This is a genomic window from Bacillus sp. AFS077874, from assembly GCF_002566505.1.
Taxonomy (GTDB): Bacteria; Bacillota; Bacilli; order Bacillales; family Bacillaceae_G; genus Gottfriedia.
In genome coordinates this window covers 57,672-115,342 of the sequence record NZ_NUYF01000001.1, presented here as the reverse complement: position 1 = coordinate 115,342, position 57,671 = coordinate 57,672, and the positions used below count along the sequence as shown (strand labels likewise).

Below are 57,671 nucleotides of genomic sequence, written 5' to 3'. Positions count from 1 at the left end.
GACTAGTGTTGAAAGATATGGTATGTATCCAGCATTTTTAGTAACTTATGTAAATAGCAAACGTGAAGAACCTAAAGTATCTAATAAAGTAAAAAATGAGGTCATTAAAGAAATCAATTCTTTAAAACCACTTTCTAAACCTAAACAATTACCAGATATTTTAGTGATTCAAAGTGAGGCATACAGTATTCTAGATGACATGAAATTAAAATGGAACACTGATCCAAATGCACCTCTTCGCTCTATAAATGAAGGTATTCATGGAACTCTAATTAGTAATACATTTGGAGGACGGACGGCTAACGAGGAGTTTGAAGTATTAACTAGTCTAAAATTAAAACGTAAATTCGAAGATCGCACACCATACCAAGAAGGTAAAATGGGGAATAGACTTTCACCTAGTTTCATTCGAGATGTTAGAAACTTTGGTATGGATACAATAGCCCTTCATCCATTTAAAACATCATTTTTCAAACGAAAAGAAGTATATCCTAATATAGGATTTAATCAGTTCTTGTCAGAAGCAGATTTATCTTCTTGCCAAAAATTTGGTTCCTATTTATCAGACGAGTGTAGCTCGAAAAAAGCATTATCTCTAATTAATAAAAAAGGGAGTCAATTTGTATTTTTTGTGACAATGCAAAATCATTTTGATTGGCGTAAAGGTCATTTTCCTGAAGAAAACATGAGAGTTAGTGGAGTACCTATGGATGAGGAGTTAAAAGGAAAAGTGGAGAGTTATGCAAGTGGTATCTATAAAAGCGGCAATTCTCTTGTTTCAGTATGGCAAGAAATAAAAAAACGTAAGAATCCAACCATCGTCCTTTTTTATGGTGATCATCGTCCAACATTTGGTGATAAAAAGGCAACATACGAGCATTGGGGAGCACCAGTGGAGAAGAGTGAAGGAGAAGATTGGTATAATGAAACACCGATGTGGATTTGGAGTAATGACAAAAGTACAATGGACAAGATTAGAAACTATTCGAAGCCATTTTTAGAAAAAGGAAATCTTAAATTAGAATCCTACGAAATTGCCCCCCTTCTAATGAAAGTTCTAACAAACGGTCAGATTGAACATTCATGGTATGATTGGGTACTTGAAAATCATTCAAATGATATTTGGGATTGGGTAATCTATGATCGAGTATATGGTGATGGTATAACCTTTAATAAAAAGTAAAAATGGGGCCAAAAGGTCCCTTTTTTATTGGGTAAAAAACTGACTTGTTTTTAGACTTCGGAAAGAAATCATATTGCATTTTCAAAAGTATTTACATAAATTGGTGGTTCTTGAAAAAAATACAAAAAGAGATAATTATACTTTAGGAGGTTTGAGATGAGGAAACTAGTTTTCTTAAAAGGTCCTTTAATATTACTAATCGTATTTTTTAGTTTCTTTTGTAATGTTCAACTTAATAGCGTAAATGCGTTTACAAGCCAAGTCCTTCAAATGGGTGCTACAGGAGAAGATGTTATTGAATTACAGTCTCGTTTAAAATACAACGGTTATTACACTAGCAAGGTCGATGGGGTATTTGGATACAACACATATTGGGCGGTTAGGAATTTCCAAAATAATTTCGGAATGCCTGTCGATGGAATTGTTGGAGCTAAGACAAAAGCGATGCTCGTAAAAGCTACAAAATATGAAAAAGGTGAAAATGCAGGTGCTGGATCAAATGTTCCGAATGGTTATTCGCAAAATGATATTCAGCTAATGGCTAATGCAGTTTATGGTGAATCACGTGGTGAACCATATATCGGACAAGTAGCAGTTGCTGCAGTAATTCTGAATCGCGTTAGCAATCCATCGTTTCCAAACACAGTGTCAGGTGTTATTTTTGAGCCGGGTGCATTTACGGCAGTGTCTGACGGACAAATTTATTTAACTCCAAATGAGACGGCCAAAAAAGCTGTTTTAGACGCTGTAAATGGTTGGGATCCTAGTGAAAGTGCACTTTATTATTTTAATCCAGACACAGCGACAAGTGCTTGGATTTGGAGCAGACCACAAATCAAACAAATTGGTAGACATATATTTTGCCGATAAGAAAGGAGTGTTTTAAGTGATTAAGGAAGCTGCAATAGGCGTGTTAGCAATTGGACTTATCGGAACATCATACTGGGGTTATACAGAGCATAAGGCTAAAAATGAAATAAATATCCAGGCAGAAAACAACTATCAACGGGCATTTCATGAACTATCTTATGAATTAGATTTATTACATGATAAAATTGGCGATACTTTAGCAATGAAATCAAAGTCATCCCTCTCTCCAGCACTAGTCGAAGTATGGGGACTAACTTCTCAAGCTAGATCAAACGTAGGGCAACTTCCTTTGAGACTATTACCAGTTAATAAAACGGAGGAATTTCTAACAAATATTGGCGATTTTAGTTATCGAACTGCAGTAAGAGATTTAGATAAAGAACCTTTGACCCAAAATGAATACGCAACACTGCAAAAGTTATATGATAACTCTGCTGAAATTCAAGGTGAGATTAGGAAAGTTCAGCATATGGTATTTGAGAATAAATTACGTTGGATGGATGTAGAGCTTGCTTATGCAAAAGATCAAAATCCGAAAAATAATGTAATTATTGATGGATTTAAGACAGTGGAAAGGAATGTAATGACATATTCCGATGCAAATGCAGATCCTTCACTGACAAATTATAAAGTAAATCGTGCTAGCCTTTCGAATGTGAAAGGAGAAAAAATAACGACAGAGCAAGCGAAGGACATTGCGAAAAAGTTTCTTGAATTAAATAGTACAGCACAAATAAAAGTGGATCTTACAGGTGAAAAATTAGCAGATCGGTATTATAGCTTAGAAATTAGGGAACCAAAAACAAATAGCGAAATTTATATGGATATTACCGAAAAAGGAGGATATCCAGTTTGGGTGATTGATCGTCGAAATATTAAGGCGCAAAAAATCGATTTAAATCAGGCTTCTATTAATGGGCTTAAATTTTTAGTACGTAATAAATTCTCTAATATGGAGCTAACTGAAAGCTCACAATATGATACGATTGGTGTATTTACATATGTAACAAAGCAGGATGGTGTAAGAATCTATCCTGAATCTGTTACGATGAAAATTGCACTTGATGACGGAAGTATTGTAGGATTTTCATCAAGAAATTACTTAGCAGCATATACAAAACGAACGATTTCAAAGCCGAAAATATCGGTTGAAGAAGCGAGAAATAGTGTAAGTTCAAACTTAAAAATAATGGAAGAGCGCAAAGCGATCATTTTAAATAAATTGAATCAAGAAGTACTTTGCTATGAATTTGTAGGAACAAGAGGTAATGACACATATCAAATATTCGTAAATGCGGATACTGGTGTAGAAGAACAGATTAAAAAATTGAATGTCTTAGTCGAAAACTACGACTGAGGCTCATACTTTTTTAACGATGAGGACTTAAGTATGTAACTTAAGTCCTCTTACGCTGGTGAAAAAAAGCCTTATCAATTAAATTACCAAATTTTCGTAAAGGAGTAGAGTGATGTTGATTTCCACTGCAGGATGCTCGCTTTCCATGGGGCGAGATTCTTTCGCCTCCTCGGCGAGAGCCTGCGGGGTCTCAGCCTTCCCGCTTATCCCATAGGAGTCGAGCATCCCTTTTGTTCCAATCAACTTATTCATCAAAAAAAGTCTGCAATAAAATCCTAATTAAATATCCTTTACTAAGAGTATCCAACAGTTGTTTATTAATCAGTTTGTAGGTCAATTAATATCGAACATTAATTAATAAACTAATTAATTGAATTTGTTTTTTTAAAATTAGCTCATTCAATATTTTTAACTACTGAAAAAAATCTTACTAGTGTTATTAAAATCATAAAATTGCTCAAACATATTATAATTTAAAACCATTAAGTGATTACCCAATAAATGATAATTTCATCATTAATAATTGTTCATTTTATATTTAACACGATGAGGACTTAAGTATGGAACTTAAGTCCTCTATTTAATTTTAAGGATTTTCCTAATAATAATGAAGATAAAAAGGAAATGGTTTGAGTTAAACTCATTTCCTTTTTTACTAGATTTAAAAATGGAAGGAATTTCAAACTAGCATTTCAGTTCAAAATACATGGATTATTTATTACAAATGCGAGACTTTTTTCATGTAGTTTAAATGCAAATTCCTGTCAGTTTAGTCTGACAAGTTATCATACTTTAGGCTTGTACAAAGCTTTATTTTAAGCGACTTTAGGAGCAGGAATTTATAGCGTTCAATTAGTGGAAAAATATTTTTTATATTTGTCCTAATGTCCAAAATGGCGAATATATATTTCTTGAGATTAAAATTCTAGAGGGAGAGAGGTAAGGGGTAAATTCTGCTTGTTAGTAGAAGTTTAATTGTATTGTAAGCGTTTCCTTTAGAGAGAAAGGGGGATTAAATGAACATATTATTATGTTGTGCTGCCGGTATGTCTACAAGTTTATTAGTTACTAAAATGGAAGCTGCTGCAAAATCTGAAGGAATCGATGCAAGGATTTGGGCAGTGAGTGCTAATGATGTTAAAAATCATCTTGATCAAGCAGATGTATTACTTGTAGGTCCCCAAGTAAGGTATCTTCTCCCACAATTAAAAAAAGAAGGTTTACAAAAAGGAATACCAGTTGATGCCATCAATCCGGTTCATTACGGGATGTGTAAAGGAGCAGAGGTCCTGAAATTTGCAATCGATTTAATAGGTTCATAATTTCATTTAGGGGTGATTTGTGATGGCCAACTTTACTCAAATGTTAGAAGAGAAAGTAATGCCTATTGCTGGAAAAATTGCAGGTCAAAGACACTTGCAAGCATTACGTGATGGAATTATTTTAACACTGCCTCTTATTATTGTCGGTTCTATTTTCTTAATCTTAGGCTTCTTACCGTTTGATGGATATCCAGATTTTATGGCAAAAACATTCGGTGCCGCTTGGCAAACAAAGCTTCTTTATCCGGTAAGTGCTTCATTTGATATAATGGCGCTCATTGCAGGATTTGGTATCGCATATCGACTCGCTGAACATTATAAAGTAGATGCATTGAATGCTGGTGCGATCTCGATTGCCTCGTTCATTTTATCAACACCATACTTCACAATGTTTACACCAGATGGTGCAACTGCTGCTATTAAAGTAGGCGGAGTACTACCTATGGCGTTTTTAGGAAGTAAGGGTCTGTTTGTTGCTATTATAATCGCGTTGTTCTCAACTGAAATTTATAGATGGGTCATTCAAAGGAATTTTGTTATTAAGATGCCAGAGGGTGTACCACCTAGTGTAAGTAAATCATTCGTTGCATTATTTCCTGCATTTCTAGTTATTTTCTTAGTATGGATCATTCGTTTATTAATTGAACATACACACTATGAAACGCTGCACAATGTCGTTGGGGATCTATTACAAGATCCACTTAGTAGACTTGGTGGATCATTAGCTGGCGCGTTAATTGCCGTATTATTAATTCAATTATTATGGTCAGTTGGTTTACACGGTGCGGCAATAGTTGGTGGTGTAATGGGTCCAGTATGGTTAGCAGCAACTGATGCAAACCGTTTAGCTCTTCAAGCTCATCATGCAATGCCAAATGTCGTTACACAACAATTCTTTGATATCTTCATCTACATGGGTGGTTCTGGAGCAACAATTTGTTTTGCACTTATGATGCTATTATTTGCAAAGAGTCAGCATGCAAAACAACTAGGAAGGCTATCCATTGGACCTGGTATTTTCAATATTAATGAACCAATTACGTTCGGTGCGCCTGTAGTAATGAATCCATTGCTTTTAGTTCCATTTATTCTAACGCCATTAGTACTTGTTGTAACCACATATATAGGAATGAAAACGGGATTTGCTCCAAAAACACATGGTATTGCAATTCCTTGGACGACTCCACCAATTATCGGCGGTTGGCTAGCAACTGGAGGTAACTGGAGAGGCTCTGCAATGCAATTAATTAATCTTGTTATAGCGTTCTTAATTTACTTCCCATTCTTTAGAATGTGGGATAAACAAAACTTACAAACTGAACAAGGCTCACCAAAATAAGAAATGCATAATGTTTAAAGGTGCTTGCCCAGACTTTTGAGAAGCGCTCGCTTTCTTCGTTGCTTCGTCTGCCTGTGGTGCTGCTTCATTACCGTTAATGGTAACTCCGCTCCTCATCAGACTTAGCGCCTCGAAAGACAAGCGCTTTCAATAAGTCTCAGTACTCAGATTATTGATTCTTGGTAAAAACACATGAAGCTTGCCAATAGGCAGGCTCTTGGTATTGTTTTCTTACATTCTAATAAAGGGTGTGATTCTAGTGACAAAAGAAGAATTGTACAACCTTTCCTTTCAGTTAATCTTGCATAGTGGAAATGCGAGAAGTCTTTCAATGGAGGGAATCTATGCAGCAAAAGAAAAGAATTTTGAGCTAGCTTTTGAGAAGCTTGCAGAGGCAGATCGCGAGTTTAGTCAAGCACACCGCTATCAAACTCAATTGATTCAGGCAGAGGCTGGTGGACAAGATTTTGATACGCCAATTCTATTAATTCATGCACAAGATCATTTAATGACAGCAATGACGCTTAAAGATTTAGCAAGAGAGATTATTGAACTGCGGCAAGAAGTAAGCAACCAATAAGAGGAGGGTTTACATAGTATGAGTAAATCGATCAAAATTGCGACAATTGGTGGAGGATCAAGTTATACTCCAGAGCTAGTAGAAGGTTTTATTAAACGGTACGATGAGCTTCCATTACGAGAGCTATGGCTTGTAGATATTGAAGAAGGCAAAGAGAAATTAGAGATTGTTGGTCAATTAGCAAAACGAATGTTTCAAAAGGCAGGTCTTCCTGTAGAAGTTCATTTGACACTTGATCGAAAAGAGGCACTTAAAGATGCTGACTTTGTTACAACTCAATTTCGCGTTGGTTTGTTAGATGCGAGGGCAAAGGATGAAAGAATACCTTTAAAATATGGTGTACTTGGTCAAGAAACAAATGGACCAGGAGGATTATTTAAAGGTTTGCGAACAATTCCAGTCATTTTAGATATTGTAAAAGATATGAAGGATCTATGTCCAAATGCGTGGTTAGTTAATTTTACAAATCCTGCTGGTATGGTTACTGAGGCGGTACTTCGTTACACTGACCATCGAAAAGTAGTTGGTTTATGTAATGTCCCAATCGGAATGGAAATGGGAATTGCCAAATTATTAAAAGTTGAGCATTCTCGTGTACGGATTGATTTTGCTGGATTAAATCATATGGTTTATGGGTTAGATGTATTTGTTGACGGCGAAAGTGTAAAAGATCAAGTCATTGAATTATTAACGAATCCAGAAAACTCTAGTTTTGTTAAGAATATTCAAGGATATGGATGGGAACCTGAGTTTCTTCGTGCTTTAAACGCACTACCTTGTCCTTATCATAACTATTATTATAAAACGCGTGAAATGGTTGAAAAGGATATCAAAAATGCCGAAACTGTAGGAACTCGTGCTGAGGTTGTTAAAAAATTAGAGGATGATCTTTTTGAACTTTATAAAGATCCAAATTTATCAATCAAACCACCTCAGCTCGAAAAACGAGGCGGAGCTTATTATAGTGATGCAGCGGTTCGCTTAATTTCTTCTATTTATAATGATAAAGGTGATATTCAACCGGTTAATACGATGAATAATGGTTCGATTGCTAGTATTCCCAATGACTCAGCGGTAGAGGTAAGCTGTGTCATCACAAAGGATGGGCCAAAACCAATTGTAATGGGAGATCTACCGGTATCTGTAAGAGGGCTCGTTCAACAAATCAAATCATTTGAAAGAGTTGCTTGTGAAGCTGCGGTAACAGGTGACTATGACTTGGCCATTCTAGCATTAACGATTAACCCGTTAGTTGCATCAGATAAAGTTGCAAAGGAAATTGTTGATGAAATGCTAGAAGCACATAAAAAATTTTTACCTCAATTTTTTAAAGAGGTGAAAGTTAAATGATTAAATTAATTGTAAATGCAGACGATTTTGGTTATTCAAGGGGAATTAATTATGGAATAATTGATGCACATAAAAATGGAGTTGTTAACTCAGCTACGATGATGATGAATATGCCCGGCGTAAGTCATGCAGTAGAGTTAGCAAAAGAAAATCCAAGCCTTCAAGTAGGAATCCATCTTGTTTTAACTTGTGGAAAGCCACTTTTAGATGATGTTCCAACACTTGTTAATGGAAATGGTAACTTTAAAAGTAGACATGAATTCTTCGAAAATAAAAATATTTCACTAGATGAATTAGAAAGAGAATGGACTGCACAAATAGAAAAATTTTTAGAATCGGGACTAAAACCAACTCATTTTGATAGCCACCACCATGTGCATACCGTGCCTGAGTTTTTACCAGTCGTACAGAAATTAGCTCAAAAATATAATTTAAGTGCTAGACGCATTTCTGAAAATGCTTTACAAGGAATCGCTCCTTTTACGGATGTTTTTCTTCATGATTTCTACGGGGAAGGCGTGACAGATGACTATTTTGAAAAGATATTAACACGGGTTCAGGACGGTCAATCTGTTGAAGTCATGTGTCATCCTGGGTATCTTGATTACGAGATACTAAACAATTCTTCCTACGCTAAAGATCGAGTAAAAGAGACGCTGGTTTTATCTACTGTTAAACTACCAAAAGAGATTGATTTATTATAGATAATTATTTACTAGCATAGAGTCTGAATTCGACTCTATGTTTTTTTTGGTATATATATATAATTAGAGTTTTATAATCTTGGGAAAAAATGTAAGATGAAATAGGAGTAGTTTTACACTATAATGAATATTAATAATATTAAAATAATATTTAAGGAAAATACCTATGAAAATTGGAAAAATTATTAATTACCATCGAAAAAAACAACAGATGACACAAGAGCAACTATGTGATGGAATTTGTTCAATTTCTCATTTAAGTAAGATTGAGAACAACTCAAAAGAAGTTAATATCGAAACTTTAAACTTATTGTGTATGAAGTTAGGTATATCAGTTGAAGATGAAAAAAATAAAGTTAGTCATATAAAAATAAAACTACAGGAGTTCTATGACGCAATTGAACGACTGCATCATAAAAAAGCAAATACACTCTATCAAGACCTAACGGAATATAAGGAGTTTGTCCAGTATACGGAATTGCTTTATGTATATGAATTATACATGCTAAGGTATACTTTGTTTTTAAATCAGGTCGATTTGGCAGAGCAAATAATTGAAAAAATGGGTCAAAATACGAAGATGTTTTCTGAGTTTGAACTATTTGTTTGGAATGTATTAAATGCAATTTTTAATCATAAAAGGAATAATTTTATTAAATCCTTAGACTTACTAGAAGAAGTAAAAGATTTAAGGAAACTGTATCGAGATGACATAACGGAATATTATTATTTAAAATCCTTAATGCATTGTAGATTAGGACAATCTGCATTAGCAATCTATTTCGGTAATAAAGCCCTAGAAGTTTTCAAAAAAAGGAATAATATTATTAGAATGTTAGATGTGAAAACAATTTTATCAATTCATTTAACTGAAACAGGTGAATATGAAAGAGCAGAAAATTTATTAAAAGAAATACTAGATGATGCAGAATTAATACAAAACACAACAATTGAAGAAATGGCTTGGCATAATTTAGGTTTTTTATATGGTACTCAAAATTTTTCAGAAAAAGCGTTGGAGTGCTATTATAAATCACTTGCATTAATAGAGAAATATACTGAGAGTTATTACCTTACATTAGGAAATATTGCTACTCATTTGCTAAAGCTTCAAAAAAATGAACAAGTTGTGAATATGCTAGAACATGAACTAGAGTCATTCAAAGATACAACAAAATTAGAATATGTGAAATTACGAGTATTATATTTTGAAGCAAAAAACGAAGAGAAGGCATTAATCCGGTATTTAATGTCAGACGGCTTACCAATTATGGAGAAACGCGGTAATCGAATGAAGGTTTATGAATACAGTGAACGAATAGCCGAATATTACCAAAGAGAAGGCGACCCACTTTTAGCTAATAAGTATTTACAAATCAGTTTACATCAAATGAAGAAGACACATAATAAAGGAGTTCTCAGATGAAAAAGAAGATTAAACTTATCGCTCTTTCTCTAGTTATGACTGTGCTGGTGAGTGTAGGAATAAATACGATTCAAAGCCATCATTCGCCAAACAATGAAATTTACGCATTCAATAAGAAGGAAGATGATCCAAAACCTCCAGGAAGTTGATGGTGGTATAAACAAGCACAAGGTTAATTTATTTTCCTTGTGTTTTTTATTTGAATTAAGCCGAGTTCGTAAAGTGTTTGTGACAGATCTTTAACTAAAAATAAGGGATATCTCAAAAACATCGAGATATCCCTTGTTTATTTACAAACTTACTGGTTTACTAGTATCTTGTTGGTTACGCTGTTTTTTAGATTTTCTAAAATAAAGTAATTCATAAATAACAGGGATGACAATTAGTGTTAATAATGTTGAAACAGTTAATCCGCCAATTACGACAACTGCAAGGCTTTGGGATACAAGGCTACCGGTTTCGGCTTTTTTGAATAGTAATGGTAACATTGCACAAATTGTAGCTACAGCCGTCATAAGAATTGGTCGAATACGAGTTACTGCAGCATCGATAATTGCTTCACGTAGAATCATCTGTTTTTCTTTTTGTTTTACTCGATCTAGTAATACGATTGCGTTTGTCACGACAATTCCGATGAGCATCAGTGCTCCTAATAGTGCAGTTGGTTCAACTGAAATACGACTTATAATTAATCCAAGCACAGCTCCGATCGCCGCTAAAGGTAAAGAACATAGTATAGCAATAGGTGCACGGAATGTTTTAAATGTAATAATCATGATTAGGAAAACTAATCCGATAGAGACAAGCATGATCATATATAGATCTGAGAAATCTTGTGATTGTTGTGCAAGGGCACCACCAATGTATACATTTACACCATCAGCAATTTTCATGCCTTTTGATTTTTTATCTCCAAAAATAACTTTATTTAAATCTGCATTAATTTTTGAAAGCTTATCTGGCTTTACTTCGGCAGATATACTTAAATACGGATCGGCATCTTTATGATATAGATTAGTAGACTTTTCTTCGACTTTTAGTGTAGCTACTGATGATACTGGAATCATTCCAGCTTTAGTCATAATCGGTACTGATTTAATATCCTCAGGTGTTTTAGGTTCTAATATTGGTTCAAGATAAACATCAGTCGGTTGTTGATCAATCGTAACTGTTCCAAGTGGCGTTCGATTCAACATAACAAATAATTGTTGCGATAGTTGCTCAGCATTACCTTTTGAAGGGTCAATCTCTAATGAATAAACAGTTTTTTTATCTTCCTCATTTGTTGTTACCTTTTTAACCCCATCAATATTTTTGATTTTATTTTTAATTTCACTTGCGGTATTCTCTAAATCATTTAAATTATTTCCGACAACATCGATCGTAATTTGAGTTTTAGAACCTCCAAATAAACTAGATGCCATTGTACTTAATTCTGCATCCGCATAGTTAGATTTTTGCGTATTGATTTTCTTTACAACTTGATCAGTCAGTTTTTTATCATCTAATGTAATTAAATAGATTGCTTGGGTAGTAGAGCGGACATCTCCATATTTTGCAGCATCAGCTGTACTTCCTAATTGGGTGTAAACTCCTTTTATTCCTTTTTGTTCAAGAATATACTTTTCTAGTTTAAGAGTATTTTCTTTTACTTTTTCGACGGGTGTATCACTCGGATACGTTAAAGTTGTTTGAACAAAATCTGAAGAAGAATTATCTGTTGCACCTTTTGGCATAGCGAAGTAAGTACCAATTGAGCCGACAAATAATAAGAATGAAACGACTATAATTACCCATTTATGATTCAATGACCAAGTAAGAACTTTTTTATATCGTACTGAAGGATTATGAGCTTTTAATTTAGCCTTTTTAAGGAAGAATGCACTTAATAATGGAACGACGGTCAATGCAACAAACAATGAAGCTAATAAAGAGTAAGTAATGGTTAAGGCAAATGGAAGCATGAAATCTTTAAGTCCCGTGCTAATAATTCCTATTGGTAAAAATACAGCAACAGTCGTTAAAGTAGAGGCTGTAATTGCACTTCCGACTTCTTTCGTAGCATCAATAATCATTTGAACTGAAAATTTCTCTGATTGAGTTTTTCTAAAAATATTCTCAATAACGACAATACTATCATCAACTAATCGTCCAACTGCAACTGCTACTCCACCGAGTGTTAAAACATTCAGTGTAATGCCAGACTCTGCAAGTAAAAATAATGTTAAACATAGCGATAGCGGAATGGAAACTATGGTAATTAGTGTTGAACGTACATTTCTTAAGAATAACATGATGACAATCGTAGCAAATAATGCACCAAGTAAAACTTCCTTAATCATTGCATGTACAGAAGTTTTAACCATATCTGATGTTGCGACCATGACATCTGAATTCATATTTTTATATTTTTTATTTAAGTGTTTAGTAGCTTCTCTTACATCCTTTGTAATACTAACTGCATTAGAATTACTATCCTTCGTGACGATTAATAATAATCCGTCTTTTCCGTTGATTCTTGTTAGATTGTTAGCTGGCTTTTTTACTTCAACAGTTGCAATATCAGCTAATTTAACATGATCTGCGACCGTAAGATTCTTTACTTTGTCTATATTATCTAAATTCCCAACGACTTTAATATTACTAGTTTTATCATTTATAATACCTTCGCCAACTGAAACTGCAGAATTTTGGCCGCGAATAATACCCATGACAGTTTCTAGTGATACTTTATTCTGTGCTAGCTTCGCATTATCGATTTTTACAGAAACAAAAGATTTTTCTGTACCGTATGTTTGAACGTCAGCTACGCCTTTTATGTCTTTGAAATAGGGAATAACTTTTTTGTTTGCAAAATCAATATTATTCGGACTTAATCCATCCTCGAAAGTGATTGCAACATCTGCGATAGGGATCATGGAAGTGTTTAATTGAACAATTGTAGGTTTACTAACATTTTGAGGTAGTGTGACTTTATTTAAAGATTCTTGGACTTCTTGTTTAGCGTCCTTCATATTTGTTCCTGATTCATAATATACATCAATTTTTGAAAAACCATTGCTTGTGCTTGAATAAATATGACTTTTTCCCTTCACACCAGAGACAGCACTTTCAATCGGAGTAGTTACTTGATCCTCCATTGTTTTCGAATCAGTACCTTGGCCCATAACAATGACAGAAACAATTGGTTGATCTGCAGCAGGTAGGAATTCCATTGGAAGCTTTTTATAACTTAATACTCCAATTAATAAAATGAGAACGGATAAAAAGGTAATGGCGGCTTTATTATTAAAGGCCCATTTTGTAAACCACGACATTCATGTTTTCCTCCCTTATGGTAAAAATATCCAGTAACACACAAGTTGAATCGTAACACACTAATGTTGAAAATAAAATACATTTTATTTAGAATTTACAAAATATTTAAAAGCACAATTCGACATTTGAACAGGGAAACAGATAAATGAATTAGTACATACTTTATTAAAATATGAGACAATTTGTCTTTTATACTTGTTTAATGATATTCAGTATTACGATATTTTTGCTGGTCAGTTGGAAAATTCTGAAATAATAGCACACTTAAATCACATGTGGTAAGGTAATAACATCTAACGAACTAGATTAATCAATAGAATTCGAGGTGCAGTATTTTGATTAAACGTTTTTTTAGTTATTATCGCCCGCACAAAAAGCTATTCTATATAGACTTTTTCTGTGCAATATTAGTAGGATTAATGGAGCTTGGATTTCCATTAGCAGTATCTTGGTTTATTGATAAACTGCTGCCAGAAGGGAATTGGAGTAAAATAATCTCGATTAGTATCGGACTCTTAGTACTTTATTTAGTAAGTTCTGGTATGCAATTTGTTGTGAATTATTGGGGTCATAAACTTGGTATTAATATTGAGACTGATATGCGTCGTGAGTTATTTAATCATGTACAACGTCAATCTTTTCGTTTCTTTGATAATACGAAGACTGGTCATATAATGAGCCGTATTACAAATGATTTAATGGATATTGGTGAATTAGCGCACCATGGTCCAGAGGATTTATTTATTGCAATTATGACCTTCATCGGTGCGTTTTGGATTATGCTAGCAATTAATGTAAAGCTTGCATTAGTAGCAATCATAATTGTTCCATTTTTAGTTTGGTTGATTTCCTACTCAAACATGAAAATGAATAATTCATGGAGTAAAATGTATGGAAATATTGCGAATGTAAATTCGCAAGTTGAAGATAGTGTTTCAGGCGTAAGGGTAGTTCAATCTTTTACGAATGAACAATATGAAATGAAACGATTTAATAAAAATAACCATTACTTCCGTAAAACGAAACTAAAAGCTTATAAAGTTATGAGTGTGAATTTATTAGGAATCTATGTATCTACTCGATTAATGACACTTGTTATTCTAGTTTTTGGAGCCTGGTTAAGTTTTACGAAAATTTTATCGTATGGAGAATTAGTAGCGTTTATTTTATATTTAAACATTTTATTTAAACCGATCGATAAGATTAGTGCTTTACTTGAATTATATCCAAAGGGTATGGCGGGCTTTAAACGTTTTACTGAATTGATTGATAATGAGCCAGACATTGTAAATACTCCAGATGCAATTGAAGTAATTAATCTAAGAGGGGATATTAAGTTCAAAAATGTTTCTTTTGGTTACGAAAACAAACGTAGAATCTTAAATGATCTTTCCTTCTCTATTGAGGCCGGTAAAACAATTGCCTTTGTAGGTCCTTCAGGAGCTGGGAAAACAACAATTTGTTCATTAATTCCAAGATTTTATGATGTTTTAGACGGTGCAATCACAATTGATGGAATTGATATTCGAAACATGACGAAGGAATCATTGCGATCAAATATCGGAATCGTACAACAGGATGTCTTTTTATTTACAGGTACATTAAAAGAAAATATAGCTTACGGTAAGTTAAATGCAACCGATGAAGAAATAGAAGAATCAGCTAGAAAAGCCCACTTAACTGACTTAATTGCTTCATTACCTGATGGTTATGAAACTCAAATTGGAGAAAGAGGTTTAAAGCTTTCTGGAGGACAAAAACAACGATTAGCAATTGCTAGAATGTTTTTGAAAAATCCACCAATCCTAATATTAGATGAGGCTACCTCGGCATTAGATACAGAGACAGAAGCAATTATTCAAGAGGCATTGAATGATTTATCAAAAGATCGAACAACATTAGTTATTGCCCATCGATTAGGTACAATTAAAAAAGCAGATCGCATTTTAGTAATTACTGAAGAAGGAATTGCTGAAGATGGTACTCATACAGAATTACTATCACAGGAAGATGGGATTTTTGCTAGACTTCATGCTCATCAAATTTAACCTAAAAAACATTTTTTAAGAAGGTGTTTTGTATTGATTGAAAATTTTACTGGTAAGGCAGATCTATATTCGAAGTTTCGCCCAAGTTATCCGAATGAATATATCAATTATTTACTCTTGAGAAAATCATTTGAATGAGGGTAGCGTTATTGCAGACATTGGTTCAGGTACAGGTATTTTAACGAAGCTTTTACTTGAAAAAAAGTTAACTGTTTTAGCAATTGAACCAAATGATGATATGCGAGGGATCGCTGAAAAAAGTTTGAAGAATTACGATCAATATAAATCAATTAATGCAACAGCTGAAAATACTTCTTTAAAAAATAATAGTGTTGATTTAATAACAGTAGCGCAAGCATTTCATTGGTTTGATAAAGAAGAATTCCGGTTAGAATGTAAACGAATCTTAAAAGAGAATGCAAAAGTATCTCTAGTTTGGAATAGTAAGGATTTATTAAGTCCTATAATGACTGAATTGCAAGAGATTTGCAAAGAAACTTGTCCTAAGTTTAAAGGTTTTAGTGGTGGAATAGAAGATACGCCAGATGTTACTAACCAATTTTTTAAAAACGGGATTTATGAAACGATGGTTTATAGAAATGATTTGGAAATGGATTTAGAAGGATTTTTAGGTAGGAACTTATCTTCTTCATTTTCTCCGTTAAGTAGGGAAAAAGAATTTGAGCCATATGGAACTGCACTTACAAATTTATTTAATAAGTATAGTTTAAATGGGAAAATTATTTATCCTTATATTACTAAAAGTTATTTAGGTCTTGTTTAGATTTGGGAACGTAAGTAGAAAGAGCATCTTAATCGATGCTCTTTTATTATTGAAAAAATAATATTGTTTATTTTCCTACATTTACAATTTTAGTTCGGTTTACGTGTTGAAAGTCTAAATGTTATCCCTTAAAATCTGCTATATTCATTATTTTTTTATAGAAGTACTAAATCCCATCTTTCCTCAATTAACTCAGATCCAGTCCATTCAAAGTTAGGTTTCTCTTCAGTTAAAGTAAAATTATATTTTTTATAAAGATAACGTGCGGTCTCTAATGAACTTACAGTCCATAAAAATACATGTTCGAATTGGTTTTCCTTACAGAAGTTGAGTGCTGTTTCGATTAGCTTTTTACCGATACCGAATCCTTGGTATTTTTCATCTAATACAAACCATCTAAGCTGTGCTACTGACTCATTTGCTTTCGTAATAGCAATTGATCCGACGATTTCTCCATTTACTTCTGCGACCCAAAGTTCGCCTCCGTTAGAATTCAATAAAAATTCGCTTAACCCTTTCATTACATAATATTCAAATACACGACCAAATTGGTAGGTTGTACTATAAATCTTTCCATGAATATAAGCGACGTACCCAACATCGCCAGGCTTATATGGTCGAATTGATATTTCAGGAATAGATGCTTGATTTAATGAGAATATGGATTCAATTGTTTCCATTGATTTTACTAGCTCTTTGACTTCAGGAGTAGAAAAGCTTTGAATCATACTTTCTACGCCAATGTTCGCATCATTAACCAATTTATTGTAGATTTCGTTTCCTTTTGCAGTTAAATGAAGAGTATATTGACGTTTATCTTCAGGAGATTGGATTTTTGAAATGATGTTTTCGTCATCAAATCGTTGAATAATACGACTTAAATAACCGCGATCAATGCCGAGTTTTTCGATAATATCTGTGGCAGTACATCCGTTGTTTTCGTTGATTTCTGTAATGATTCTGGCTTCAGTTAATGGAAAAGGGTGATTATAGATTTCTTGATCAATTTTTCCCAATACATTGGCATAATGTCTGTTAAATTTGCGTATTTTTTCAACATGATTCATATTTTTCTCACCTTCAATATTCTGAAATTTTAGATTACTAATAATATAAAATAAAAAAGTTGACTAAGTCAACTAATTTGAAGCTAATAAAAATGTAAATGGAGAAAATTGTACTAGAATATTCAAAAATTTGGATAAGGAATTTATAAAAAAGGGAATATAATTAAAAAGTGGTTAAAAAAGTTAAAAGTAAATTAAATAGGGGGAAAACATGGAACTATCTTTGTTATTAGAGTACGGTTGGGTATTAATTATTCTAATTTTATTAGAAGGTTTATTATCGGCCGATAATGCACTAGTGCTTGCTGTTATGGCAAAACATTTACCAGAGGAACAACAAAAGAAAGCAATCAATATTGGTTTACTTTTAGCTTTTATTTTTCGAATCGGTGCCATTTTTATTATTTCATTTCTTTTTAATGTGTGGCAGGTTCAAGCAATCGGAGCAGCGTATTTAATTTTCATAGCATTAAAGCATTTATTTAAAAAGCATGATGATGATAAAGGTAAAAAAGAAAAAAGCTTTGGTATGACAGTTGCTCAAATATCATTAGCAGATATTGCATTTGCAATTGATTCTATTTTAGCAGCAGTAGCGCTAGTAATTGATCTACCTAATACAAAAATGGGTAATATAGGTGGCATGGACGGTGCTAAATTTATCGTCATTGTTATTGGAGCAATTGCAGGTTTAATCGTTATTCGCTTTGCGGCAGGTATTTTTGTTAAATTGCTGACAACACGTCCAAGTTTAGAAACAGCAGCTATGCTTTTAGTTGGATGGGTAGGGGTTAAACTACTAATGCATACTTTGGCACATCCTTCGCTACACATTATTTCACATCACTTCGTTGAAGGACCAATCTGGAATACGATTTTCTGGTCTGTCATGCTATTAATCGCTTTAGGTGGTTGGTTTCTCTCTAAAAAGAAATCAACAGATACTAACGTAGAATAAATGTTAATTAATAGAAAAAAATCGCTTAGGTTTATAGCACTAAGCGATTTTTTCGTTTTCACTACTTAACCAACATAATAAAATCATGCAGTTTATTTAGCGACATTATATTTTGATTACATACATGGCTATCCTTGCAAATGTAATTTCCTCTTTGGGTAAAAGTACCTTCAATTTTTCCTTTTGTTTTTGTCATGAATAATCCTAAATCACCGTATTTATTACATATTGTACAGTTGCCTCTTTTTTTCATAGGATTAAAAGTACCTTGTAAACCAATTAGTTTTTCATTTAAATAGGTGACAATAAACTTTGAATTAGAGCCTAAGTCATCCCATCCAATATATGTTGTCTCAATTAAATCAATATTTTGTAATAAAGGAAGCTTTAACTTTTTAGCTTTAGGAAAAAGCTTTTTGATGGATTGTTCTGATACTTCTTTAAAAGGAATTATATAAGGCTTTAATCGGTTCAGTAAAACATCTGCTTGATCAGAATTTTTAATTGTGCTAATTGGACTGAAGAGTAGATGTTGATCTTCAGATAGCTCAGGAAATAAACTTAGTATTTTATCATTAACTAGTGAATGTAAAGCATTTAAAACGGTTTTATCATTTACTGTAGAATGTCCATTTGTTAGGACTTGAAGTTGATGTCTAATAAAATTATATTGTTCTGTTCTAATAAAAGGTTTCATTTATATCACTCCTAATTTGAGAGGAAAGTTCGATTTATAACTTAATATCTTTAATTTACATCAAAAAATTGAAATTATATATGTTGAGTTTATGTAAGAAATAAAGTTGCCATAAAAAAACACTGATGAGGTTATCAGTGTTTTTTTTATTTATTTAGTATATACAATTTTTTTTATTGTTTCGATTGAGAGAAAATATTCTTTCGCTAATTGCTCAATTGATTGACCATTTTTAAATGCTTCTTTAATTGCTTTATTTCGATTATCAATTAGCTTTCTTGTACCTGAACGTGAGCCCCATTTTTTGTGAATTTTTTCAGATTTTGGAATATAAAGTGTTTCTCCCTGTACGTATTTTTGTATTTCCAATAATAACTTTTCAGGTAAAATAGCAGTTGCTTTTATATATGCCATCTTTGCCAGCCCCTTATTCTTAATTAGTAAATAAGGTGCAAAGCCGTTGAATCAGAACTGCTTACTTGGGCGATTAGTAAAACCTACCCATGCAAAGTATCGCCTTTCTAAATCTAGGCTTTGCATGGGATGTTGATTTATCTGACAAACTAACAGTACTTGTCATAATAGATCACCTCCTAAAGAAATCATGAAAACTTTTTATTTATTATAAATTATATCTGTTCATATTGCATTTGTTACTTTTGAATAATATGAAAAAGGAATAGAAAGCCTTTTTGTGGATTGTTCCTATTCCTTTTCATTATTTATTTAACTGAAATAATATGTGTTTAATAATCTCACTGGATGAACTTGATAGTCCATGTTCTCGCGAATAAATAGCCCATATATCCTGATAGATGTAATTCGTTTCATCAGTATATGTAATCGGTATTACCTTGAGTTCATCATTATGAAATGTTGGGTAGTTTTTTACCGTAAACTCATGAATAAAAGAAAAACCAGCACTTTCCTTTACAACGTTTAATAGTAGTCTAGGATTATTTGTCGTTAAGATAACATGATTAGTAATACATTTTGAAAACTTTTTTACTATCCCATTTTTTGTATTTTTTAATATTACTATTTTCTCATTATTTAAATCTGCAGGTGTTACATATTCATAATTGAATAATTTAGAATTCTTTCCAACTACTATACCTACTCTAGCTCTGCTGATTAACTTTTTACCCAATTTTGGATATTTATCTAATTCTTCTTTCTCTATTGGTAGGAAACCAACATCATAACGATCTGGATTAAAACTCTTTAGTAACTGTTCTTGAAGCATTTCCTCGACGTCAATTGAGATTTGAGGATTTTCTAAATTGAAGTTTGTTACTGCTTCTTGAAAAATATCAAAAAATGCTGTTGCTGCAACGATTTTTAACTGTTTTTCCTTTTTAATATTTAAGTTAAAAAGTTCCTCGTTTAATTGCTTAATATTCGATAATATATTTATTGCTTTCATTATTACAATATTTCCTTCAGGTGTAGGAGTAGTTCCTATCCTTGAACGGTTAAATATTGTTATATTTAATTCTCTTTCTAGTTGTGAAATAGATTGGCTTATAGCTGATGTAGAGATATATAACTTTTCGGCAGCTTTAGATATTGATTTTTCACTTGCTACATAAACAATATACTCTAATTGTTCGAAATTCATAGTAATCTCCTAATAATAAAAAATTCTAATACATGTAGTAATTTAAGAACATAAAAACTTAAAAGATAGTGGACATCGTTGGTTATATTTTAGTCATTTCATTGATTTTTGAGGAGCTAATAAAATTATAGTGTGGATACAGTATGAAGGAACACTTAAGATAAGAAAACAGTTTAATGATACACCTTTTTTACTGGAAAATCTTGTGCATAGTTAAATTTATATTATTAAAATAATTCTTGAATTTTGTAAGTAATCTCTTTTTACTAAAAAAACAATAAGTTGAAACGTTGCAAAGTAAAATATTTCCTTGGGAAAATTATAGTAATAAAAAATATCTGTACATAGATATCATAATATAAGACCGTAAGTTTTTGTATCTTTTATTTTAAGGATTTAGTTTAAATTTTAATAAGAATAATCTTTTATTTAAGAAGTGCTTAACTTTAATTTCAAAAATATTAAATTTATTTAATTAATTCAAATATGTACAATACAAATGTTGCTATAAAAAATTTGCAAATTGGAGGTGGCAGTAATGTTAGCAAAATTAGTTCCAAATCATCCAAGAAATAATAATACTGTTATTTTTGTTGAAAATTCGCTTTTTGTTGCGGGTATTCGTACAATATTAGAATTTAATAAAATAAATGCTATTAAAATTAATTTAGAAGATAGTTTTTCTTTTCAGGAAATAAGTAATTCAATTCTTATAACTCAAGTTTCGGGAGAGGAAATGGTAAAGTATGCAAGAAGTATTATGTTACATGATGATTCTACGAAAATTATTACCATTAAAAACTCTTTAGACTTTTATGAAATAGATCGTTTATTGAATGTAGGAGTAAAAGGTATTTGTTTAACAGATGTTGACGAGGCATATTTAGTGAATACTGTTAAGCTAGTACAGGGTGGACAATTCATGGTAGATAATCGCTATACAAATGAATTAATAAAAGAATACAAGTTTCTCAAGGATAATTCAATCCATTTTATGCCGCCCAATGATTCATATATAAAAGAGCTACTTACAAATAGAGAATACGAAATACTTCACCTTTTAGTAAAGGGATTTTCGAATATCCAAATTGGTAAGGAATTATTTATTTCGAATAAAACAGTCAAAAACCACGTCGCCAATATTTTGATGAAATTAGACGTTCCAGATCGCTTAAATGCAGTCATAAAAGTAATCAAAAATAACTGGATTTCAATAAAACAATAGTTTAGTTAAAGTAAAAGAGCACTCTATTTAACACATCATATTACGTGTTAAATAGAGTGCTTTATTTTTCATAAAATTAATTATTTAAGGATGAAGATTCTTCTAATTTTTTTAAGAAATACATTTCTTCTCTGTACATATGATCTGCCATTAAAGCCGAAAAGTTACTCAACATTTGGCTTGAGATATCTAATTCTTCAATTTCTTTTAGAAATATTTGAAATAGCTGAATTTCTAATTTTACGTCTTGATTCATTCTTTTTAATGCAGGAAATGTGCTTAGTTTTGTACGTAAATATCCGGTCAATTCTACTGCTTTTAGATAAAAGTGTTCAAAATGCTTTGTGAATTCATGACTTTTCTTTCTTAGCATTTTTTCTGTACCATCGAGATTCGTATAAATGGCATCTGCATGACCTGCCGCATCTAGCACCCATAATAAATGATGATGAAGTTCATTGAAGACAGGTGGGGTTTGATTTTGTTTTAAGTAGGATAGTACTAATAAATATTCTTCTAATTCATTAACCATATGATTTAAAAATGTAGGTGTTAAATAAATCGTAAAATTAGCGTCAGTAATATGTTTCGTTAGCAGTGAAAGTTTAAAATCACGTAGCGCTAAAGCACTTTTTTCTGCTTGAATTGTAATCTCGCTCATATTTTCATTGTTATTTACCCTAGTAAATAAATTATTAAAAATGACGTAAAATGATTGTGCAATCTTAATTTCTTCCTCTTGCTTAGACGGTAAAGCATCCAATATAAATTGAGAATGATCCCTTAAAACATGTAACCAAAACGAATGCTCAAAATTGGCAGTTTGTACAAAATCCGGCATATAATCCCCCCTGTTAATTCTACAAGGTAATTATATTAATGAATCTCTTAAAATATTAAATTAAAAGTAGGAAGTGTTGGAAAAGCTAGTGTAGTTCTTAGAGAATAGCTTTTTAATTTTGTGGCTATACCTTGAAATGATTGTGGATTGCTATTATTTCACTTAATGTCGTAATAATTTTTTTGGAATGGATGTTTGTTAGATCATGATGCTGCTTTCCTTATTCAACAAAATGGCAGATTAGTTGAATAAGAATATGGCCTTTTTTATTGAAGCAAGCAATTAGCAGCATAGGTGAATAAAAAGGTTTCTATCAATTATTGTGGAACATAATAATGTAAATGGAAATTAATACCATGAAGAAAACAACATGATTTGAAGGTATTAGATGGAGGTATGTAAGTGCATATTTTAATATATTTATTAGCAGCTTTGGTGATTTTTGCATTTGCTTTTATGATTTGGAAAAAGAAAATGCTATTTTTACTCATTGGTTTTAACGAAAAGTCGTTTTTGGGTGATAAAGAGAAGCTTGCCAAAAGAGTAGGAATAATCACTACAATTATTGGGCTTGGCACTTTTTTACTTCCCATCTTCATTTATATTTTTGGTCAAAATGCTATAAGTTTTTATGGGATTTTTGTTTTATTTTTTGTTGCATTAGCAACCTTTTTTTATACTATTCCTTACTTCTATTTAAAATAATAAGAAAGACCCTCCAGTTACGCAGCTGTGATGGAATAAAGAGATTTTTACACTCTGAATCATTAAAATTGTGGAATCATCTTGATGACTTTTGGAGTGTGAAAACTGAATACTTTGGTGGACCAAAGAAATAACCTAATTCAATTAACGCATGCAATAGTTGAACAACATGATCGGCTGTATAGTCGATTTTTTTATGGAACTAAATGGCAGGATAGTGCAATAAGGATTTTATAAAACTTATACTAAAAAATGGATAAACATGGTAATGTTTTATATATCAATTTGAAGATTTAAGTGTAAATGGAGATGTTCATTATGAAAATAAACAGTTATCTGATTCAACTAGCAATTACGATAATAATTATTTTTGGTGGTACTTTCATTATTCGCTATTTTAGAACGGGTGAACTTTTAGTAGACCAAATTATAGGTATTTCAATGGGCTTATTAATCTTAATTTTTTCATTAATTTGGAGAAGAACTAACAAACTATCATGAATTTCGTAGGTTCTATTTATGAAGAATAAAAGAGGTTCATTTATCTTTTTAATCGGCTTAGTAATGTTTATGTTTGGTATTTTCTTATCTACTCATTGGTCTGTAATTGGTATTCTAATAGGTATCTCGGGAGGCATAATAATGGGAAGTAGCACTTCCTTTTTGGTAACTAACAAAACTAAAATCTAATGCAACTAATGCGTGCTTTTGTTGAACAACATGATCGACTGTTTAGTCGGTTTTTTTTATGGAGCTAAATGGCAGTTTAGTTTAATAAGGATTAATTTTATAACTTTGTGAGTGTCTAGGGAAGGGTATATCATTTAAGGGCTAGAATTAACATATTATGGAAAAAGGGAAAAGGATTAGAGGAGAGGTATATGTTGATAGATTACGGATTATTAATTATCGGTATAGCACTTTTACTTGTGTCTTACCTAGTCGCTGTAAAAAAACAAACATGGTTGTTAGCTGGTTTTAATGAGAAAATGATTAAAAATAAGTCCCTGTTAGGTAAAGTAGTAGGTGGAGGTTTTTTTCTTCCTCTCAGCTTGTTAATAATTTTCAACAGTTTTATCGAATATCCTTATGAAGTAACGGTTCTTATAATAATAATGTTGATTTTATTAACAATGGTGTACTTATTTATCAATAGAAAATTACTCGATTAATACAACTAACGCAGTGCATTAGTCGAACAAGGAATTAATAAATACCTTTATAAATTTAAAATCATTAACTAAAGTATGATTCATATTACTTATTAAAGTTTATTCAAAATTGGAACGCCATATCACATTGCTAACATGATCTAGTCGATGTACTATGCAGTAAACAACGTTTAAGAATTAGCTAAAATAAAAAAACGCCTAAACAGGCGTTTACAAATTTTTACGATTTACATTAATTCCATCATAACTAAATAATACAGCTTTTCCATCCATTCTTGTCTCAATATGAGTCGTTCTTCCCCATAATTGGTATAAATATGGTAAAACTTTCTCTATATATTTAACGTCTAATTCAATCTCTTCAAATGAATGCTTTAAATACAATTCACCATTTTTTTGATAGTCCCCATCATTTACAGTTATATAAGGATATCCTCCATTCGTACGCATATTTACCAATTGATCACGTACATTCACCCAGCTTTTATCATTAATCTTATATTCTTTTCCTTGTTTTTTAAACAAGTACAAGTCTTTGTTCATCACAAATTCTTTTGATAAATAGTTTCTAATAAAACTAGTATCTGATTCAAGCTCACGTACTTCAAAAATTTTTTCAGTTCCAGAACCAACTTTCACCCCATTTTGTTTCATTTCTTCAGATGGATTGTTATATCTTTCTTCAATATCCTCAAACATTTTTAGTCCAAAATAGTAAGGGTTTATACTTGTTTTCGAGGGTTGTACTACACTTGCATTTAATTTTGCATATTCAATTGATTCACCTGATGTTAAATCTAACTCTCGCATAATACGTTGATGCCAAAGACTAGCCCATCCTTCATTCATAATTTTTGTTTCGAGCTGTGGCCAAAAATATAACATTTCCTCTCGTAACATTGTTAAAATGTCTCGTTGCCACTCTTCTAATTCGCGACTAAAATGTTGAATAAATAGTAAAAGATCCTTTTCAGGTTGTGGTGGGAATTTCTTTTTTCGAGGTTTTACAGGAGTAATATTTTCATTTTTATTATCCAAGTTCCATAAATCATCATATGGTCCTACTCGAGGAAGAGGGATGATCATATCATCTTCTAATTGCCACGATAATTTATTTCTTACAATAGAAGGGTCAATATGTTCTTGGATAGCTATAACTGCATTCAAAAATTCTTCTACTAACTTTTTTCCATATTTTTGTTCATATTGTTTAATTCTTTCAGCTGTTGCAGCCATGCTTTCGACCATATCTCGATTTGTATTGCTAAATCGCACATTATTTTTAAAGAAATCGCTATGAGCGAGTACATGGGCAACGATCAATTTGTTTTGAATCAGGCTATTGGTATCAAGTAAAAATGCATAACATGGGTTAGAATTAATCACTAATTCATAAATCTTACTTAATCCTAGATCATACTGCAACTTCATCTTATAGAATTTTTTTCCAAAGCTCCAATGTGAATATCTAGTTGGCATTCCGTACGCACCAAACGTGTAAATAATATCAGATGGGCATATTTCATACCTCATTGGAAAATATTCAAGCCCAAATCCTTTTGCAATTTCAGTAATTTCATCTATTGCATACTCTAATTCACGTAAATTATTTGAGTCCATTATTATTCCCCCTACTATGTGTATTGACAATGTATGATAATTTTTGACGATATATACTATGGAGTTTAAATTAATAATTTCTACATAAAATTTGTATTAGAATTAATTTTAATTAAAATACAATTTAATAAAGGGGTTCAATATGACTAAAATGAATTTACCGTATGGAGTAACAGGGGGATATTACATGCCTGGATAGGATCCTGAGCCACCCTCAATAAATAAGTTCGAATGAAACAATTATGTTTGGAAATCCAATTAAAGCTAACCTTTTAGTTGTTTCGAAGCGTTCATGTCTATCTTCTATCTCAATTGACTCACCCAACTATTTGGGGAGGACTCTTATATTTAGGAGTTATTTCAACAGCAGGCGGATTTCTACTTTGGAATCGTGGATTACAAATGCTTAATGCCTCAAGTGGAGGTTTATTTTTCTTCTTTCAACCTATTGTTGGTACATTATTAGGATGGTTAATACTAGGAGAGAAGATTAATATAACCTTTTGGATAGGATCTGTTTTAATTCTCTTAGGGGTCTTAATAGTTATTAAAGATAGACAAGAGGAACATACCTATTCTTTATCTCGAAAACAAACAAACAATTTTTAGGAGGCATTTTTATGGCAACCTTCGACGATTTTCAAAAATTAGATATGCGTGTTGGAGAAATAACTAGAGCTGAAGCGTTCCCTAAAGCAAGAAAACCAGCATATAAACTGTGGGTTGACTTTGGAGAAGAAATAGGGATTAAACAAAGTAGTGCTCAAATAACAGATTGTTATGGTTTAGATGAACTAGTTGGTAAACAAGTATTAGGAGTAATCAATTTTCCAACTATGAAAGTTGCTGACTTTAGTTCAGAGGTTTTAGTAATGGGCGTTTATTCAGACCAAGGTGTTGTTCTGATAGAACCTCAGCAAAAAGTAAAAAAAGGTGACCGTTTAGGATAATTAAAAAGAACACAAATGATATATTTCATTTGTGTTCTTTTTAATAAAAAAAAGACGCATTTGCAACTCGTGATCTTATGCAACTAACGCATGCATTAATTCAACAAAAAACAGAGGATGATCACCAGGTCATCTTCTATTTTATACTAAATAGTAGCTTAATTTATGAAGGAATATTGGTAAGACAGAAGGAATAATATTTAGTTACAAAATAAATAGATTCGAAGGGAAGTAAATTATTTAATGGTAAGTTATTTCATTCAATTATTTATATATCTAACTTTAATTATAGGAACTCCAATTTCTATTTGGTCTTTTTATAAAAAGAAGAAAAACAGTAAGCTAATATATATAAAGACTCGAAAAAAAAGAAAATTCGATAAATTAACCTTAAAGGAAAAATTTGGACTAGTAGCATCTTTAATTATTTTTTTTGGTAGTAGTATTGCTTCTATACCACTTATTCAAGATTTACCTGATGCATTATCTCATCATACAATAGTGTATCAAGGGAATTGTAAAATTAGTAAGTATAATGGAAGAGGAGGTGGAAGTTTAGACGCTAAATTTCTTAAGCATGATATAACATTCGAAAACAACCCTTATTATAAAGCTCAAAATGGAAATTATTATTGTAAAATTAAGTATCTTCCTAATTCAGAATCAGGAATTACATTAAAACTGTTCAAATCTAAGGGTGGAAAAGAAGTAGTAACAAAGTAAGGATTTAAATCAGTAGATGTTTCAAAATAGAAGACTATGCAATTTAAAAATAGCCTTAAGCTAATATAGTATAAAACAAAAAAAGTGAAAGCGTTGTTAAATCAATGCTTTTCACTTTTTTGCCTTTTATTTAGAAATAGTAGTATCGGTTAATAGTTTGAACACCGATCGGGCCATTAGTTTTACCCCAATTTTTATTGCGTCTTCATCGACCATAAATTTTGGGTGATGCCATCCATAGGTTATATCTTTTTCTTTATTTCCAGAGCCTAACCAAATATAAGACCCAGGCACTTTTTGTTGATAGAATGAAAAATCTTCTCCTCCCATTGTCGATTCTGCAGTCACAACATGTTCTACTCCGACTGTTGAAATTGCTGCTTCTCGTACGACTGATGTTACTTTCGAGTCGTTAAATACTGCGGGCAGTAATACTTGATAGTCTATTTCGACTTCTCCTCCAAGTGAATGTACAAGATTTTGAACTAGTGTTTGAAAGTTTTCTTGAATTTGCTTTCGAATTGTTTCACTTGAAGTTCGAACTGTGCCTTTTAAAACTGCAAATTCAGGGATTACATTATTTGTATTCCCAGCCTGAAACGATCCAACAGTTATGACAGCAGAATCTTTTGGAGAAATTGTTCGGCTAACTAGAGTTTGTATAAGGTTGACAACAGCACTGCCAATTACAATCGGATCAATTGCTTTTTCAGGAAGTGCTGCGTGACCGCCTTTCCCTTTAATCTTAATAGCAAAATCATCTACACTTGCCATTAGGAAACCTTCTTTAATTCCAATCGTACCAACTGGAAGATCTGGCATATTGTGAAGTCCGATAATAGCTTTTACATCGTTAAGTAATCCTTCAGCGATCATTTGCTCAGCGCCACCTTCAGACTCCTCAGCAGGTTGAAAGATCAATCGAACGGTACCAGGCATCTGGTGTTTTAATTCCTGTAAAATAAATCCAACTCCGAGTGCAATAGAAGTATGAACATCATGTCCACACATATGGGCGATTCCATCAATAACTGAACGAAATGGTAAAACGGATTCTTCCTGAATTGGAAGTGCGTCAATATCAGCTCGGAGTGCAACAATCGGCCCTGAATTGCCAATTATCTCGGCTGCAGTTCCTGTTTGACTATTCAATTGTATTTTTTGGATATTAGCTTTTTCTAATTCTTGATTGATAAATTTCGTTGTTTGAAATTCTTGATTACTTAATTCTGGATACATATGCAAATGTCTACGTATTTCTAATAGTTTCGTGAAATATTGATCTGCTAATTCATCTATTTGTGTTTCCAAATGGCTCATTATAGATTCTCCTTATTTGAAATATAAGTTTTTGTTTAGTATGTAAAGAATTGTAAAATTATTCTATCATTCATTCAATGCTTTTTTACTAGTTACGATCTTGTATAAGATAATTAATGCCTATTTTATCAATGTAATCAATGATTTTTTAGAAACGATATTACATAAAAATTTTATTAATTATTATTTTTATAAGAGATGGTGAAATGAGTAATAATACATTATAAGAGAATGTTTCTATTCACTAATTTCTTATAAACATTAAAGATTCTTTTCAAAATTTCTAAATAAACTTTCACTCTTTTCTTTTACAAAAATGAAATTTTGTTTTAAGGTATTATTAATAAAAATATGAAGGAGTGAATGAATTGGGATATGCAGTTGGATTAATGTCAGGTACATCTTTAGATGGAATCGATGCAGCTTTAGTAGAGATCACTGGATTTGGACCTGAGACAGAAGTAAGATTGATTGATTTTATGACGGTTCCGCTTGAGGAAGGTTTATTAAAAGAAATTCAAGATGCTATTACACTTGTTTCATCAAACGCTCAGCATTTATGTAGTTTAAACTTTAAGCTTGGCTATGCTTTTGCAAATGCAGTAAAGCAAATTTGTAGCAAAAACGAATTTTCATTAGATCAACTTGAGTTTATCGGGTCGCATGGTCAAACGATTTATCACCAACCTGAAGCTGAAGGGAATTTTATTCAGTCTACATTGCAATTAGGAGAGGCAGCAGTTATTGCCTATGAAACAAACACGAAGGTTGTTTCTAATTTTCGAGTGATGGATATGGCAGCCGGTGGGTATGGAGCGCCTTTAGTTCCACATTCTGAGTTATTACTTTATAAAAGTAAAACGAAAACTCGTTTACTACAAAATATTGGTGGGATCGGTAATGTTACGATCGTTCCAAGGAATTCTACAATCGATGATTTGGTAGCCTTTGATACGGGTCCAGGTAATATGATTATTGATGAAATTTGTAAGCGCTATTTTAATGTTCCATATGATGCAAATGGTGAATTGGCTGCTAAAGGTAAAGTAAATGAGAAATTACTAAAAAGATGTATGAGTATTCCTTATATTTTAGCACCTATACCTAAAACAACAGGAAGAGAGTTATTTGGTACACAGTTTGTTGATGAAATATTGGAAGAGTTTAGTGATATTTCACCGATTGATTTAGTGACTACAATGACGATGTTTACTGCAAAATCAATCGCTGAAAATTATAAAAAGTTTATTTTACCGAATTATCCAATTGACGAAGTAATTGTAGGTGGCGGAGGTAGTCATAATAAAACGCTATTACGCATGCTTCAAGAATTATTATGTGAAGATTCGAAAGTATTAGTACAAGAAGATATTGGTTTTTCTTCGGACGCCAAAGAAGCAATTGCCTTTGCGATTTTAGCAAATGAAACTTTAAACGGTTTACCAAGTAATGTACCTGGAGCAACAAAGGCAAATCGTTTAGTTGTTTTAGGAAATATTACACCAATACCATATTAGGAGGATTAATCGTGAAAAAATTAGGAATTTCAATTTATCCAGAGCACTCAACTGTTGAAAAAGATAAGGTTTATATTAAATTAGCTCATCAATATGGTTTTAAACGAATTTTTACTTGTTTATTATCAGTAAATGGTGACAAGGAACAGATTTTAAAAGAGTTCAAAGAAATAATTGATTATGCAAATAGTTTAGAGATGGAAGTAATTGTTGATATTGCCCCTCGAGTATTTGGCACATTGAATATTTCATATAATGATCTATCATTTTTCGCTGACCTAGGAGCTTATGGGATTAGGCTTGATATGGGATTTACTGGGAATGAAGAGTCCATTATGACTTATAATCCATATGGATTAAAAATTGAAATTAACATGAGTAATGCTACGAAATATTTAGAAAATATATTAGCCTATAAACCAAACCAGTCTAATTTAATCGGATCTCATAATTTTTATCCACATCGTTATGCAGGTTTAAGCTATACACATTTTGTAAAATGTAGTGAAGAGTTTAAAAAACATGGTATTCGTACAGCAGCATTTATTAATTCACAAGCTGCAACATATGGACCGTGGCCTGTATCAGAAGGTCTTTGTACTTTAGAAATGCATCGTAATTTATCAGTAGTAACCCAAGCGAAACATTTATTCTATTCAGACTTAATTGATGATGTTATTGTTGCAAATGCTTATGCATCTGAAGAAGAGTTCAAACAGCTTGCGGAGCTAAACCAGAACGGTAAAGACTTATTTACACTAAATATTGACTTACAAGATTCAATCACAGATTTAGAGAAAAAGATTGTTTTAGATGAGTTTCATTTTTATCGCGGGGACGTATCAGATTACTTAATACGTTCAACTCAGTCTCGAGTAAAATATAGAGACGAAGAATTTAAACCTACTTACACACCACATATTCGTAGAGGCGATATTTTAATAGAAAATGAATTATATGGTCAGTATAAAGGTGAATTACAAATAGCTCTACAAGATATGGAGAATTCAGGGAAAACGAATGTAGTAGGACGTATTGTTGAAGAAGAAATATTCCTACTAGATTTCTTACATCCTTGGAGTAAGTTTCAGTTTAAGGAAAATTAATTTATAGCTATTTAAGAAGATGTAAAATTTTTTTTTACATCTTTTTAAAATTTTATTTCATTTTTAATCGTAAATAATTGAAATTTAATTTTATTAAGAATATAATAGCTTCATAGAAAACGTTTTCAGTTTTTTGAATCTTTTATTTTTAAACTTAAAATTAGGAGGCTAAGAGTATGAAGGTATTATTTGTATGTGCAGGCGGAATGTCTAGTGCGATTGTTGTAAACGCTCTAAAAAAAGAAGGAGAAAAGAACGGATTAAATCTAGATGTATTAGCAGTTGGAACTCAAGAGTTTGCTGAGGAAGTTAAAAATGGTTGGGATGTAGCAATGGTTGCTCCACAAGTAAGACACCGATTTGATGGTTTTAAAGCTTCATCTGACGAGGCGAATGTACCTTGTGCTGTCATTCCACCACAGGCGTATAGCCCACTTGGAGGTCCTACATTATTAAAATTAGTTCAAGAACTAGTTAAATAGTTTAATAATTTATCATAAAAGGAGAAGAACAAATGGATAAGTTTATTTCATTTTTGGAAAACAATTTATCAACACCAATGGCAAAACTATCTGAACAAAAGCATTTACGTGCAATTCGTGATGGTGTAGTTTCTGCTTTACCATTTATCATTTTTGGAAGCTTGTTCTTAATTATTGCCTTTCCACCAGTGCCTGCAGATTCTGCGGTTGGGGTATGGGCAGCAAAACACATTGCGGATATTTTAATTCCGTACCGACTTACAATGTATATAATGACCCTTTATATTACTTTTGGGATTGGATATAGCTTGTCTCAAAGCTATAAACTAGACCCGCTTTCTGGCGCATTATTAGCCGGCTCCGCGTTTTTATTTACAACTGGGGTTCAAATGATCGATAAAGTGGGATTTGTATTACCAATGGCGAACATGGGTGGCCACGGTCTTTTCGTAGGTATGATTACTTCTATTTTTGCAGTTGAAGTATTACGTTTTTGTAAAACCAAAAATATTACGATTAAAATGCCTGATTCAGTGCCAAGTTCTGTCGCACGTTCTTTTGAAGCTCTTATTCCTGTAACGGTTGTTTTGACAGTAATGACTTTAATTACAGTTGTATTCAAGGTTGATACACATTCACTTGTAGACAAAGCTGTAGCTCCGCTAATTAGTGCGGGTGATTCATTACCAGGTGTATTAGTACCTGTATTCTTAATCACATTTTTCTGGGCATTTGGTATCCATGGGGTATCAGTAGTAGGTGCAGTTGCACGACCTGTTTGGGAAGTTTATTTAGCTAATAACTCTGCAGCTGTTGCAGCTGGTAAAGTTGGAAGTCAGTTACCACACATCGCTCCTGAAACTTTCTTCCAGTGGTTTATTTGGATTGGTGGTTCAGGTGCAACATTAGGCTTAGTAATTGCGATGTTAATCGCAGGAAAATCTAGTTACTCAAAGGCCCTTGGAAGAACGGCAATTATCCCAAGTATTTTTAACATTAATGAGCCAGTAATTTTCGGTATGCCGATTGTATTAAACCCTGTATTAATTATTCCATTTATGATCGTTCCAATAATTGGTGCAACAATATCTTACCTAGCAACAGCAGCAGGACTAGTTAACCCAACATATGTAATGGTTCCGTGGACTTTACCTGCTCCAATAGGTGCATATTTATCAACTGGTGGAGATTGGAGAGCTATTATTCTAGTAGTAATCAATCTGGTAATATCTGTCGTTATTTATTTACCATTCTTCAAAATGTACGATAAAAAATTGTTAGCACAAGAATCTACAATTGATATCGATAAAGGTGTAAAAGTATCTTTATAAATTCATAGTAAAGGGAGTGTGGGATAATTGAACCCTGCTTCCTTTATTTATTACCAAGTAATCAAGAAAGGAAGATTAACATGAACACTACAAAGAATCTCCATTTTTTTAGTTATAAAGGTGCATTTGCATTTTTTGTATTTATTCTTGCGTTTAATCTTATCTTTAATCCTGTTCTACTCCTTATTGGAATATCTAGAGATCTTGCTGTATTTATTACGAATAGTATTGGTTTGAGTGTAGGACTTACAGGCGTGATTGTATTTATTGAAGGTAAGTTTAAGAATAAGAAACAAGCTTTAATTTTATTTATTACATTATTAGTTTTCTGCACTGTGACTTGTTATCTCGTTGTATTCAATTCATAAGAAAAGATATGAAATGAAGGTGTGTTTTAGATGAATAAAAAAAGTGGAATTAAAATCGTAACAATAGGCGGCGGCTCGAGTTATACTCCAGAATTAGTCGAGGGTTTTATTAAAAGATATAATGAACTACCTGTAAGTGAGTTATGGTTAGTTGATATAGAAGCAGGGAAGGAAAAGTTAGAGATCGTTGGTAATTTAGCTAAACGAATGGTAAAAGAAGCTGGAGTTCCAATGGAAATTCATTTAACGTTAGACCGAAAATTAGCGCTAAAGGATGCTGATTTTGTAACGACTCAAATGCGAGTAGGCTTACTAGAGGCACGAATTAAAGATGAACGTATACCTTTACAATTCGGTATGATTGGTCAAGAAACGAACGGTGCAGGTGGTCTATTTAAAGGTCTAAGGACAATTCCTGTATTACTTGAAATTGCTGAAGAAATGCAGCAACTATGCCCAGATGCATGGTTGATTAACTTCACAAATCCTGCTGGAATGGTTACAGAAGCATTACTTCGTTATAGTAAACATAAAAAGGTAATTGGGGTTTGTAATGTACCAATTAATATGACAATGACGATTGCTAAATTGTTAGAAGTGGATATAAGTCGTGTATATATTGATTTTGCTGGATTAAACCATATGGTTTATGGGCTTCATGTCTATGTTGATGGAAAAGAAGTGACTGAACATGTTTTAGCATTATTAGCAAATCCAGAAATACAAATGACAATGAAAAATATCGCACCATTACCATGGCAAAAAGAATTTCTTATGTCATTAGGTGTCCTTCCTTGTCCATACCATCGTTATTATTACAAAACGAAACAGATATTAGATGAAGAATTAGAATCTTTCAAAACAGGTACTACTCGAGCAGAGATTGTTAAGAAGTTGGAAGATGATTTATTTGAGTTATATAAAGATGAGAATTTAGCTATTAAACCGCCTCAACTTGAAAAACGAGGTGGAGCATATTACAGTGATGCCGCATGTAGCTTAATTACATCTATTTATAACGATAAAAAAGATATCCAAGTATTAAACGTTCAAAATAATGGTTCAATACAAGGGATTCCGAATGAATCAGCTGTAGAGGTAAATTGTATCGTTACAAAGCAAGGACCAATTCCGATATCAGTAGGTGAATTACCACCTCAAATAAACGGATTAGTTCAGCAGATTAAATCATTTGAACGAGTTGGAGCTGAGGCGGCTGTTACTGGATTTTATGAGAAGGCATTATTGGCACTAACGATTAATCCTTTAGTTCCGAGTGATGAAGTTGCAAAGGATGTACTAGATGCACTTTTAACTGCTCATAAAGAATACTTACCATTATTTTATAAAGAAGAATTGGTAGTTCGATAAGAATAAATAAAAAACAAAATTAAGGAGTATGAAAATGATGATGACTAACGAACAAGAAATTTTTGAGATTATTTCACACGGTGGGAATGCAAGATCACTAGCTTACGAAGCATTAGAGGCCGCAGAAAAAAATGATTTTGAAACAGCAGATCGCTTAATCGAAGAGTCTCACCAAGAAATTGGTTATGCACATAAAACTCAAACGACTTTAATACAAGCTGAATTAAATGGTCAGCCGTGTGAAAAGTCTTTATTAATGATTCATGCTCAGGACCATTTAATGACAGCAATGAGTGAACAAAAGCTAATAGAGCATATCATTCGTTTACACAAAAAATTAGCCGAGAAATAATCGATTCATATAGTAATAGAATAGACGATAGATGGTAGGGGGCAGTTTTAGTGAAATATGTTATAGGTCTTGATGGTGGAGGAACGAAGTCAGAGGCTATTGCTTATAATTTAGATGGAGAAATTATTAGTCAAGGTTATTCTGGTTTTAGTAATTTACTAATCAATGAAGAAGATGGAATTCATCATATTATAGAAGCAATTGAAAATTGCTTAAGCCCTTTATCAAAAGAGAATTGCCTATTCTTATTTTTAGGAATTGCTGGAATTGGTGGAGTGAAAGATCGAGGTCCGTTGGAAAAGGCATTAAATGATGCATTTCGTATCCCTTTTAAAATTGTTAATGATGCACAAATTGCACATGCAGCATTACTAAATGGACAAAGTGGTGTATTAACAATCGCTGGTACAGGTTCAATTTGTATCGGAATGCATAAAGAACGGACTGTTACGGCAGGTGGATGGGGACATCTTTTAGGGGATGAAGGAAGCGGATATTGGATTTGTATGGAAATCTTTAAAAAGATTACACAGGAATTTGATGAAGGTATTCCTTTAAGTTATTTATCTTTGAAAATGCTGGAAAAATTGCAGTTAAAAGAAGCCGAAGAACTTAAAAAGTATATTTATCACAATCCAAAAGCTGAGATTGCTTCACATGTTCCATTTATCGTTGAAATGGCCAACATGGGTGATTTAATGGCCTTAACAGTTCTAGAAAGAGCTGGTCAACTTCTTGGGAAAACGACAATCCAAGCCATAAAAAAGTTAAATCTTCGAGAAGAGCCACGAGTTGCAATAAAAGGAAGTATTCTAAGTCGAATACCGGTCGTTCAGAAAACGTTTATTCAAACAATTCAAGAGAACCATCCAACAGTAACATTATACACGGACGAAATCTCTTCGACCTTCGGAGGATATCTATTAGCTATGAAAGAAGTAAATTCACGTAAAGAATAATTAAGTGCTGTAAAAACAAGAAGAGCAGGATGTACAAAAGAGAATGTGTTAAAAATCCTGCCCTATGATTGAGGTGTAATTGTGTTAGAGAACTTAACAACCGAAATTAGAAACGATCGTACGAGTAACTTAGATCAGCTAAGCGTCGATGAGTTTTTAAAAATAATGAATGAAGAGGACCAAAAGGTAGCTCTAGCAGTTAGAGAACAAATTCCGATGATTTCAAAGGTAGTTCAACTAGTTGTTGAAGCATTTCAAAATGGAGGACGTTTAATTTATACAGGGGCTGGTACAAGCGGACGAATTGGTCTACTAGACGCGGTTGAATGCCCACCTACATTTGGAACGAATCCTAGTGAAGTGGTTGGATTAATTGCAGGCGGAGAGAGAGCTTTTATTAAAGCCGTTGAAGGTGCTGAAGATAGCGAAGAGCTAGGTAAGGAAGACCTATTACGAATATCACTTACAAAAAATGATATCGTGATCGGTATTGCAGCATCAGGTCGAACGCCTTACGTAATAGGTGCTTTAAAGTATGCGAACGAGATTGGAGCAAAAACTGTAGCGGTAGCATGTAATAAAGGTTCAAAAATTGGAGAGGTTGCCTTCCAAAAAATAGAAGTGGATAATGGTCCAGAAGTGTTAACAGGTTCAACCCGATTAAAAGCTGGAACATCCCAAAAGTTAATTTGTAATATGATTTCGACAGCTTCAATGATTGGAATTGGAAAAGTATATAAAAATCTAATGGTAGACCTGCAACTAACGAATATTAAACTAGTTGATCGAGCGAAAAGAATAATTGTTGAAGCTACAGGCTGTGATTATGAAACGGCAAGTAATTATCTAATGAAAGCAAATAATCAAACGAAAGTAGCAATCGTCATGATTTTAACAGGAATGAATTACGATGAAGCAATGATCAGTTTGAATAAAGCTTGTGGTTTTATTAGCAAGGTAGTAAAAAATTGATTAGAGGGCGGCAACTAGTACTACTAGTATGTCGCCTTTTATTTCATATAAAAATATAATTCAGATTTTATGATTATTATTTTATAATTTGTTTATAGTCATATTTCGAATCCGATTAAAAGAGGGGAAAATGTCGGTTGAAATTTTCCAAATTCATCATTTATACAAATAAAGAGAGAGTTGAGTAAATTAAATGAATGCATTAAATGGCGGTTTAATCATGTTAAACGAAATGCTGTATAAACTTCCACCATCTGAAAGAAGAGCAGCTAAATATATAATTGAAAACCCAGAAAAATCGATTCAATATACAGTTTTTGAACTTGCGGAAAAAAGCCAAACAAGCAATTCTGCAATTATTCGATTATGTCGTTCACTTGGTCTAAAAGGTTTTCAAGAGCTTAAGCTACGAATTGCAGGTGATATCATTACAACAACAGAAGTAGGATCAAGAGATATCAATTTAGGGGAATCAACTGGTTCCATTATTAAAAAGATGATGAATAACAATATTCAAGCCATCAAAGATACTAGCGATATTATTAATGTGAGTGATTTAGAGGAAGCAGTACAAGCTTTAACAAAAGCGAGAAATATCTATTTCTTTGGTGTAGGTGGGTCAATGGTAGTGGCCTTAGACGCACAGCAAAAGTTCTTACGTATAAAAAAATACACCTCTGCATTTACTGATTTGCATTTGTTAGCTGTTCAAATAGCGAACCATGAGGAGAATGATGTCTTAGTAGGAATTTCATTTTCTGGAGAAACGCTAGAGGTTCAAAAAGCTCTTCAAATTGCAAAAGAAAACGGTGTGAACACCATTAGTATCACGGGCTTTGGTTCCAATTCTGTATCAAACTTAGCGGACATTAAATTATTCAATTCTCCACATAGGGAAGCAACATTTCGAAGTGGAGCAACCTCATCAAGGATGGCTCAACTACATGTCATCGATATCTTATTTATGGCTGTCGCGACACAAGAATACGATCAAACAATCCAGTATATCGATCAAACAAGAACGGCTATTTCTTCATTAAAAAAGTAATTAGTGCAGGATTAAGGATTTAGGTAATATAAGCACAAGGAAATCAACGTTCCTTGTGCTTTTTATTTTTAGGCTCTGTTAAAGTAAATCAACTATATGGCAGTTTAGAGTAACAAGGAATGATATAATTAAATGGATAAATTTAGTAAACCAGTTAAATGATTGAATAGAATAAAAAGGAAATTCCTTTTGGTAACCAGATTATTGAGGAGGGTATGTAATGGCAATTAAGCTCTGTCCCATGTGTGGTAATGAGAATAAGTGCTCAAGTGGGAAGACTTGTTGGTGTAATGATGAGTATTTTCCAAGAGAAATATTTGATCAGATATCACCAGATGAAGTAAGAAAATCTTGTATATGTAAGTCTTGTTTAGAGCAGTACAAAGAAGTTAACAAAATAGAAGACTTAAAACCTTCTAATATCGGACCAATGGTCTTTGGTCGAAAGAATGCACCTAAACAGGACGATGAAGTATGTTACTGCTATGAGAAGTTTAAAGATAAACTTAAACCAGGAACAGTAACTAAGTGTTTCAAAGAGAAATGTGCTAATTACTTAAGCTGTACCTCTGAAAATTCCGGAATATTATAATAGTTTTTATTTGTTTTTAGGAACATGTGAGGAATCGATACTTTCGTAAACATCTAACGCAATGTATTAGTTTAATAATCATTAGAAAAACGGTAAACAACCTTATCAATTAATTATCAAATTTTCGTAAAAGGTAGAGTGATGTTGATTTCCATTACAGGATGCTCGCTTTCCATGGGGCGAGAGCTGAGCCTCCTCGACCTGCGGGGTCTCAGCCTTCCCGATAATCCCATAGGAGTCGAGCATCCCTCCATTCCAATCAACTTATTCATCAAAAAATGTCCGCGATAAAACCTAATCAGATAGCCTTTACTTAGAATAAACTAAGTGTTGTATATTAATCAGATTGTAGAGCAATTAATATTGAACATTTATTAAACTAAACAATCGAATTTGTTTTCTAAAAAAAGCTTATAATATTTTTAACTTCTAAAAAAATTATTTCTAGTGTTATTGAAATAATGAAATTGCTCAAACATATTAACATTTAAAACCATTAAAAGATCATTCGAAAAATGCAATTTTTACCTTTATTAAATGTTCACTTAAAGTCCGTTTTCCCTTTTGACCATTTTATATTTCAACACTCTGAAAAGACTGTTTAGTTTAAAACAGTCTTTTTTAGTACGCAAAAATCAACATTTTAGTTTAACAGATTCCATTTTTAAGAGAGTTGATTTGATGATCAGTCTGGTACTCAAAAAAATGAAAGGGTATGTAGGTACAATATGATTAACATCAAAAATATAAAGGAGAAGAAAGCCTTCGGGAAGGCAGGAAAAACGCAAATGCTATTGTGGTTGGAGTAATCCATTCACTAAGGGAGGTGATATCAGAAATGAAGTTGTTAGTTACAATCACAACATGTTTTGATACTACTAAGAGGGTGATTATGTGATCAAATCAAATCGAACTTATGCATTGTTTAGCGGGCATAAAGTTTTATTAGTTTAAGGCAAAATTTTTATTGCGCTTGGGTAATTATTAAAGGATACTAATAATAGGTTCACTATAACGAACGAAATACAGAGGGGAAAGAATATTATGATGAAAAAGGGAATTTTATCTTTAGCAACATTAGGTTTATTAGCTTCACCATTATCATTCACAACTGCTCATGCAGAAGGAAACAATTATAATTTATTTAAGAAAAGCAGTGAGAGTCATGTTGAAAAGCTGCTTCCGAAAGGTGCAAAGGAGTTTCATACATTTAATGGTTTAAATTTAAAATCACATCTTACTAGCTTTACTAATAAACCATCTATAAATCTATCAAATTATACTACTCAAGCTGATGAGATTGAAGAACTGGACGAACAAGAAGTAAATGATGATTTTGATGTAGCAAATGATTTACCAATTGGAGCAAATATGTACGGCCAATTGCTTCCTTTGTATGATGTAGACCTTTATAAAATCGTTGTACCTACTGATGGGAAAATTACTTTAGGTGGATCTGCTTTTGGTTCTGAAAATATTATATTAGCAATGGGCATTTATCAAAAAGATCTTGTTGAAGATAGTAAACTAGTTTATTTAGGTTACGATTATGATGAAGATTCTGATCTTGAACAACAATACTATCAAGCTAAGGCTGGTACATATTATGTAGTTGCATGGGATGATGATAATGATGAATACGACGATAATACCGAAGATGATTATTATGGAGTCTATACATTATTCAATGTTGCACCAAGTAAACCTACTGTAAATAAAGTTGATAATAATGATCTAGTCGTTACTGGTAAGGCCGAAGCCGGTTCTACTGTAACAGTTAAAAACGGTAGTACGGTATTAGGGACTCCTATAAAAGCAACAGCTAATGGAACTTATTCAGTTAAGATTCCAGTTCAAAAAGCTGGAGTAACGTTAAGTGTTTATGCTAAAGACTTTGTTGGGAATATGAGTGTTGCTGGGACAACAAAAGTTGTTGATGTTATTGCACCTTCTAAACCAACTGTAAACAAAGTTGATAACAATGATGTAGTTGTAACTGGAAAGGCCGAAGCCAATTCTACTGTAACAGTTAAAAATGGTAGTACGGTATTAGGAACTCCTACAAAAGCGACATCTACTGGAACTTATTCAGTTAAGATTCCTGTTCAAAAAGCTGGAGCTACTTTAAGTGTTTACGCTAAAGATGCTGCTGGTAATACTAGTGTAGCTGCTACAACAAAAGTTGTAGACGTAATTGCGCCTGTAAAACCAACTGTTAACAGGGTTGATAATAACGATAAAGTTGTAACAGGTAAAGCTGAAGCGAATTCGACTGTAACTGTTAAAAAAGGAACAACAACATTAGGGACTATAAAAGCAACATCAACTGGAACTTTCTCAGTGACAATCCCTGTTCAAAGTGCGGGCTCAACGTTAACTGTAACAGCTAAAGATGCTGCAGGAAACACAAGCGCAGGAACTAGCGTAGTCGTAGTCGATGTAATCCCACCAGCTAAACCAACAATTAATCGTGTAGATGATAATGACTTAAAAGTAACAGGTAAAGCTGAAAAAGGTTCGACGGTTACCGTTAAAAGAGGCACAACTGTACTAGGAAGTACAACTGCTGATTCATATGGAAACTATTCAGTTAAGATCGCAGCACAGAAAAAAGGAACAGTCATTTCAGTAACTGCAAAAGATAAAGCAGGAAATACTAGTGCAGCTGCAACATATACAGTTGTAAAACATTAATATTTACATTAGAGCCAAGGATTTATTCCTTTATGAAGCATAGTAGGGCAGTAAAAAACACAAGGATTAAGTTCCTTGTGTTTTTTAGCATTAATTTGCTTTATATTCAGCAGCTTTTAATAGTAAATCAACTATGTGTACGACTTCCACCTGTTCTGATTGATTCTCACGATCTACACCTAGCTTCATTTGTAATAAGCATCCAGGGTTAGCAGTTACAATTGTAGTAGCTTGTGTTTTTGTTGCTTGCTTCATCTTGTAATCTAGTATTTGCATCGACATTTCGGATTCGACGATATTATAAATACCAGCTGAGCCGCAGCAACGATCTGCATCTTTCATTTCGTGATAGTGTACATTTTGAATTGACTTCAATAATGTTCTTGGAGCAGAAGCGGTTTTCATGACATTTCTTAAATGGCATGAATCCTGATACGTAATAATTTGTTCTGGTAAACTTAATTTTACTTTATTATGAAACTCAACTTCTACTAGAATTTCTGATATATCCTTTAGTTTATTTTTAAACGCTAGAGCTCGATCTTTCCAATTTGGATCGTCTTTAAGAAGATAATCATAGTCAATTAGGAAACCACCACAGCCTCCTGCATTTGTAATGATATAATCTACTCCGAGATTTTCGAAGGCTTCAATGTTTTTCTTTGCCATATCTTTCGCAATCGACTTTTCACCACTATGACCATGTAATGCACCACAACACGCCTGGTCTTTTGGAATGACAATCTCACAACCAGCTAATTGTAATAGCTTCATCGTTGCATTGTTTGTTTCTAAGAACATTGTATCCATTAAACATCCAGAGAAAAATGCCACCTTCTTTACTTTTTCTTTTAATGGTGGCAAATAGTCAGGGCGTGACTTCATTTGTTTCATAGTCGGGACCTTTGGTAAAACCTTTTCCATTGCAGATAAATTGTTTGGGATTAACTTCATAATTCCAGCTTTTCTTGCTACGACTTGAAGGCCTGTTCGTTGATATAAACCTAATAAACCAACTGCGAGTCTCATACGTTTTTGATGAGGGAAAAGTTCTTTAAATACAACTTTCCGAACAGCTCGTGCAGGAAGTGAATGTTTTTTGTGTTGAGCAATAATATCTCTAGCTTCTTCTAGTAGATGACCATATTTCACACCAGAAGGGCAAACAGGCTCACATGCACGACATCCAAGACAAAGCTCAAGTGTACGTTCCACATCTTCATCAGGTTCAATTAATCCATCCGTTACTGCTTTCATTAATGCGATACGACCACGTGGTGAGTGTGATTCTTTTTGACCTGATTCAATATAAGTTGGACAGCTCGGTAAACAAAAACCGCATCGCATACAGTTTAAAAGCTCGTCTTCGTTCATACGCTCTTTAAATTGTTGACCGATCGCTTGTTGTTCTTGAAGTGTTGTCATTTTGACACCACCATTCTTTTACGACTGTCTTTTGCAAAGACTTTGCCTGGGTTCATAATATGATTCGGATCTAGGGCTGATTTGACAGCAAGCATTGCGGTAATGCCTTCTTTACCAAGCTTTAATTCAAGGTAAGGAGCTTTTACGATTCCAACACCGTGTTCACCTGTAATCGTACCACCTAGTTCAATTGCTTTTTCAAATATTTCTGCAAAAGCCATTTCTACGCGTTCCATTTCTTCGTGATCACGAGCATCGGTAGGACAAGTAGGGTGCAGATTTCCATCGCCTGCATGGCCGAATGTACAAATTTTTACATTATGTTTTTCAGCAATCACATTAATTGCAGAGACCATTTCAGCAATTTTAGAACGAGGGACAGTTGCATCCTCTAAAATTGTTGTTGGTCTTAATTGTGCAAGAGCTGAAAGAGCAGAGCGTCTAGCCGTACGCAATGCTACTGCTTCTTCTTCGGATTTAGCTACGCTAACTGAAATACATTTTTCTTGCTGACAAATTGATTTTATTAATTCGATATCTCTGTTTACAACCTCACTTGGACCATCTTGTTCAATTAATAAGACAGCTTTTACATCGGTCGGTAGTCCAATCTGTGCAAAGTTCTCAACAACTTCTAGGGTAGGTTGATCCATAAATTCAAGGGAAGTAGGAATAATTTTATTAGCAATAATTTTAGAGACCGTTCTGGCTGCATCTTCCAAGCTATCATACAATGCAAGCATTGTTTTTTTCGTTTCTGGCATTGGAATCAGCTTTAATGTAGCCTCGGTAATAATACCTAAAGTTCCTTCAGAACCAACAAATAAACGAGTAAAATCATATCCAGCAACATCTTTTGCTAGCTTTCCACCAGTTCGAATAATGTCTCCGTTTGCTAATACGATTTCAAGTGCGATGACATAATCACGTGTTACACCATATTTTAATCCACGTAATCCACCTGAATTTTCATTAATATTTCCACCAATTGTAGAAATTTTCATTGAGCTTGGATCTGGTGGATAAAATAGGCCTTTTTCTTCGATTGTATTGATCATATCAAGAGTCACTACACCAGGTTGAACTGTAATAGTTAAGTTTTCTTCATCTATCTCAAGAATATTGTTTAAGTGTTTAAATAAGATAACGATCCCGCCATCTGTTGGACAAGTACCACCGCATAAATTCGTTCCTGAGCCTCTAGGAACGATTGGAATGTGGTTTTCGTTACAGATTTTAACGATTTCGGATACCTCTTTAGTAGAACGAGGACTAATGACTGCATCCGGAAGAGCTTGCAAATTTGGTGTAGCATCGTAGGAATATACGAGTCTTTCCACTTTTGAATCATCATAATTTTCTTTTCCAACAATTGCTATAAAACTTTGTGCAATGTCATTTGTAATCATAAATAAATTCCCCCCATTATCTTAATTCAAGTATAAAGAGTTAATAGATGAATTTACTATAGAGGAACATACAGAAAAAACACCATTTATCGGTGTTTTTTTGTAGAATCATCTAGTAGGTATGTTCCAATATACAATTTAACTAAATCTTGGATATCTTTCGGATTCAATTTCGTTAATTCAGTAATTTTACCTAGGCGATACAGAAGTGTGTTTATATGAATATGTAAGGATTGAGCGGTATTTTTAAGAGATTGGTTTTGATTTAAATACTCTTTAATTGTAATAAATAAATCCTCTTCATTTAATAAAGGTGCAATTGTCCGTTCTATAAATGTTTTCTTAATCTCTTGTGAAAGTTCCTGCAGAATTAAATCAATTGTTAAATCTTCATCAAAAATAATTGAACTTGTTTTTAATGCAACTTTTAATGCTCGATCCGCTTGATGATATGATTGATGTAATTGTTTTGGAGTAATTTGTTGCCCAACGCCAGCAGCAATGGGTGAGTTTAATCGATTTTTTATGATCTCATATAAATCATGCATTCTTTGTACTTTATGAATATCTTTATTCGTATCGTCAACTTTCATCAAAATTACAAATCGATTATTGCCCCAACGAACAAATATGTCATCTTTATTTCGATTCGCTAAATCAATTATTAGTTGTCTTGTATCGATTGGGACCATATTCGTATTTTCCCATTCAAAAATAATAACCTGCCTAATATAATTTAGATCAATATTTAGCATAGTAGAACGTTCATAAAAATAATCATCCCACTCAATATCTTGAATCCAATCAAATACAAATGCTTCTAACGTTCTTTGTTGCAAATCAATTTGATCTGTATAATAGTTTTCTCTAATTAATAATTCTGTCATCCTACGTAGCATTTCTCCAAAAGGGGAAATCTGCTCGGGATTTCCTGTAATCCCAATTACTCCGACTATTTCATTTTGAAAGTAAATAGGAAGATTAATTCCAGCCTTCACACCATTTAAACGATTTTCATCATCAGATGTAATCGTAAACGTTTTTCGTTCATTAATTGCAATTAATGAGCCTTCATGAAATGTACCAGTTCGTGCTGGGTCTGTACTTGCTATAATGATGCCATCTGTATTAATAATAATGATATCTTCTTGTATTAACTTTCTAACTTCATTAATAATCTTTAATGCCAACTCATCAAGTACCATGTCAAACTCCCTCAAAATTGTTACTATTAGTATAATGTAAATTGTCTCATTTCTATTATATAGTCTTAAAGTAGTTTGTGAAAAAGTAAAACAAGTTATGAACTTAGCATGAATGGGCTAAAAATAGGATATGTAATAAAAAAGTGGTAAAGTGTTAAGAGCAGGAAGTAGGAAAATAGAACATACATAGAGTTAAATAAAGGAGCAAGAGATGAACAATTATAAATTAGTCATTCAATATGATGGGGGCCGTTATAAAGGCTGGCAAAGACTTGGTAATGGTGAAAATACAATTCAAGGTAAAATCGAGAATGTAGTATCAGAAATGATAGGAAGAGAAGTTGAAATTATTGGAAGTAGTCGAACGGATGCAGGTGTACATGCATTTGAACAGGTTGCTAATTTTAAAATAAAAGAGAACATGCCAGAAATAGAAATTAAAAGTTATTTAAATCGTTATTTACCTAGAGATATTAGTATAAAGGAAGTTTCGATTGAATCTGACCGTTTCCATTCAAGATATAATACTAGTGCAAAAACGTATATCTATAAAATTTGGAATGAAGAATACACGAATCCGTTTATGCGCAAATACAGTATGCATGTAGAAGAAAAACTAGATCTCAAAAAAATGAAGACTGCAGCAGAGTACTTTTTAGGTGAACATGATTTTACAGCATTCTCAAATGCAAAATCTAAAAAGAAGTCGATGGTACGAGAAATTTACTCGGTTGATTTTGAAAAGATAGACGGTTTTATTCAAATAAGAATTAGCGGAAATGGTTTCCTATACAATATGGTAAGAAAAATCGTAGGAACACTAATTGAAGTTGGAGCAGGTAGGTTACAAGCTGAAAATATACCGAAAATAATTGAATTAAAGGATCGTGCTCAAGTGAGTAATCTTGCTGATCCTGGTGGGTTATATTTGGAGAAGATAGAATTTAAGTCATAATTTTTAAAAAAAAGCATTGGAATTTATGGATTCCAATGCTTTTTTTTACTTTTATTCGTTACCATTTTTCTTGTTATCAACTACCAAACAAGCTCTTTCTTTAAATAAAAGCATAAGAATCAATCCAATTAACATTAATAACAATACGAAATAGACTGAATGATTCCACGATGATTGCCCACCTTTAATTAGCTGCATCGCTCCAATTACAATTACAGCACCTAAATTCCCTGCCATCAATAGTAATCCTGTTGCTTCACCAGATACTTTTTCACCAACTAGTTCTTCCGTGGCTGACAGCAGCAAAGCAAAGGCCGGTAAAAATATAAATCCAAGGACGCTACCTATTACAATTAGAAAAGCAAAGTTCCCTGAAGTACAAACAGGATAAATTAATAGAAGGGAGCCAATTATAGTGACTAATAAGAAGGGCTTTCTTTTACCAACTTTATCTGAAAACAGCGGGATAACAATCGAACCAATAATACCGCCGACGATTAAAGTGCCACCTACAATTCCGGCTTGTTCTGATGAAATTCCGTACGGTTTTAAGATTTGTTCAAGCCAGGATGTTAATCCATTAAAGACTCCTAAACCTAAAAAGGAAACGATGTTTAATAGTAAAAGATTCTTGTTTTTTAATAATTTAAATGTAGTACTAAAACTTCCTGAAGTATTAGAATTTCGTTTGAAAGCTGAATTATGATGACCGATGAAGTAGAAAAGGAGTGATGCAAGAATTGTTAAAATTGCCATGATGACTAATGTGGGTTGGAATCCAAAAAGATCTACAAGAAGCGGTGTCCCCGCTAAGGCTACGGCCATTCCGACGAACATCCCGACTGTGCCAATGCCAGTGGCGGTAGCTTGTTTATTTTTAGGAAACCAGTCAACTACTAAACTTGATATTGCATTTAAAATATAAGGTTGGCCAATCGCAATGCCTATTTGACCAATTAGTAAAAATGAGAAGCTTGAATCAAATATTCTAATAGTAGAAAAAACGGACATGAAAATGCCACCTAGTAAAATACTAAATCGATATCCAGCTCGATCAATTACTTTACCTGAGTGGATAGAAAATACAATATAAATTAATGGAAATACAATTAACAACCAATTAATATCTGATTCTGAAACGTCATAATGCGATTTTAAATATGAAATTAGAGGTGCAAAATTTAACCAAAGCATTTGACTAATCCCAGCAAGTGCAGCAAACGAAAGTAAAACATACCAGTTTGATGAATGCTTAATAGCTTTAGTGGACTTCATTCTAACACTTCCCCAATTTATATTCTAAAAAAAGCGATTTAATAGAATATATGATACTCGGCTAATTAATAACTACTTGTTTGCAAAATTGAATAAGCAATTTTCAACTATTTTCTCAAAGGAGTAACCCTCTAAAAGTAGTTTACGGATCTTCTACCTTTAGAGGGTTATTAGGGTTATTACATTAACTATTTATTACTTTCTAAGTAATCTATTGCTTTTTTTAGACGATTTAATCCTTCAATAATCTTAGATTTGGGACATCCAATATTCAAGCGGATAAATCCTTTTCCAGCCTCACCATATGTCTCTCCAGGCATGATGGCTATTTTCGCATGATGAACAAGTGCATGTTGTAATTGTTCGCTAGAAAAAGGCAGCCCGGTAATATCAATCCATGCAAGGTATGTTGATTCTGGCACTGTAAATTTAAGAATTGGAAGATGTTCTTTAATAAAATCTTCTACTGTTTTTAAATTATCATGAATATACTCGGTCAATTCATCAACCCACTCTTCACAAGTTTTATAGGCTTCAATTGTCGCTAACGTCCCAAAAATACTTGCGGATGAAAGGCCATCACGATTTTTCAATGATAAAAGAAAAGCTTGTTTTATCGTTTCATTAGGTAAAATCATATATGATCCACCTAGTCCCGGAGTGTTAAACGTTTTACTCGCGGAAGTACATATACACACATTCTTCAAGTCACTGCTAGTGTTTATAATCGGACTATGAGAATAAGGGTCATGTATAATATCCATATGAATTTCATCTGAAATAATAAATACATTATGTTTATTACATAAGCCTACAATTATTTCTAATTCGTGCTTTGTCCAAACACGTCCTGTTGGATTATGCGGACTACATAGTAGAAGGACTTTTGCGCGCTCGTGAGATAGTTTTTGTTCTAAATCTTCAAAGTTGATTCGGTACTTGCCATTTTCGTAGATTAATTGATTGTCAGAAATGAAACGATTGTTATCTTGGATGACTTTAAAGAAAGCATCATAAGCCGGAGTTTGGATAACGACGTGATCACCTTCATTCGTCAAGTATTCAATTAGTTTTGAAATTGAATAAATGACACTTGGACTATAAACAATCCAATCTTCTTTTATTTCACAAGAGAATCGATTACGAAACCATTCTATAATTGCTTCTTTAAATTCAGCATGATTCCATCGCGTATAGCCAAATATACCGTGTTTCATTCGCTTTTCTAACGCATGTACTATATCATCGGGACTTTGAAAGTCAGTATCAGAAATCGAGAAGGGTAGTAAATTTGGCACTCCAAATCGATCTTCAATATAGTCCCACTGTGTACAATATGTACCGGTCCGATCAACTATCTGATCAAATTTGTATTTCATTTCGTACAACCCCAATTTATTTATGATGATAATTTTTCTAATTGTGTTTTAAGAATACCAACTTGTGGACCAATAACGACTTGTAAATTATGTTCGTCTAATTTCACAACGCCAAGCGCGCCACAATCCTTTAGAACTTTTTCATTTACAATATTCATATTATCTACAACAAGTCTTAATCTTGTAATGCAGTTATCTAGTGATTGAATGTTCTCTTTACCACCTAAAGCAGTAAGAATTTTTAAAGCTTGGGCATTTGTGCCTTTCACTAATGGTTCCTCACTTTGTTGATCATCAATTTTTTCTTCTCTACCAGGAGTTTTTAAATTAAATTTCAATATTGCATATCTAAAAACTGAATAGTATACGGTAAACCAAATTGCTCCTATTACAGGTACAAGATACCACTTTGTTTTTACTCCTTGTAAAACGCCAAAGATAATAAAGTCTAATATTCCACCATCTGTGTTACCAATTGTTAAATGTAATAAAGCCATTACCATAAAACCTAGTCCCGTTAAAATAACGTGGATGAAATATAAAGGTGGAGAAATGAACAAGAATAAGAATTCGATTGGCTCAGTGATACCGGTTACAAAAGTTGCAATAACACCAGAGATTAATAGCCCTTTAATTTTATTACGATTTTCTGGACGGGCAGTATGATAAATCGCAAGCGCAACTGCAGGTAGACCAAACATGAATGTAGGCATTTTTCCTTGAGATAAGAAAGCGGTCGCTGATGGACTGATCGGGGCACCAGCTTTTAATTGTGCATAGAAAATATTTAAAGCTCCAGAAACCGTTTGACCGTTAACGACTTCAGTACCACCAGCTTCTGTGAATCGAATCATTGCAACTAAAATATGGTGAAGACCAAATGGGAGTAGTAAACGCTCACCGGCACCGAATAAAAATGGTCCGAATACGCCAGATTTTTGAATTAAACTTCCGATTCCTGTAATGGCAATTGCGAAAATTGGCCAGATCATCGGGATGATGATCCCAACAACTGATAATGCGAGTGTCGTTATGATTGGTACAAAGCGGGCACCACCAAAAAATGCAAATGCATCTGGAAGTTTAATACTATAAAAACGGTTGTGTAGCAAATAAACAATGATACCAGCGATGATACCGCCTAATACACCCATTTCAATTGTTTGTATACCCATAACCATACCTTGACCAGCTTGACGCATTTTATCTGCTGCTACTAATTGATTTGTTTCTGTTAAATAAAAATTAATTGATAAGTGCATGATGACGTAGCCAACAAATCCAGAGAAAGCAGCGACACCTTTTTCATATCGTACAAGTCCAAACGGAATTGCCATTGCAAATAAAACTGGTAAGTATGAAAATGCAAACCCACCGATAGTGGACATAAAGCTAAAAATAACTTGGAGTACAGAGTTTCCTAAAAATGGGAAAGTCTCAATTGTTGTCGGACTAGTAAATGAGCTTCCGATTCCTAATATAAGACCCATAAAGGCTAATAATGCTACAGGCACCATAAAGGTCTTACCTAGCCCTTGAAAAAATTCCCATAGTTGTGATTTAACGGACTTCTTCTTTGCCATTTTTTTAGCTCCTTCGTTTTTTATTATGTCTTAAGAATACTCACGGCAAAATCGTTTAACAACCGTTTGAGGTGTTTATGTAAGCGTGTACATTTTTTGTATATTGCTTACTTTAAGCAGACTAATAAGTTCATAAATAAAAAGAGTCAGTCGTGGTCTGATAATAGACAACTTCTGTCTCTTTTGAATAACTAACATATTTTCATTTCGTTTAAATAGGCAATAATAATGAAATCTAGTACCATACTTAATGGAAACCTTGAAGTCATATCAAGCTCACCAAAGTAAGTGTTTGTAATATAAGCTTGAAGGGATAAACTTACTTCTTTTTGTAAACGATTTGAGTGGCTACCAGTTATGGCGATCGTTTTAACGTTCCTATTCTTTAAAATATGGGCAAATTCTAACATATGTAAAGTCTCCCCACTATATGAAACTAGTATGGCTATATCATTTTCTGTTAAACTATTGGCAGCACTACGTAGCTCGTCCCAATCAGTTCGCGCATTACATAACTTTCCTGCAAACATGAGTTTTCTAGAAGCGTCAACACAAGCGGGAAGTGAGTTACCAACTCCGAATATTTCAACATGTGTACTTTGCTTTAGATAATTAGCAGCTAGCTTGATCTTTTCTTCATCAATATATTCTAATGTTTTTTCCATTTCTTCTTTCATTCTCTCCATATGTGTATTAAGGAGATAGGAGGTAGAGGAAACTGGACTTTGAACTTTATTTGTTTCCATTGAAAGAGTATATTTTAAATCTTGAAACCCACGAAAGCCTAATTGCTGGCATGTTCTACTAATTGTTGCTGTCGATACATAAAGCTCTTTTGATAATTCATCAAGATTCAGCTTCGTAATATAATCCGTATTTTGTAAAATATAATCCAATACTTGTTTTTCAAGCTGGCTAAGTTTTTCTCTATTTTGTGATAACCGTTTTAATAGTATTTGCATAAAATTTCACCTACTTTTAGAGAACTAGAAATATACCTTATTATATAGGAAATATTCTGAATGAAAAGAAATATAGATTGAGGAGCAAGATGAGAGATATCTCATGTGAGGAAGTGTAGTTGAGATATGTAAAAAAAAGGAAATGAATCCTATTAATAAGGGTTCATTTCCTTTTTTATCTATAAATTAAAATTCACCAGTACCGTGATTAAACATCCAATGAATGCCAAATTTATCTGTTAGGCTACCATAAGCTTTACTCCAAAATGTTTCTTGAAGTTCCATTTCTACTTTACCGCCATCACTTAATTTAGTAAAGACAGATCTAAGTTCTTCTAAATCCTCACTTAAAAAAGATAAATGAATATTATTACCTTGGTTAAAAGGGAAACCAGGGAAAGTATCAGAGAACATAACGTTGCTACCGCTAATGTTCAATCTAGTATGCATAACTAAATTTTTCGCTTCTTCAGGTAGTGGGTATTCTGGATTTGGGGGTGCTTCACCGAAAGTCATAATTTTTGGTGTTTCTGTGTTAAATACAGCCGCATAGAATTCAACTGCTTCACGTGTATTACCATTAAAATTTAAATAAACATCGATTGGCATTTATTTCACTCCTAATGTTATGTATTAAGACTTTAAAAGCCTACAAATCCATTCTATCCAAAAAAAGGTAATATAACAAACTAATATTTGGGAATTTTATGAAAAATTCTGATTTTTTGAGGTGGGATGAAATAATAGTGGAGTTTTAATTAAGATGGGTAATTGTATTAATCTAAGGGGGATAATTAAAAATGGAGAAACGCAATTAAAAATGGGAAATAACAATTAAAATCGTGGAATTTCAATTAAAAATGGGAAACGGCAATTAAAATCGTAGAAATCGCTATTAAAATAGCTACAACCCAATTAAAACAAGGACATAACCAATAAATACATCAAAACAATCAAATTTTATAAGATGTCATTAAACTACTTCCTATATTGAAGTATTTTTTTCTGTAAACTACTTCCTTATTAAGCTAAAACAATTTTTACAAAAAAAAACGCTCCATTTTGGACTAACTCATCAACACTGCCAATGTTTAGGTGGGAAATAAGTAGAAGTTTGTCGGAAAGATAGTAAAAACTGATTATTCTGGCTACTTCCTATACCATATTTTTACCTATTTCAAAAAGAATAGACCTCGATTGAAAATTACAAATTGCATCTTTTATTTAATATAAACTAATATAACCCTAAAATGTCTCAACCGATTAATGTAATTTTCCCGAGTTTATGAATTTTTTTCGAACTTCCTCGACTGAATATGTCAAAATTCTCTTTTTTTCTACTTGATTTCTTTAAGTTCACTCCAAACTGAATATGCCAAAAGTCCGGATGAATAACCCATTATGATTATAGAGTTAACGAAATTAAAATTAATATAGTATCAAATTTATTAATAAAGCATTAGCAATTTATTGGTTCAGTTTTGCTTGAATCTATTTTTATTTTAATAGATTCAGAACATTAAAGTTTACTGTAGAGGAGATTAAAGATGAAAAAGAGAAAAAGCTTTCCTTACAAAGTCTTTGCAACGACAACTTTAGCTTCAATGTTATTTACATCAACTGGATTTGCTGAAGGAACAAATGAAAATCAGGTGCCGGCTCCAAGTTTAGATGAGATTGCAAAGCAGGATCAAAAGATTTTTGCTGAAGAACAAAAACAAACTGGGGAAAAAGCTGTAGACCCATTTGGCTATAAAGAATTAAATGATGCTCATGCTTATAAACCAAATGACAAAGTACGTGTAATCGTTGAGGTTGAACAGCCAACAATTGCTGATGATTCTACTCAAACTAAAAAAGCACGCTTTAAAGAAAAGCAAGATCAAGTCATTTCAAAGATTTATAAGGAAAGATCCGTACCTAAAATAAATCAACGCTTTTATGAAGGATTTAATGGCTTTAGTTTGGAGACTGAATATCGTAACTTAAAAGAAATTCAACAAACACCAGGCGTTACGAATGTACATATTGCAAGAAAGTTCCAACCTTCAATGGGAGCAAGTAAAGAATTAGTACAAGCTCAAAAAGTTTGGCAAAGTTACGGATATCAAGGTGAGGGATTGTTAGTAGCGGTAGTCGATACTGGTATTGACTATACGCATAAAGACATGACAATCACTGAAAAAGGAAAAGCAAAAGAAAAATGGAATCAAGAAAACATTAAAAGTAAACTAGCTGAAACAAGTGTAGGAGAAGTTTGGTATAGTGACAAAGTTCCAACTGGATATGACTGGGCGGATCATGATACAGATGTCATTCCACATGGTTCTGGAAATGAACATGGTATGCACGTATCAGGTACAATTGGTGCAAACGGTGATGATGCAAATGATGGAGTAGAAGGCATTGCCCCAGGCGTGCAGTTACTAGCAGAAAAAGTATTCTCTGATACCGCAAATGGAGCGTATGAAGACGACATCATTGCCGGGATTGAGCATGCGGTAACAATGGGAGCAGATGTCATTAATATGAGTTTAGGAACTGATTCAGGATTTGTTAGTGAAGTAGATGATCCGATCCAAAAAGTGATTCGTGAAGCGACTGAGCAAGGTACGCTGGTAGTTGTAGCTGGTGGGAATTCTGCTTATAGTACACAAAATAATTTGCTGCAATCTTCTTTAAAACCATATGCCGAAAATCCGGATATTGGTACAGTTGGGGAACCAGGTGTAAGTCCTTTTGCGTTATCTGTGGCTTCATATGAAAATTCAAGTATACATATGAGTACGCTAAAAGAAGAAAATGGATTGCAACTTCCATACCAAGATCAATCACAATATAACTTTAATTTATCAAAAGTATTATCACCGCTTGAATCTTATGAATTGGTTTATGTAGGGGAAGGTAAAACTGCCGATTTTAAAAATCTTCCTGACTTAACAGGTAAAATTGTAGTAGCAAAACCAAATGAAAGGTATGCTACTTACTCTTATATTCAATCAGAAGCAAAGAAGAAGAACGCAAAAGCGGTCATTCTTGTTCCTGCTGCTGATGATATTGACTATCCGTTAGTTTATTGGAGTCCTTATTTTAATATACAAGCAGTTACTACAAGTAAAGCGATAGGTAATGCATTAATTTCTAAGTTAAAAAGTGGTTATGTTGTAAAAATGAAACCGTCTAAAGGGGTATATGTTGAAAACCCGGATAAGAATACGATGTCATATTTCTCATCTTACGGGGCTCCACATACATTAGACTTTAAACCTGAAATCTCTGCACCAGGAGGAAATATTTACTCTACTGTACCAGGGAATGGCTATGAGGTTATGAGCGGTACATCAATGGCATCTCCACATGTTGCTGGTGGTTCAGCCTTAGTTTTACAATCGCTTTATGAAAAAGGATTAAAACATTCAGAGAGTACAGCTTTAAAAGCGAAAATTGCTTTAATGAACACTTCTAAACTAGTACAAGATCCTAGTACGAATAATGAAATTCCGTATTCTCCACGTATTCAAGGTTCTGGTTTAATGCAAATTCAAAATGCAATTAAAACGCCTGTACTTGTGACAAGGGAGAAAACTCCGCTAGAACAAGCTGGAGCAGTTGCACTAAAAGAAGTTAACAATAATATTCACTTCAAATTAAATGCAGAAGCTCTACAAAATCTGAATGTAAAAGATTTGGAATATCAAGTATATGTAGATGTATATACAGATGGCAGAGAAACAAAAGAATTTGACCTAGACAGTGATGGGAAGTTAGAGTCAAAAGAATATTTAACATTAAAAAGTGAGCGTATCCAAGGTGCTACGGCAACTGTTAATGGCGAAGAAGTAACAAGCACAGAAGGAAAGACGTTAAAAATTAAACCAGGACAAGAAAAAAATCTTGATGTTCAGATTCAACTTCCATCAAGCTTAAAAGATGGTTCATTTGTTGAGGGATACGTACGTCTAGTTCCTTCTGGAAAAAATAGCGATTCAGCAGTACCATTATCAGTTCCTTACATGGGGTATTACGGCAAATGGGATCAACCAAAAAATATTGATCCAGCAGCATATGAGAAAGATGCATTCTTAGGTTATACAACGCTTTGGAATGATGAAATTGGAGCAGAAGGGGTATTCCCATTAGGTTATGATCCAAGAGCAGGAAGATTTAATATGGATCGAATTGTAATGTCTCCAAATACTCCATTGAAAGAAGTATACCCATCATTTACAGTGCTTCGTAACTTAGCTAAAACAGAAATGTACGTAGAAAATGATAAAGGTGAATTACTTCAATACTTAGGTGATTTTAGTGAATATACTGGTAAGCCATGGAAATTCCGTAAAAACATTATGTCTTTTAGAGACTATTTGAATACTGGATATGGTTGGGATTTAAAAGATCAAAATGGACAAGTAGTGAAGGATGGCATTTATAATTATGTAATCAAAACAACGCTTGATTATAATGGGGCAAAGCCGCAAATCGTAAAACTTCCATTGCATATTGACTCAGTTGCTCCAGTTGTTTCGGATATAAAGGTAACACCTAAAGGTGGCCAATACGAAATCTCATTCAAAGCGGATGATGTTGGAAGTGGTTATAATGGAGCAATCGTTTGGTATAACGGTAAATATAAGTCACTACCACAAGGAGCAACATCTACTCTAGTAAAAGAAGAACCAAAGAGTGTTGTAGTATTAGGAGCAGACTATGCACTAAATCAAAGTTATACAGTTTGGGGAGATCCTTCTTATATTAACGAGGAAATGCTTGTTAGCTACTTCAGTGTATATCCAAATAAAAATGTAAATGCAAAAACACCAGCAGGAATCAATGCTTTTGCAAATAACAATGTAAATTGGAAAATTTATATTAAAGATGCTAACGGTAATGTAATTGATTCACTAGATGTACAAAACGAAAATGAAATTCACTTGAATTGGACTCCAGAAGCAGATGTTCCAAATGGTACGTATACAATATCTGCGGATGTATCTAGTAAAGATGGATTCAAAGTTTCAGTAAAACCACAAACAATTACAGTACAACAATAAATAATCAAAAAGTAAAGTGTAGGGAATATTTTTTCCTACACTTTTTATTTTTAACAAATTTTTAAATGTAGAAAGAACTAAAAAACAACTTTAATTTGGTTATTAATATGATTTTCTAAACATTTGGTTCATAATAGAGAATAATAGTATTTTGTATGTTTTTTAGCAGAAAGGTGTTTAGTAAATGAAACATTTAACAATCTTATCAAAAATTGAAAATTATATGGATCGCTTTACGCAAGCCGAAAAGAAAATCGCTGTATATATAATGGAGCATGCTGAAATGGTTCCCAACTTAACAACTAAAGATATCTCTAACAATACTGGAGCTAGTGAAGCAAGTGTTGTTCGATTTTGTAAAACAATAGGAATCGGTAGTTTTAAAGCCTTTAAAATAGCATTAGTTCGTGATTTGACTGTAGCTGAAATGAATATTAATGATTTTTCTGTAA

Annotated in this window: 50 protein-coding genes and 2 pseudogenes (2 of these 52 cut by a window edge); 35 read left to right on the top strand and 17 right to left on the bottom strand. The window is 33.0% G+C overall.

Going from position 1 to position 57,671, the window contains the following annotated elements; genetic code table 11:
• The 5 genes from COJ46_RS00515 to celB all read left to right on the top strand — a co-directional run.
• Positions 1–1,183, top strand: the 3' portion of a protein-coding gene (locus COJ46_RS00515; protein WP_097978229.1) for an LTA synthase family protein. 584 nt of this gene lie to the left of the window's left edge; the window shows 1,183 of its 1,767 coding nt (coding positions 585–1,767); its start codon lies beyond the left edge, outside the window; its stop codon occupies positions 1,181–1,183.
• A gap of 156 nt (positions 1,184–1,339) precedes the next feature.
• Positions 1,340–2,053, top strand: coding sequence for a spore cortex-lytic enzyme (gene sleB / locus COJ46_RS00510; protein WP_097978230.1), 714 nt, complete (start codon positions 1,340–1,342; stop codon positions 2,051–2,053).
• Positions 2,054–2,069: 16 nt separating this feature from the next.
• Entirely contained in the window at positions 2,070–3,410 is a 1,341-nt protein-coding gene (ypeB, locus tag COJ46_RS00505) for a germination protein YpeB (protein ID WP_097978231.1), read from the top strand.
• A 1,016-nt stretch (positions 3,411–4,426) separates the two neighbouring features.
• Positions 4,427–4,732: a PTS sugar transporter subunit IIB gene (locus COJ46_RS00495; protein ID WP_069035316.1), complete on the top strand. Its 306-nt coding sequence runs from the start codon at positions 4,427–4,429 to the stop codon at positions 4,730–4,732.
• A 22-nt stretch (positions 4,733–4,754) separates the two neighbouring features.
• Positions 4,755–6,071: a PTS cellobiose transporter subunit IIC gene (celB, locus tag COJ46_RS00490; RefSeq protein WP_097978232.1), complete on the top strand. Its 1,317-nt coding sequence runs from the start codon at positions 4,755–4,757 to the stop codon at positions 6,069–6,071.
• Here celB and COJ46_RS24825 read toward each other — a convergent pair.
• The gene (locus COJ46_RS24825) at positions 6,060–6,188 is read right to left on the bottom strand and encodes a hypothetical protein (protein ID WP_286133633.1); all 129 of its coding nucleotides are present in this window, start codon (positions 6,186–6,188) and stop codon (positions 6,060–6,062) included. The genes celB and COJ46_RS24825 overlap by 12 nt on opposite strands.
• Before the next feature lie 142 nt (positions 6,189–6,330).
• Here COJ46_RS24825 and COJ46_RS00485 point away from each other — a divergent pair, with 142 nt between their 5' ends.
• From COJ46_RS00485 to COJ46_RS24250, 5 genes are all read left to right on the top strand, one after another.
• Positions 6,331–6,651 (top strand): PTS sugar transporter subunit IIA, encoded by a 321-nt coding sequence (locus COJ46_RS00485; RefSeq protein ID WP_097978233.1) that lies wholly within the window; start codon positions 6,331–6,333, stop codon positions 6,649–6,651.
• 18 nt (positions 6,652–6,669) lie between these two features.
• Positions 6,670–8,001, top strand: a complete 1,332-nt coding sequence (locus COJ46_RS00480) for a 6-phospho-beta-glucosidase (RefSeq protein ID WP_097978234.1) — start codon at positions 6,670–6,672, stop codon at positions 7,999–8,001.
• Complete coding sequence (gene chbG / locus COJ46_RS00475; protein ID WP_097978235.1) at positions 7,998–8,705, top strand: chitin disaccharide deacetylase; 708 nt, start codon at positions 7,998–8,000, stop codon at positions 8,703–8,705. Before COJ46_RS00480 ends, chbG begins: the two co-directional genes overlap by 4 nt.
• Before the next feature lie 166 nt (positions 8,706–8,871).
• On the top strand, positions 8,872–10,131 hold the full coding sequence (locus COJ46_RS00470) for a helix-turn-helix domain-containing protein (RefSeq protein WP_098565587.1): 1,260 nt from the start codon (positions 8,872–8,874) through the stop codon (positions 10,129–10,131).
• Entirely contained in the window at positions 10,128–10,280 is a 153-nt protein-coding gene (locus tag COJ46_RS24250) for a hypothetical protein (protein ID WP_176522634.1), read from the top strand. Before COJ46_RS00470 ends, COJ46_RS24250 begins: the two co-directional genes overlap by 4 nt.
• Before the next feature lie 141 nt (positions 10,281–10,421).
• Here COJ46_RS24250 and COJ46_RS00465 read toward each other — a convergent pair whose 3' ends face one another.
• Positions 10,422–13,448, bottom strand: coding sequence for an efflux RND transporter permease subunit (locus tag COJ46_RS00465; RefSeq protein ID WP_098565586.1), 3,027 nt, complete (start codon positions 13,446–13,448; stop codon positions 10,422–10,424).
• Between the two features lie 336 nt (positions 13,449–13,784).
• Between COJ46_RS00465 and COJ46_RS00460 the strand changes: the two genes are divergently transcribed.
• Both COJ46_RS00460 and COJ46_RS00455 read left to right on the top strand, forming a co-directional pair.
• A complete protein-coding gene (locus COJ46_RS00460) occupies positions 13,785–15,497 on the top strand; it encodes an ABC transporter ATP-binding protein (protein WP_097978238.1) in 1,713 nt (570 codons plus the stop codon).
• A gap of 33 nt (positions 15,498–15,530) precedes the next feature.
• Positions 15,531–16,281: pseudogene (locus tag COJ46_RS00455) on the top strand (class I SAM-dependent methyltransferase).
• Between the two features lie 155 nt (positions 16,282–16,436).
• Here the strand turns inward: COJ46_RS00455 and COJ46_RS00450 are convergent.
• Positions 16,437–17,348: a bifunctional helix-turn-helix transcriptional regulator/GNAT family N-acetyltransferase gene (locus tag COJ46_RS00450; protein ID WP_098565585.1), complete on the bottom strand. Its 912-nt coding sequence runs from the start codon at positions 17,346–17,348 to the stop codon at positions 16,437–16,439.
• Between the two features lie 211 nt (positions 17,349–17,559).
• Here COJ46_RS00450 and COJ46_RS00445 point away from each other — a divergent pair, with 211 nt between their 5' ends.
• Positions 17,560–18,306, top strand: a complete 747-nt coding sequence (locus COJ46_RS00445) for a TerC family protein (RefSeq protein WP_097978240.1) — start codon at positions 17,560–17,562, stop codon at positions 18,304–18,306.
• A 61-nt stretch (positions 18,307–18,367) separates the two neighbouring features.
• Here the strand turns inward: COJ46_RS00445 and COJ46_RS00440 are convergent, their stop codons facing one another.
• The 3 genes from COJ46_RS00440 to COJ46_RS00430 all read right to left on the bottom strand — a co-directional run bounded on the left by COJ46_RS00440 (position 18,368) and on the right by COJ46_RS00430 (position 20,624).
• Entirely contained in the window at positions 18,368–19,003 is a 636-nt protein-coding gene (locus COJ46_RS00440) for a FusB/FusC family EF-G-binding protein (protein ID WP_097978241.1), read from the bottom strand.
• A gap of 150 nt (positions 19,004–19,153) precedes the next feature.
• Entirely contained in the window at positions 19,154–19,417 is a 264-nt protein-coding gene (locus tag COJ46_RS00435; protein WP_097978242.1) for a CD3324 family protein, read from the bottom strand.
• 304 nt (positions 19,418–19,721) lie between these two features.
• Positions 19,722–20,624 (bottom strand): LysR family transcriptional regulator, encoded by a 903-nt coding sequence (locus COJ46_RS00430; protein ID WP_097978243.1) that lies wholly within the window; start codon positions 20,622–20,624, stop codon positions 19,722–19,724.
• 538 nt (positions 20,625–21,162) lie between these two features.
• On the opposite strand from COJ46_RS00430, the gene COJ46_RS00425 reads away from it, so the two are divergent.
• Positions 21,163–21,849, top strand: coding sequence for a response regulator transcription factor (locus tag COJ46_RS00425; protein WP_097978244.1), 687 nt, complete (start codon positions 21,163–21,165; stop codon positions 21,847–21,849).
• A 76-nt stretch (positions 21,850–21,925) separates the two neighbouring features.
• Here the strand turns inward: COJ46_RS00425 and COJ46_RS00420 are convergent, their stop codons facing one another.
• Entirely contained in the window at positions 21,926–22,690 is a 765-nt protein-coding gene (locus tag COJ46_RS00420; RefSeq protein WP_097978245.1) for a DUF2935 domain-containing protein, read from the bottom strand.
• Positions 22,691–23,092: 402 nt separating this feature from the next.
• On the opposite strand from COJ46_RS00420, the gene COJ46_RS00415 reads away from it, so the two are divergent.
• The 3 genes from COJ46_RS00415 (at position 23,093) to COJ46_RS00405 (ending at position 24,567) form a co-directional block, all read left to right on the top strand.
• Entirely contained in the window at positions 23,093–23,395 is a 303-nt protein-coding gene (locus COJ46_RS00415; RefSeq protein ID WP_286133634.1) for a DUF3784 domain-containing protein, read from the top strand.
• A 318-nt stretch (positions 23,396–23,713) separates the two neighbouring features.
• Positions 23,714–23,896 (top strand): hypothetical protein, encoded by a 183-nt coding sequence (locus tag COJ46_RS00410; RefSeq protein WP_098565584.1) that lies wholly within the window; start codon positions 23,714–23,716, stop codon positions 23,894–23,896.
• Between the two features lie 383 nt (positions 23,897–24,279).
• Positions 24,280–24,567, top strand: coding sequence for a DUF3784 domain-containing protein (locus COJ46_RS00405; RefSeq protein WP_286145480.1), 288 nt, complete (start codon positions 24,280–24,282; stop codon positions 24,565–24,567).
• 210 nt (positions 24,568–24,777) lie between these two features.
• On the opposite strand, the gene COJ46_RS00400 is transcribed toward COJ46_RS00405, so the two are convergent.
• On the bottom strand, positions 24,778–26,187 hold the full coding sequence (locus COJ46_RS00400; RefSeq protein WP_097978247.1) for a SpoVR family protein: 1,410 nt from the start codon (positions 26,185–26,187) through the stop codon (positions 24,778–24,780).
• 300 nt (positions 26,188–26,487) lie between these two features.
• Between COJ46_RS00400 and COJ46_RS00395 the strand changes: the two are divergent.
• The 3 genes and pseudogenes from COJ46_RS00395 to COJ46_RS00385 form a co-directional block, all read left to right on the top strand.
• A pseudogene (locus COJ46_RS00395) lies at positions 26,488–26,796 on the top strand (DMT family transporter); the annotation flags it as partial.
• 11 nt (positions 26,797–26,807) lie between these two features.
• Positions 26,808–27,137: a tRNA-binding protein gene (locus COJ46_RS00390; RefSeq protein ID WP_098565583.1), complete on the top strand. Its 330-nt coding sequence runs from the start codon at positions 26,808–26,810 to the stop codon at positions 27,135–27,137.
• Between the two features lie 243 nt (positions 27,138–27,380).
• Entirely contained in the window at positions 27,381–27,860 is a 480-nt protein-coding gene (locus COJ46_RS00385) for a hypothetical protein (RefSeq protein WP_098565582.1), read from the top strand.
• Between the two features lie 126 nt (positions 27,861–27,986).
• Here COJ46_RS00385 and COJ46_RS00380 read toward each other — a convergent pair whose 3' ends face one another.
• On the bottom strand, positions 27,987–29,159 hold the full coding sequence (locus COJ46_RS00380) for a M20 metallopeptidase family protein (RefSeq protein WP_483294979.1): 1,173 nt from the start codon (positions 29,157–29,159) through the stop codon (positions 27,987–27,989).
• Between the two features lie 389 nt (positions 29,160–29,548).
• Here COJ46_RS00380 and anmK point away from each other — a divergent pair, with 389 nt between their 5' ends.
• From anmK to COJ46_RS00320, 12 genes are all read left to right on the top strand, one after another.
• Positions 29,549–30,697, top strand: a complete 1,149-nt coding sequence (gene anmK, locus COJ46_RS00375; protein WP_098565581.1) for an anhydro-N-acetylmuramic acid kinase AnmK — start codon at positions 29,549–29,551, stop codon at positions 30,695–30,697.
• 11 nt (positions 30,698–30,708) lie between these two features.
• The gene (locus COJ46_RS00370; protein ID WP_098565580.1) at positions 30,709–31,803 is read left to right on the top strand and encodes a DUF871 domain-containing protein; all 1,095 of its coding nucleotides are present in this window, start codon (positions 30,709–30,711) and stop codon (positions 31,801–31,803) included.
• A gap of 176 nt (positions 31,804–31,979) precedes the next feature.
• Positions 31,980–32,285, top strand: a complete 306-nt coding sequence (locus COJ46_RS00365) for a PTS sugar transporter subunit IIB (protein ID WP_088014092.1) — start codon at positions 31,980–31,982, stop codon at positions 32,283–32,285.
• A 32-nt stretch (positions 32,286–32,317) separates the two neighbouring features.
• Entirely contained in the window at positions 32,318–33,616 is a 1,299-nt protein-coding gene (locus COJ46_RS00360) for a PTS sugar transporter subunit IIC (protein ID WP_098565579.1), read from the top strand.
• Between the two features lie 80 nt (positions 33,617–33,696).
• Positions 33,697–33,984 carry a hypothetical protein gene (locus COJ46_RS00355; protein WP_097978254.1) on the top strand — a complete coding sequence of 96 codons (288 nt, stop codon included), beginning with the start codon at positions 33,697–33,699 and terminating at the stop codon, positions 33,982–33,984.
• 30 nt (positions 33,985–34,014) lie between these two features.
• Positions 34,015–35,355 carry a 6-phospho-beta-glucosidase gene (locus COJ46_RS00350; protein WP_097978255.1) on the top strand — a complete coding sequence of 447 codons (1,341 nt, stop codon included), beginning with the start codon at positions 34,015–34,017 and terminating at the stop codon, positions 35,353–35,355.
• A 34-nt stretch (positions 35,356–35,389) separates the two neighbouring features.
• Complete coding sequence (locus tag COJ46_RS00345) at positions 35,390–35,707, top strand: PTS lactose/cellobiose transporter subunit IIA (protein WP_097978256.1); 318 nt, start codon at positions 35,390–35,392, stop codon at positions 35,705–35,707.
• A gap of 50 nt (positions 35,708–35,757) precedes the next feature.
• Positions 35,758–36,666: an N-acetylglucosamine kinase gene (locus COJ46_RS00340; protein ID WP_097978257.1), complete on the top strand. Its 909-nt coding sequence runs from the start codon at positions 35,758–35,760 to the stop codon at positions 36,664–36,666.
• Between the two features lie 81 nt (positions 36,667–36,747).
• Complete coding sequence (gene murQ / locus COJ46_RS00335; RefSeq protein ID WP_097978258.1) at positions 36,748–37,638, top strand: N-acetylmuramic acid 6-phosphate etherase; 891 nt, start codon at positions 36,748–36,750, stop codon at positions 37,636–37,638.
• A gap of 193 nt (positions 37,639–37,831) precedes the next feature.
• A complete protein-coding gene (locus COJ46_RS00330; RefSeq protein ID WP_176522635.1) occupies positions 37,832–38,686 on the top strand; it encodes a MurR/RpiR family transcriptional regulator in 855 nt (284 codons plus the stop codon).
• Positions 38,687–38,906: 220 nt separating this feature from the next.
• Entirely contained in the window at positions 38,907–39,278 is a 372-nt protein-coding gene (locus tag COJ46_RS00325; protein WP_097978259.1) for a cysteine-rich CWC family protein, read from the top strand.
• 1,044 nt (positions 39,279–40,322) lie between these two features.
• Positions 40,323–41,972 (top strand): Ig-like domain-containing protein, encoded by a 1,650-nt coding sequence (locus COJ46_RS00320; protein ID WP_098565578.1) that lies wholly within the window; start codon positions 40,323–40,325, stop codon positions 41,970–41,972.
• Between the two features lie 90 nt (positions 41,973–42,062).
• Here COJ46_RS00320 and COJ46_RS00315 read toward each other — a convergent pair whose 3' ends face one another.
• From COJ46_RS00315 to COJ46_RS00305, 3 genes are all read right to left on the bottom strand, one after another.
• The gene (locus COJ46_RS00315; RefSeq protein WP_098565577.1) at positions 42,063–43,397 is read right to left on the bottom strand and encodes a (Fe-S)-binding protein; all 1,335 of its coding nucleotides are present in this window, start codon (positions 43,395–43,397) and stop codon (positions 42,063–42,065) included.
• A complete protein-coding gene (gene glcD / locus COJ46_RS00310) occupies positions 43,394–44,806 on the bottom strand; it encodes a glycolate oxidase subunit GlcD (protein ID WP_097978262.1) in 1,413 nt (470 codons plus the stop codon). Before glcD ends, COJ46_RS00315 begins: the two co-directional genes overlap by 4 nt.
• Before the next feature lie 86 nt (positions 44,807–44,892).
• The gene (locus COJ46_RS00305; protein WP_097978263.1) at positions 44,893–46,011 is read right to left on the bottom strand and encodes a CdaR family transcriptional regulator; all 1,119 of its coding nucleotides are present in this window, start codon (positions 46,009–46,011) and stop codon (positions 44,893–44,895) included.
• Between the two features lie 211 nt (positions 46,012–46,222).
• Here COJ46_RS00305 and truA point away from each other — a divergent pair, with 211 nt between their 5' ends.
• Positions 46,223–46,966 carry a tRNA pseudouridine(38-40) synthase TruA gene (truA, locus tag COJ46_RS00300; protein WP_097978264.1) on the top strand — a complete coding sequence of 248 codons (744 nt, stop codon included), beginning with the start codon at positions 46,223–46,225 and terminating at the stop codon, positions 46,964–46,966.
• Positions 46,967–47,017: 51 nt separating this feature from the next.
• On the opposite strand, the gene COJ46_RS00295 is transcribed toward truA, so the two are convergent.
• The 5 genes from COJ46_RS00295 to COJ46_RS00275 form a co-directional block, all read right to left on the bottom strand.
• Positions 47,018–48,241: an MFS transporter gene (locus COJ46_RS00295; RefSeq protein ID WP_097978265.1), complete on the bottom strand. Its 1,224-nt coding sequence runs from the start codon at positions 48,239–48,241 to the stop codon at positions 47,018–47,020.
• 188 nt (positions 48,242–48,429) lie between these two features.
• Complete coding sequence (locus COJ46_RS00290; protein ID WP_097978266.1) at positions 48,430–49,620, bottom strand: MalY/PatB family protein; 1,191 nt, start codon at positions 49,618–49,620, stop codon at positions 48,430–48,432.
• 20 nt (positions 49,621–49,640) lie between these two features.
• Positions 49,641–51,203, bottom strand: coding sequence for a maltose/glucose-specific PTS transporter subunit IIBC (malX, locus tag COJ46_RS00285; protein WP_098565576.1), 1,563 nt, complete (start codon positions 51,201–51,203; stop codon positions 49,641–49,643).
• Between the two features lie 191 nt (positions 51,204–51,394).
• Entirely contained in the window at positions 51,395–52,165 is a 771-nt protein-coding gene (locus COJ46_RS00280; RefSeq protein WP_098565575.1) for a MurR/RpiR family transcriptional regulator, read from the bottom strand.
• A 186-nt stretch (positions 52,166–52,351) separates the two neighbouring features.
• On the bottom strand, positions 52,352–52,774 hold the full coding sequence (locus COJ46_RS00275) for a VOC family protein (protein WP_097978269.1): 423 nt from the start codon (positions 52,772–52,774) through the stop codon (positions 52,352–52,354).
• Positions 52,775–53,712: 938 nt separating this feature from the next.
• On the opposite strand from COJ46_RS00275, the gene COJ46_RS00270 reads away from it, so the two are divergent.
• Both COJ46_RS00270 and COJ46_RS00265 read left to right on the top strand, forming a co-directional pair.
• The gene (locus tag COJ46_RS00270) at positions 53,713–57,219 is read left to right on the top strand and encodes a S8 family serine peptidase (protein WP_098565574.1); all 3,507 of its coding nucleotides are present in this window, start codon (positions 53,713–53,715) and stop codon (positions 57,217–57,219) included.
• A gap of 184 nt (positions 57,220–57,403) precedes the next feature.
• A protein-coding gene (locus tag COJ46_RS00265; RefSeq protein ID WP_097978271.1) for a MurR/RpiR family transcriptional regulator crosses the window boundary here: on the top strand, positions 57,404–57,671 show its start. 587 nt of this gene lie beyond the right edge of the window; 268 of the gene's 855 nt are visible here — the first part of the coding sequence; the start codon lies at positions 57,404–57,406; its stop codon lies off the right edge, out of view.

Excerpts from the sequence above, each read along its gene's own strand:
- sleB (WP_097978230.1), top strand. The coding sequence starts at position 1,340 with ATGAGGAAACTAGTTTTCTTAAAAGGTCCTTTAATATTACTAATCGTA.
- COJ46_RS00495 (WP_069035316.1), top strand. The coding sequence starts at position 4,427 with ATGAACATATTATTATGTTGTGCTGCCGGTATGTCTACAAGTTTATTA.
- celB (WP_097978232.1), top strand. The coding sequence starts at position 4,755 with ATGGCCAACTTTACTCAAATGTTAGAAGAGAAAGTAATGCCTATTGCT.
- COJ46_RS24825 (WP_286133633.1), bottom strand. The coding sequence starts at position 6,188 with ATGAGGAGCGGAGTTACCATTAACGGTAATGAAGCAGCACCACAGGCA.
- COJ46_RS00480 (WP_097978234.1), top strand. The coding sequence starts at position 6,670 with ATGAGTAAATCGATCAAAATTGCGACAATTGGTGGAGGATCAAGTTAT.
- chbG (WP_097978235.1), top strand. The coding sequence starts at position 7,998 with ATGATTAAATTAATTGTAAATGCAGACGATTTTGGTTATTCAAGGGGA.
- COJ46_RS00470 (WP_098565587.1), top strand. The coding sequence starts at position 8,872 with ATGAAAATTGGAAAAATTATTAATTACCATCGAAAAAAACAACAGATG.
- COJ46_RS24250 (WP_176522634.1), top strand. The coding sequence starts at position 10,128 with ATGAAAAAGAAGATTAAACTTATCGCTCTTTCTCTAGTTATGACTGTG.
- COJ46_RS00465 (WP_098565586.1), bottom strand. The coding sequence starts at position 13,448 with ATGTCGTGGTTTACAAAATGGGCCTTTAATAATAAAGCCGCCATTACC.
- COJ46_RS00450 (WP_098565585.1), bottom strand. The coding sequence starts at position 17,348 with ATGAATCATGTTGAAAAAATACGCAAATTTAACAGACATTATGCCAAT.
- COJ46_RS00445 (WP_097978240.1), top strand. The coding sequence starts at position 17,560 with ATGGAACTATCTTTGTTATTAGAGTACGGTTGGGTATTAATTATTCTA.
- COJ46_RS00440 (WP_097978241.1), bottom strand. The coding sequence starts at position 19,003 with ATGAAACCTTTTATTAGAACAGAACAATATAATTTTATTAGACATCAA.
- COJ46_RS00435 (WP_097978242.1), bottom strand. The coding sequence starts at position 19,417 with ATGGCATATATAAAAGCAACTGCTATTTTACCTGAAAAGTTATTATTG.
- COJ46_RS00430 (WP_097978243.1), bottom strand. The coding sequence starts at position 20,624 with ATGAATTTCGAACAATTAGAGTATATTGTTTATGTAGCAAGTGAAAAA.
- COJ46_RS00425 (WP_097978244.1), top strand. The coding sequence starts at position 21,163 with ATGTTAGCAAAATTAGTTCCAAATCATCCAAGAAATAATAATACTGTT.
- COJ46_RS00420 (WP_097978245.1), bottom strand. The coding sequence starts at position 22,690 with ATGCCGGATTTTGTACAAACTGCCAATTTTGAGCATTCGTTTTGGTTA.
- COJ46_RS00410 (WP_098565584.1), top strand. The coding sequence starts at position 23,714 with ATGAAAATAAACAGTTATCTGATTCAACTAGCAATTACGATAATAATT.
- COJ46_RS00400 (WP_097978247.1), bottom strand. The coding sequence starts at position 26,187 with ATGGACTCAAATAATTTACGTGAATTAGAGTATGCAATAGATGAAATT.
- COJ46_RS00390 (WP_098565583.1), top strand. The coding sequence starts at position 26,808 with ATGGCAACCTTCGACGATTTTCAAAAATTAGATATGCGTGTTGGAGAA.
- COJ46_RS00385 (WP_098565582.1), top strand. The coding sequence starts at position 27,381 with ATGGTAAGTTATTTCATTCAATTATTTATATATCTAACTTTAATTATA.
- COJ46_RS00365 (WP_088014092.1), top strand. The coding sequence starts at position 31,980 with ATGAAGGTATTATTTGTATGTGCAGGCGGAATGTCTAGTGCGATTGTT.
- COJ46_RS00360 (WP_098565579.1), top strand. The coding sequence starts at position 32,318 with ATGGATAAGTTTATTTCATTTTTGGAAAACAATTTATCAACACCAATG.
- COJ46_RS00355 (WP_097978254.1), top strand. The coding sequence starts at position 33,697 with ATGAACACTACAAAGAATCTCCATTTTTTTAGTTATAAAGGTGCATTT.
- COJ46_RS00350 (WP_097978255.1), top strand. The coding sequence starts at position 34,015 with ATGAATAAAAAAAGTGGAATTAAAATCGTAACAATAGGCGGCGGCTCG.
- COJ46_RS00345 (WP_097978256.1), top strand. The coding sequence starts at position 35,390 with ATGATGATGACTAACGAACAAGAAATTTTTGAGATTATTTCACACGGT.
- COJ46_RS00330 (WP_176522635.1), top strand. The coding sequence starts at position 37,832 with ATGAATGCATTAAATGGCGGTTTAATCATGTTAAACGAAATGCTGTAT.
- COJ46_RS00325 (WP_097978259.1), top strand. The coding sequence starts at position 38,907 with ATGGCAATTAAGCTCTGTCCCATGTGTGGTAATGAGAATAAGTGCTCA.
- COJ46_RS00320 (WP_098565578.1), top strand. The coding sequence starts at position 40,323 with ATGATGAAAAAGGGAATTTTATCTTTAGCAACATTAGGTTTATTAGCT.
- COJ46_RS00315 (WP_098565577.1), bottom strand. The coding sequence starts at position 43,397 with ATGACAACACTTCAAGAACAACAAGCGATCGGTCAACAATTTAAAGAG.
- glcD (WP_097978262.1), bottom strand. The coding sequence starts at position 44,806 with ATGATTACAAATGACATTGCACAAAGTTTTATAGCAATTGTTGGAAAA.
- COJ46_RS00305 (WP_097978263.1), bottom strand. The coding sequence starts at position 46,011 with ATGGTACTTGATGAGTTGGCATTAAAGATTATTAATGAAGTTAGAAAG.
- truA (WP_097978264.1), top strand. The coding sequence starts at position 46,223 with ATGAACAATTATAAATTAGTCATTCAATATGATGGGGGCCGTTATAAA.
- COJ46_RS00295 (WP_097978265.1), bottom strand. The coding sequence starts at position 48,241 with ATGAAGTCCACTAAAGCTATTAAGCATTCATCAAACTGGTATGTTTTA.
- COJ46_RS00290 (WP_097978266.1), bottom strand. The coding sequence starts at position 49,620 with ATGAAATACAAATTTGATCAGATAGTTGATCGGACCGGTACATATTGT.
- malX (WP_098565576.1), bottom strand. The coding sequence starts at position 51,203 with ATGGCAAAGAAGAAGTCCGTTAAATCACAACTATGGGAATTTTTTCAA.
- COJ46_RS00280 (WP_098565575.1), bottom strand. The coding sequence starts at position 52,165 with ATGCAAATACTATTAAAACGGTTATCACAAAATAGAGAAAAACTTAGC.
- COJ46_RS00275 (WP_097978269.1), bottom strand. The coding sequence starts at position 52,774 with ATGCCAATCGATGTTTATTTAAATTTTAATGGTAATACACGTGAAGCA.
- COJ46_RS00270 (WP_098565574.1), top strand. The coding sequence starts at position 53,713 with ATGAAAAAGAGAAAAAGCTTTCCTTACAAAGTCTTTGCAACGACAACT.